Here is a 57,671-nt window from a genome sequence, read left to right as displayed (position 1 = left end):
TATCGTGGGCGGTGGGTCTTCTTCGGGTCAGGGTGGCGATAAGACGCAGGGTAGCCAAGGGGGATCGGATTATTGGCTGCTCAAACTCGCTGCCAATGGCACTAAAATCTGGGATCAGCGTTTTGGCGGGTCCGGTGAGGAGGCGTTAGCTAGCGTACAGCAGACGCCGGATGGCGGCTATGTGCTAGGGGGCGGGTCGTCGTCGGGTTTGAGTGGCGACAAGTCGCAGGCCAGCCAGGGCAACTTGGACTACTGGCTGCTGAAAGTGGATGCCAGTGGCACCAAGCAATGGGACCGGACGTATGGCGGTACCGAGGATGATATGCTGGTGTGCCAGCAGCCAACCGCGGACGGCGGCTATGTGCTGGGCGGGTATTCGTTTTCGGGCCGTAGCGGCGACAAAACGCAAGCCAGTCGGGGCTTAGTGGATTACTGGGTGCTGCAAGTGGATGCCAGCGGAACGCTTGTCTGGGACCGCACGGTGGGCGGCGCGGGAGATGATCTGCTGATGGGATTGCAGCAACCCGCGGACGGGGGCTACGTGCTGGGAGGCTATTCCACCTCGGGTCTGAGTGGCGACAAGTCGCAGGCCAACCACGGCGGCTACGATTATTGGGTGCTCAAGCTCGGCTCGACGCCGCTGGCCACGACGAGCTCTTCGCCATCGCTCCGGGCTTTTACTGTTTCCCCTACTCCCGCTCATTCTCAGTTGACGCTGCATTTGGCCCCGCAGACTCTCCGCACGCGCTTGCAGGTTTCGCTACTGAACGCTACCGGCCAGACGGTGTATACCCAGCCGGTGTTGGCAACCGAGGAGCACATACCCGTTCACGTCGGGCAGCATCCACCGGGTTTGTACCTGCTGCGGGTGCAGGGCCCCGCAGGCTATGTAGCCACGCAGCGTCTGCTGCTGGAGTAAGCAGATTTGACGCTCCCTCCGGTTACGATCTTTGCTACGGCCGCAGCGCTACCCTACTTACGTTGCTCTACTTGGTCGACGTGTAGAGCTCTTCTCTCACTTACTAGCGCCAACGCCAAGCTCAGAATATCATCACTTCCTGGCCTACCCTACTTCCCCACTGTTTTCACAACAAAGCGTCTAGAAACTGGGGCCAAGAAGTAGGACCAGATAGAAGACGGCGATCCTTTTTTTGGTCCTAGCTTTCTAGACTATCATTAACCGCTTCATTCTTAGCAAAGCAACGCAGTACTTAGTCCCCGTAAAAGCACACGTACATATGCACATCCTCTTTGCTCCTTCTTACCAAGGCGATGAGTTCATCACCTAAAGGGTTAGGTTCCGTCAACAGCAACAGGGCTAGATCGTTAAGTAAATCATTTACTTGAAGGCAGTTGAACGTCGTATTGCCGTAGGGATCCAGGTAGCACAGCAAGCGAAACGCCTCTTGGTCTAGATTTACTTCTGTCCTAAACTCGGCGCTAAGGGTAGCAATCCGGTTTCGATCTTCTCCTTCTAATACAACAGTCCAGCTCATGCCGCCCAAGTTACCCTCCTTTACTTGTACAATTCAAACAGGGGCAGTGGGGAGGTGAAAGCGCCGCTGATTGGGGTGTAAACGGTTCAGTAAACCTGTTCAGCGAGCAAAGTTCAGCAAAAGTGGCTTTGCTGATAAGAAAGCTGAACTTAGCCGCATAAAAATCGGCTACGCTCGCGTATCGACCCGCGACAAACTTAAAAATGGATCAACTACAGCTATCTAAAACTGATGGAAAGCACTGATAAAGCCCGTAGGAAAAGGCGGGTAGTCCAACATATTATGGAGGACAGCTCGTACGAAATTATCAAGAAGCACTTGCCCAAGGAATGGGTAATCCGCCACTTCAATCAGCCGGACTACGGCATAGACTTAGTTATCGAGCTATTTGACAAGATAGACGAGCGGGTGTCGGAAACGCTGGGAGAGTTTATCTACGTCCAAGTTAAATCGGTAACTGAACTAGAGGAGAAGAGAGAACGAATCTATCCTGTCAGCAACGTCGCCAAAGGCTTCTGGCAGGAGGATAAAACGGAGTACGCCGAAGTCCCGATAGTAAAGTATCCCTTTGATACGGACTCCATCTACACTATTCAGACCTGGGGGGCAAGTGTTGCTGTCTTATTGATTGTGGTCAACGTCAGAACAGAGGATGCCTACTTTATCTGCCTGAACGACTACATCGACAAGGTAATTTTGCCGAAGCTGCCTACTTATGAGGAACAGGGCTCGGTGACCATTAGCATACCTGCCTACAATAATTTGAAGGACAGCGAAGTTACAGGAGCAGCTTTCGGGCTGTATGGCAAGCGGGCGAAGCTGTTGGCGGCCTTTTCCAAGTTTTTCTACCAGAAAAATGAAATCGGTTACATGTTCCAGTTCAAGACATGGCCTATCATTACCTACAGAGAGAAACTGGACATGGAGAATGCGGACGAAGATGGTGCAACAATAGACAGCAAGGCTATAAATGACACCTTGCTGTTATTCATAGAACAGATAGAGCACCTAGACATCTGGGATTATGGGGGATGGTTGCCTCTGGCTGCCAGCAAGGCAGAGCTACTCTCTCTGAAACATCACCTGTTGCACCCGGAACCTGACGAAGCACCAGAATTTATACTCCACAAAATTCTGCTTACCTGGCATCAACTAACCAATCTGGCGACTATGTATGAGGAAATATGCCGCGAATGGTTCTTGCCCAAAATGCTGGCGCTATATTCATACCCAAAGCCGGTTGAGATAGTTAAAGCATCCTGATTGTTATCCATACCTCCTTACCCTATCAGCCCGGCGATTAGGTTCGCTTGAAGTCTGCCACCGGCGGGCGGCTACTTTTGGTAGAGAGCATCGTAGGCGGCGACATCCATGTGCTCAGCCGCCCGACCTACGCGAATAGATCTAACTACTCTGCAAGTGTTGACTCGTCTGCTCAGTAATTAATATTGCAAGTTAGCCAGTACAGCGTGGGCCCACACAAAGTACTTAGGCGTATCCGCTAGCAAGAAGCAGTTGCGCGCTGCGTGACTGCGTGTATTTCCTGGCCGATTTCCTCGCCAAACGCTTGCAGGTGAAGGTAGCGGTATGATTGCGGTGGATTAAACAGAATTTGCTCGCTTCGCAGGTCAGCTAGGCTTATCGGCTCTAACAACCGGGCAGCCTGTTCGAGGTGAATGGCAAAGGCCTGGTCAGTGCCTTGGTAATACTCGTCAAAATCTTGCTTTGATATCTGGGCCTTGCCCGCGTACTGTGCCCACGCCTCCGATGGACTCAACTTGGTTATCTCGCTGATGAACGCGTAACCGGTGATGGCTTTTACCGGGGCGCTTTCGTAAATCAGGATAACCACAGACTTGTCCAGGTTAGGAGCCACGCGGCGTAGTTCAACTGTCTTATTACCCCGGATGATTTGCTCGGCGTACTTGGGCTTGATAGACATCAGGATGACTTGCATACTAACAAAGTTAGCCGGTTTGGGCGTAGAGTTTCAGGTACAGCTCGTGGCTTATTTCGATAGGACCCACTAACTGATTGGGTTTGCGGCCGGCAGCTACTAAATTTTTTTGCAGGTCGCCGAAACTCATTGGCGTGGGTAGCAGCTCCGTATCGGCGAACTCGAAGCACAAAATAGGGGAGTGTACGTTGCCTTTGGCTAACGCAATGATGTCGTTCCACTTGTATACGCCCAAGCCTTCGTACTTGCGAAACAGACTTTTGGCGCTAGCAATGGTCACTGTCTCCACGTAGGAGGCAGCGCGTAGCTCGCCGTACTGCTGGCCGCCCTTGCTCTTGGAAACGTACCACAGAATCCGGCCGGCCTGGGGCAGGCGCGGGGTGGCCCCGCGGTAGTACACGTTGCGTCGGCTGAATAGCAGCGTGGCGTCGAAGCCAAAGATGTCGGCCTCGCTCATGCGCTCGTCGAAGAGGTTGCGGGCCCATCGATGCTGAATCGGCACGATGTAGCAGGGAACTTTGGCGCCGGCCAACTTGACCGGCCACAGACACTTCTCGGCGTGGAAGAGGCTCTGGGTATCGGTCTCGCCCGCTATGAATACTTGGCGTAAGGGTTCCGGCAAGCCGCCCGCCTGCTGCAGCTGGTCGCCGAAGTGCGCGGTCAGGTAGTCCAAGCTTCTGATGCCGGAGGCCAGGAAGCGGTACCAGCAGTCATCGCTGATATCACGGAAGAAGCTGTATTCGGCCAGCGCTTTTCGGACCGTGTCCGAGATGTACGGGTCGGACACCTTTACGTAGGTCAGGCCCCGGCCGGCAGCGTTCAGGATGAGTTCTTTGAGTTTTCGCTCCACCAGTCGGCTGTGATTGGGCTTGCACCGCAGCAGCGCCACGTCCAGCCCCCCGCGGTCGACACTCCACACGGTCATGGCGTGCTGGACCATCTCGCTTTTGTTGGCCTTCCAGACTTCGGCCTGGTACCGCTCCGGGCTCGCAACGAAGGTGCGCAGCTTAGTGCGTAGCTCGTTGAGCTTCTCGCGTCCCTCGTGGTAGATAAAGTTTTGGGTAAGGGCCGTAATATCACGCGATTTAATGGGCGCAAAGGATGTCTTATGCTCGACGAAGCGGGATTCAACGTATTTGTTGTTGTTTTTTAGTTCGTCGATATCCACCACCAAATCCACGGGCCGCCTGACCAGCAGACCATATCTGTCGAACAGTGCCTCGCCCTCTTCGATAACAGCCACGTCCTGCGTAATGAAATAGCGCGCCTTCGCGGCAATGGCATTGGCCAAGTGAGTCAAATCTGATTTGTTACGCTCCGAGTCGGAGCGCTGGATGATAGTTTTTATATCAGCCAGAATGCCATCTCGGCTCGTCTTGTCGTAGCGCAGTTCCTCGAATTTGCGAACCTCTTTTCGGTTAGCCTCCCGCACCGCCCGGTTCTGGTTTCGGTTAATCTCGTGGTAGATTTCGTCCGTGACGCAGAGCGAGATGTCATCCAGCAGCCAGTCTGCCAGCAACGAGTAAGCCTCCTTCGGCTCGGTGGCGCCCTGCGCGCCGCACAGGTCGTAGAAGACATTGGCGTCCATCACGACGCGGAGCCTCTCGTCCTCCTCCCGGGCCTTGAATAGCTCTAGCTGTGTGTTGAACAAGTAGTACCAGCGGGTGAGCGGCTTGCCGTCCAGGCTTCGCCCAGTGACTTCGTCGCGCGGAGCGAAGCCGAGTCGATGCCAGAGCTTATTGGCGGACGTATAGTCGCGCCGGCACTTCAACGTAATGGCGGAAACGCCCTTGACTAGCTCTCGCAAGAAGTCGAACAGCTGCTGGGGTACTTGCTGCCCTCTGGCGGCCCCTCGCACGCACAGGTGCGTGATGGCCGCGCTGTATTTGGTCTTTACCCGGCGAAACAGTAGGTAGCCCAGCAGCTTATCCCCCTGCAGGGCCACGATAATGTTGCCGCTTCGGGCAAACGGGCCAAACGCCTGCGCGGGCATAAAGCCCAAAGAGCCTCGGTTCTCATCGGCCAATTCAATAACTTGGTCTAGCAGAGTGGTGTCACTAGCGTGAAGTAAGCGTACTTCTGTTTGCATATATTATAGATAATTGATATCGCGGAACTTGCCAATGACTGCCTCAATAGGTAACGCTACGCAACGGTGGTGACCGGTGAGGTCAGCTAGGGAATAGCTTGCCGGTGTGAAACTAACTTCTGGTTCTCCACTCCATCGAACTTACACATTCTGTTTGGTCGAGGTATATAGAACGGAAGATCAATCCCAGCAAGGTGTTAGGGTAGTAGATACTTGGAATATTCACTACGATACCACTACCTGCCTACCGCCACCCATGAACATAATGTACTCTAGCGCGCGCAACGGTGTCATCGTGAACGTTTGATAGCTTGGCACGGCCGCGAATTGCTCCAGCAGCAGCTGATAGGTGGGCTGAAAATCGGTGGTGGCCACGACGTCACGGCACGTATGGGCATAGGTCTCGTACAGGGCAGACTTGTTCACCTGATAATGGTGCACCTGCGGAAAGGGATCCGCTTCCGTCCGTTTCAGAAAGGCGTACACCCGGCTATCCCAGATGGGATATAACACGGGGTTGGTAAAATGTAGCAGCTTGGAAGCCCCAATGACTGAATTGTTAACGGTACGGGCCAGTTGAGCCAACTGCGAAGCACTCAACACAACCCCGCGTCGGGCAGCATCCATCAGCGGTAGTACATCGGGCAGCTCCGCAAAATTCACCTCCAGAATAGTCGGCATCCAGCCATAGACCAGATGCGCGGCAACAACAAACTGGTTGGCTGTGAAGTCTTCAATTGCCTGAAAGTATTCTAGGATCGCGGGATACGACGCCAGATACGAGGAAGCAATAGGAAGGCCGTTGTCTCGGTGGGCAGTATACACTTTGTGTAGCATTTCCTGCGCTGTGAACTTCATAATTATGAAAAGCAAAAAGGGATAAAAAGGAGAGGTTGTCCTCACCTGCAACTGCTCTACCTAGCAGCAAGCAGTGATTGACAATATGCAGTATTTCCGGTCGAAAATAGAACTACACTAGTTAGCTAATCTATCGTGTTAAATCGGTTAATCTACTTCATCTTTGGCTTAACACTAGTCTTCTAAATAAGATCAGAGTGGCATATACAATGCACTGATACTATGAACCAAGAAGTAGCCTCCTTTCAACAACTATTTACCCTCTTTCAAGCGCTACATATCAAAGAGCGAACAGGCGCCACCTTCCTCGAAATCGCCCGCTTTCCCCACCGTGAAACGGTTTGGAGCAATATTCTCGCTTTCTATCTGGATCCCAACCGCGAGCATGGCCTGCATGACTTGCTATTGCGCTCAGTCCTGGAGGTAATCGGTCGGGAAAACACCGGCGTTTTATCCAGCTTACATACCGTTCAGGTACATACCGAAATCCAGACGGCCAAAGGGAATCGGCTGGATCTGATGGTCATCAGTGATCAGTTTATCCTAGGCATTGAGAACAAGGTCCTAGCCAGCTTGTACAATGACTTGGCTGATTACGGTGCTACGTTGGACCAACAAGCCGGAGGACACGCCACCGTATATAAGGTGGTACTGTCCCGCTACCCAGTGATCCCAAGCCATCACTTTGTGAATGTGACCTATGCCCACCTAGTACAGGTGATACGGAAGAATCTGGGCCAGTATACCGACTACGCCGATGCCAAGTACTTGCTCTTCCTGCTCGACTTTCTAAAAACGATTGAGAAACACCACAATCTTCCCCTTATCATGGAAAACCCGGATATCTTGCGGCTGCTGCAGCAGAACGCGGCCGTCGTAGAAGAACTGGTTAAGCACCACACGGCCTACCAGGCAGAGTTGGTCCGCAAGATGGATCGGGTAGACAGTGTGCTAGTCCGCCGCCTCTATACCTCTGGTGGCTTGGCAGCTCAGTTGAAGAATGCTAGGGGCGTTTTGCGAGGCGAAGGCGCGCGCAATGAATCCAGCCGGTTTAGCTGGCAAGGCAATCCTTTGATGAAGTTCACGCTGGCAGTGGGCGATGTGGCAGTCTGGTATCAAGTGGGGATAATGAAAGGTTATCGGCTGCGGGCGCACTATTGGGTAAAAGGCCCACAACCTGTGGAGCATCAGTTGGCAAGCGCCGGCGTGCAGGAGCAATACTTCTCTCTGGCCGAGTCGGATGAGCACATGGCAGAAGTCGTGGAGAGGCAATTACAGATCATAATCGACAGCCTTACGCAGGCTTATGTCGTAGCTGCCACCCTACCCACGAACTCAGAGCTACAAAATGATAGTCAAGTAAGTAGTGCTCTACCGGACACACACACTTTAAATCCAATGCTGGAATAAAGCGTACGCTAAGCATCTGGTCGTGTCAGCAAGATTAGCCGTTTTCTGGCATAGGCAGCAAGCGCTTGACGCCCATGGGATGAAACGCTTTTCCTCTCCGGGTCCGGTACCCCGACTCATTGAGCCGCGCGGCAATTTCGCGCAAGCTCACCCCTGTCGCGCGTAGCAGGATGGCCAGCTGCTTGGCTTGCCGGTTGTGGAGATTGGTTTGCGCATTGTGCCGTAGCGACACCCACGACTTCTCCCGCGCTTCGGCCGTCAGATTAGCGGGTGTGCCGAGTTGAAACCCCCTCACCTTCTTGGCCGCTAAGGCATCCTTGGTACGCGTAGAAATGGCCGTGGCTTCCTTTTGGGCCACGGCTGCTAAGATGTGCAGCGTAAACTCATCTGCCGCGGGTAAGTCCACAGCTTTGAAGCGTACATGGCTTTCCATGAGCGTAGCTAGGAAGGCTACGTTGCGCGCGAGCCGATCCAACTTAGCCACGAGCAGCACGGCCTGCTCCTGCTTGGCGCGGGTGATGGCGGCCTGCAGTTGGGGCCGGGTGTTCTTACGCCCACTCTCTACTTCGGTAAACTCGGCCACGATGCTCGCCTCGGTTCCCACGAAATTTCGCACTGCGGCTTGCTGGGCTTCGAGTCCCAGGCCGGACTGGCCTTGGCGAGCCGTACTCACCCGGAAGTAGGCAACATAGTTGATCATGTACCCTTGGTAGAAGAAGAAAGTGACGCAATATACTGATGTGTCACATTAGTTAAACGTCCGTTCAACTAATGTGACGCAGGCGTCATGGAGTCGTCGCGCACATGGGGGAGTCAGCCGTTGACTAGTTTCGTCTTCGTTCGCTAGCACTCTTAGTCCAAGGTCGTATCTTAGACTACGCTGGACTAAGCATACCCGGTGGGGTACCGGATGCCGTGGCGTTAACTACCTCACTTGCGCTGATGGACTCCACCCTGGCCCCCGTCTTCCACTACGTGCTGCCCAGTCCGGCCCTGCGCGCCTACGTGCGGCAATTTCGCATCGTGGGCTGCCAGTTCCCGACCGAGGTGCCACTACCCGTCAAACTCTACTGGCCCCGCCCCGAAAACTGCCTGAGCTTTTGCCCCCGCGACCCCGAACGTCTGGCCGACGGCTTGGACGGTGTGCCGCAGGCGAGCCCGGCTTCCCAACTCTACGGGCAGTACGTCATGCCTACCACGCGCTATGTAGGGCGCGACTTTCTGGTCTTTCAGGTGGTGTTCCAGCCGGGCGTGCTGCCCCGGCTCCTGGGCCTACCCGCTACCCTGCTAGTCAATCAGATGGTAGACTCGGAAGCCGTCCTGGGGGCCGATATCCGGCGGGTTAATGAGCAACTGGCCAACACGGCCACGGCCCGGGACATGGTGGCCGTCGTGGAAGCCTACCTTACGCGACTCGTCGGCCGGGCCCCGGCGGCGGGCCCGTTCGAGCGCATCGGGCACCTGCTGCTGCAACGGCCAGCGCAGGTGTCGGTCGACTGACTGGCCGGGCAGGCCTGCCTGAGTCCGCGGCAGTTTCAGCGCCAGTTTGTGGCCCAGCACAGCATCGGCCCCAAGCTCTTTGCCCGCGTGGCCCGCTTCGACCAGGCCATGCGCCTGCGCAATGCCTGTCCCCAGCACGACTGGCTGACCGTGGCCCTGCACGCCGGCTACCACGACTACCAACACCTGGTGCGGGATGTGCGCCAGTTCACCACCCTCACCCCCACCGGGTTCTGGCAGCAGGAGCACCAGGCGCCGGAGCGGACCTTCGGCGAAGCAGAAGTGTAAGTTGCCCAGGGCAAGAGTTGTCCGATTTTTACCACCACCGGCAGGGCTAGTACGGCCACCTTTAGGGCACCACCAACCCACTGGACCATGCAACGCCGCACTTTCCTGAGTTTGGCTCTGCCCACTCTAAGCCTATGGCCCCTGTTGGGGAACGGCGGGTCCGCTGCCCGGTGGCCCCCCTTTCCAGCCCGTGCGGCCAGCGAGGGATTCGTACTACGCGCCGGCCACAGCCGCTTTGGCGTATCCACACCGTTTCACACCCACAACCCGAATGACTTGAAGGTGTAGGCCCGCGATACGAGCGGGGAGTTGGCCTTATTCGACTACGAAGGCGTGGAGCCGGCGGGCCCTTCCTTACACAAGCACCTGACCCAGGACGAGACTTTTTACGTGGTGGCGGGCGAGTTTCTGTTTCAGGTGGGCGCGCAAAAACACTTGCTGCACGCCGGCGACACCATTTTTCTGCCCCGCCAGGTAGCCCATACCTGGGTGCAGCGCAGTGCGCGCGGCCGGTTGCTGTGCTGGGTACAGCCAGCTGGTAATCTAGAGGAGTTCTTCGTGTTCATGAGCCAGCAGACCACGCCGCTCTCGCCCGGGCAGGTCCAGCAGGTGCATGCCCGCTACGGCATGGAACGCCTCGGACCCGGCCTCTCGCCCACGCTCGACTACGCGCTAAGTCCGGGGTTGGACACTGGGTTTGTGACGGCGGCCGGGGCGGGGCGGCGAGACGAGCACACCCGCTTGCATGGCCGCAACGCCAACGACCTGAAAATAGCCGGTTCGGATACGGGGGGCACGTTCAGCCTGTTTGAGTACACCGGCAACGAGCAGGGCGGCCCGCCGCTGCACGTGCACCCGCACCAGGACGAGGTATTTTACGTGCTTGAGGGTCGCTATCGCTTTCGGGTGGGGACTACGGAGCACGAGTTGACGGCCGGCGATCTGATCTTCCTGCCCCGCGCGGTGCCCCACACCTTCGCGCAACTCACGGCGACGGGGCGGCTGTTGTTTTCCTTCCAGCCCACGGGCCGTATGGAGGAATTCTTCCGGGCCCTAGCAGCGCAGCCGGCGCCCCCCACGCCGGCCGTGGGCGCCCAGTTGTTCGCCGCCCACGACATGCAGGTCGTAGGACCGCCGCTGACTGTGGATCGCTAGCGCCGGCAGACAGGGCATACCCCTGCTGGCAACGATGGTAGCAAGAGGCTCTTGCTCCTAAGCGTAGGCGTTGACACCCCGGATTCTGTCCCAAAAAACGGTCGTGGCTGTTGCAGAACACTACCGACATTGTGGTGAAGACCTCTTGGAGCCTTATTGCGCCGAGAATAGGAGCGCTAAACAGGATTTTTAGCCTGCATTATTCGCCGTTGCTAGCCATTCCATCCTCTGCTAGGAGTTCTGCAACAGCCACGGTCGTTTTCGTAGACAGACGAGACAAACGTGCCACGCGGCGCCACGAGCATTATCCGGCCCTAACCGCTCCTAGCCGCTGCTGGGTTTTGGGCCGTGAGCGGGCTGTGCTTAGTCTTGTTATAAAAGGCATTGGCTATATTGAGCTGGTCAGCATCGGTTGTTGGCTATACCCCTCCCCTTGCCCAGTAAGGCGACTCCCGCTATACTCGGCTAATCCGCCTTCCCCGTGGAACCAACTGGCCCCTCGTTTCCCCTTCCGATTCCCAGCTCGTCTGCTGACTGTACCGCCCGGGTGCTGGTGGCCGGGGTGGATGTATCCCCTACGATTTCCTTTCACTCGCTTACGGTGCGGCATAAAGTGAATCGCATTCCGTCGGCCACGCTTGTCCTGGTGGCCCGTGCCGGGAGCAGTCCTCTGTTTCTGCAGGAGGAGACAACCACCTTCCTTCCCGGGAAGGCCGTAGAAATCAGACTGGGCTACGGGGCGCAGGAACTCCCCGTTTTTAAAGGCCTCATCACCAAGTGCCAGTTGAAGCTGCGCAAGAACCAGCACCGATTGCGGGTAGCCTGTCAGGATGAAGCAGTCCGAATGACGATTGGCCGCAAAAGCCAGCATTACGAGGCTCAGCGCGAAAGTGACCTGCTGGCCGCTCTCATCCGGGGCCACCACTTGGGGGCTCAGCTACCGACTACCAGCGCCTGGCTGCCCGAGGTAGTTCAGCACGAGGCCACCGACTGGGAGTTTATGCGGTATCGTGCGGCAGCCAATGGCTGGCTCGTGTTCGTGGCGGACGGCACGGTACAGCTGGCGCCCCCCGACGCGGCCCAGGAGCCCGTCGTCACGCTGGCTTACGGCACTACATTGCTCGCCTTCGACGCCGCAGTGGATGCCCGGCGGCAAAGCGGTAATTGGACGGCGCATAGTTGGAGCGCGGCCGAGCAGGCGATGGTCACCGCTGAGGCCGCTGAACCTGGGCTACCCCGCCTCGGCAACCAGCCCCAAACGGCGTTGGCGGGGGTACCGGGGGGGGCAAGGCAGGACGTGCGGCACGGCGGTCAACTGGACTCGGCAGAGCTGCAGGCCTGGGCCGATGCCCGAGCCTTGTGGGAGCGGCTGGCCAGCGTACGGGGGCGGGCACGGATGCCAGGCGTTGCCGGCGTGCGGCCGGGCCAGCTGATTGCCTTTACGGGGGTCGGTGAACAGTGGCAGGGCCAAACGCTCGTCACTGGGGTCCGCCACCACGTCGCGGGTGGCCGCTGGCAGACCAAGGTACAGTTTGGTTTACGCCCGAAGGCATCCGTGGCCCAAAGCTTCAGGCGTCCCCTACCTGCGGCGGGCCTGCTACCGGGCGTGGGCGGCCTGCACACGGGGATCGTGACGCGCCTCTCTGGGGACCCAGCCGGGGAAGACCGGATCAAAGTGCGCCTGCCACTGATCAGCGCCGACCACGAAGGGCTATGGGCGCGGCTTGCCACGTTGGACGCCGGCCACGACCGGGGTACGTATTTCCGGCCGGAAATCAACGATGAGGTGCTCGTGGGGTTTGTGCACGAGGATCCCCGTTACCCGGTGGTCCTGGGAATGTGTCACAGCAGTCAAAAGCCCGCGCCTACCCCGCCGGCCGACGAGAATCACGTCAAAGGCTACGTGTCGCGCGCCAAGCTGCAGCTGAGGTTTGACGACGAGCAGAAAATAGTGACCATCCAGACGCCGGCCGGCAATAAACTGACCCTTTCGGAAGAAGAGCAAGCGATCCGACTCGAAGACCAGCAGGGCAACCGGCTGGTGCTCGACCGCACCGGGATTCGGCTCGAGAGCAGCGGCGATATCCTGCTTCAGGCAGCCCGCGATGTGCAAATGACGGGACAGGGTCTGAGGCTCGAAGCGAAGCACGAATTTAAGGCCTTTGGTATGAGCGGGGCCGAGCTTTCGTCCGACACGACGACCAGTGTAAAAGGGAGCGCCATCACCGTGATTCGGGGTGGGGTGGTGCTCATCGACGAAACCAACCCGTAGCGGTCGGTCTGGGGGAGTCACGGGAACTCATTCCTGAGGAAGCCAAGCTCTAGCCTAGTAGTAACGGAGCGTCAGGACGCCAAACGCTTATAGCCCAACCCGGCCCAGCAACGCTTTTCTCCGGTCACGGACTACCGTAGCAGTTAGTGAGTAAAGCCGCCACAAGCCGTAAGAAAAGCGAGCAAGATGCAGGATCTGGTGCAGCGAGTCAACCTAATCAAGAAGCAACAGTAGGACGTTTCTTCTTAGCATGTAACTTTTGTTCAAAAAGCGTTTCGACATACGTTTTATTGACCTAACCTTTACGAACTACTGGCTTATAAAACAAATAAGCTTACATAGCCGGTAGTCCTTCAATTGTGGGCGTGCAGAAAAAGGCACCTTTCGAAGTCTGGCTGGTAGAAATCAGCACCGACCCCGCCACCATGGCCCAGGGGCGCAAAAAGTACAGCCGCTTACTACGCGAGTACGCTCGCCTCAACTCAATTACCCAACCCAATAGCACAGCGAATCTCTCCTTTGCCGCAGCCTGTCTATTAGAAAACGGTTCTTTGTGGCGCCTTGGGGATAACAGCCTTGCTTGGGCACCCTACCAATAGGTGCTGTTGCGCCGTTGGTATATTTTAGGCACCGACATTACACGTTCCAGCCAAGAGAAAATTTCTATTTTACTGGTCTACTTAGCCGTATTCGCCGTGCCTATTCTATATGCTGAAATTCAGGTCGCCGGGCTAAGCGCCGGTTGTGCGGTGGCCGACTTCCACTTTTACCAAATCACTGATTACGAAGGCCGACCTAATTCAACAGTTCGGGTTGGCCTGTTGCAAGTAACCCTAACCGGAGAGGAGGCAGCTTGGCCTGTGTGGGAAACCTTGATGTTCGACCCTTATCGTCGGGAAAGTGGCCACTTAGTATTCTTCCAGGGTGAAGGCCAAAAGGCCAAACAGGTCACCTTCTACAACGCTGCCTTAGTACACTACGAGTGCCGGTTTGATGCCCGCAGCACGGATGGGGCAACTTCTTTTCAAACCGAGCTGCACTTCTCTGCCGCTACGACTGAGGTGCAAGGACAACGCCTGGAAGCCCACAGCCTGATTCCCTGGGCCACCGATGAAGCTACCCGCTTCCGGGCCCTGACCAAGCCGCCCGAACTGCGGCCATCGGCGACGCTAGCCGCCATCATGCGTAGCGGGACGCTAAAAGCTGAAACGGTGGCCTCAAGCATTATAAAACGCGTAGTTACCCCTGCTGGAGAGGTAGCAACAGAAGTTCTCGGCTTGGGCGCCACGGCTATTGCCCGGGCTGCTTCCCTGACCGCTGCCTTAGTGCTTGCGCCCGCTAATGACCCCAATGCGCCCGGCTATGACGCCGACAAAAACTTCTCCGCCCAGCATCCCACCATTCCACCTGACCCCGATGCTTTCCGCTTAGCCCAGCTAGAAGCCGCGCATTTAAATAAGGCGCTGACAACGGCGGAAGAAGCCGAGTACATAACCTTGCTGGCGAAAGTAAAAGGCATACACGTGCACAGTCTAGCCGATTTGTATGCTACCGGCCCGCTGCGTGGCGAAACTGTTCACTTGCCGGAATTCTATATCATTCCTCTCTCTTATACCAAACGACCTGAAGCAGACTTGGATGCTTTGCGGCGCAAATTTAACTCGTCAGCTAGGAAGAGCTTTTTAAAACACATAGGCAGTGACCCTGCAACCGTCCAGCGCTTACGTAAAGCGGGTCTAGACGATGCCACTATCGACCGCATAGCCTCTGGTAAATGCCCCAGCGGTTATCAGGTGCACCACAAAGTACCGCTCGATGACGGGGGGGACAATCGCTTCGATAATCTGATGCTCATCAAAAATGACCCGTACCACTTGGTCGTTACTAATGTGCAGAACACGCTAACAGGCGACCTGCAAGCCGGCCAGACCCGCGTGGTTCAGTGGCCTATCTGTAACGATATTATCTACCCACCGACTCCTCAACCATGAGCGCTACTTCTCAACAGTTACTGGCCAACGTATTACAGGATAAGGCCGAAGCCAGTGAGGCCATCCAGCAGCCGCTAGCAGAAGCAGCGCAAAGCGAATTTAAACAACAGGTTCGCCGGATGCTAACGTATGAATTGCCTGCCGCATACGTAGCTATTCTGGCCCAGTCAGACGGCTTGGATTGTAATGGGGTGGTGCTTTACGCTAGCAAACCATATTATGCCGAGAAGAAATTTGTTATTCAGGGTTTTGTGGAAGCTAACGTGCTCCTGCGCGACTACCTTCCGAATCGCGACTTTGTGTACTTCGCCGAATCAGGCATGGACTTTTACCGCCATAACCTGCAAAGCCAAAAATTTGAAATTAGCGCCCGTGTCGGGGGAGTGGTAGTTAAGTCGTTTGACACACCCGAGGAATTGTTCGATCAAGTGCTAAACCATATGCTGGACAACTACGACGACGAAGACTAACGAGTACACTGTACAGTGTTAATGGTGGGTACAGCGCTTCAACTACAAAGCGCCCCCAGCTAAGTTACCGCCTGCCCAAGGTCTGTGTTGCCTTGCCAGGTCGGAACACAACTCATCCTGGCCATTTCCCCCGATGCCACGCCAGAAACTGCGGGTCGGACAGAAACCGCCGCCGGGCGAGCAGCCGCAGCACCTGCCCGTGGTACTGCCTCAGTAATACCCCCGGCCTGCGCGTCCGAACGACTTCCTGCCCGTACTGCCGGAGCTATCTCGACCACGTAGCCAGCAGGCCGGATAGTGAATAGTCCTAGCTCAAAAGCCCGATCATGCAGTGCGTTTAAAGCCACTTCATTACGTGGATTCAGTCGATTCACTTCATCTGCTGCCCACGGCTTAATATAACCCGCCACAAGTAGCGCTGGCTGACGCAAACCCGTAACGCAACAGGTGTTATCATAGGCTGCCAGTACCGTGCGCCGAAAGAATTGCTGGTTAACCCGCACCTTGACCAGTTGCTTTTTCACCCGGCCTACGGGTACCGGCGGCAGCGGCTCGTATTCGGCCGCAACTTCTTCCAGCGTCAGGTGGTGGGCTTCCGCCAGCAGACGCTCACTTCCAGTGCCCGCCCCGACCAGTCGGCGTAGAACTCTCGCCATACCTGCCGGTCCAGGTGGCTGACATTCGCCATGCCCACCCTATCGAGGTTGGGGTCGAGGCTGGCAAAGTTCACCAGCTTATAGGTCACCGAGCTAAGCGTACGGTTCAGCAGCCCCGCCAACTGGATAATAGCCGGATTGCCCTTGTGTATTTGCCCGAACGGCGTCTTGCAGGACAGATTGATGGTCAGCAGCAGTTCATCACGGGTCCAGAGACGTTGACCTGTTTTCATACCGGCAAACTAACCTTATTCCTGCCTAAATTTATATCTCTTTCCCAGCTCTACAACCGCCACAATATCACTTTTTTCCTCTCTCGTCTAACGCCTTACGGAGAAGAACACGCACATGAGTTGACAGATTAAATCCTAATTCCTTTGCCAAATCTTGTGAAGCATCCAAGAGTTCTTGGTCAAGGCGAATGTGCAGAATACCAGGCTTAGGCTTATCTGCGTCTTTGGCTTCTAGCTTCTTATTGGATGCCATGAGTAGCGAATATTTTGATACAAAAGTAGGATATCCATCAACTCAATACATTTTTTAAACCAGTCATATATTTTGTGTTGCATTTGTTAATACAATTTGTATGTTTGCATTGTATTAACAAATGCAACACAAATGAATGCATCCAACATTGCTTTTCAGCGATTGGCTCTGCCCGCAAGTCGGACAACAAGTAAAGCAGCACGTTCCTCGGCCACTTTGCGTACCCGAGTTACGGCCTTGACCTTCCCGTCTTCTTACTTGAGCGAAACGGAGCAACTGCTGTCCAACCACCGCGTCCACAAGGACGAGAACGCCCAGCAACTCGCCCGCTGGCGGACCACCACTTCGCCGGCCCTCGCCAAGCGCCAGCAGGCCAGTTTCCCACTCCCCGTCTCGCTGGCCGGCCATGTGGTATAGCAAACAGCTGCGGCAAGTCCGCCGGGCCCGCCAAGCGGCCCGCGCCCAGCAGCACCAGCTGCTCGCCCTGGAACTGGAGGGCATTGTGGCTCTGACCCTGCACTCGGCCACCCAGGCGGTGACCGTGCCTGTCGAGCGGGCCGCGGGCGCACAAGTGGTTGACACGCTCCGCGAAGCCCTGTGTGACCGGCGCCAGGCCCTAAAGACGGAAGCCCGCCAGTTGCGCCAGGACTGGCAGGAAAGCGAAACGCGACAAGTCCGCAAGGGGCAAACCCGCCCCGACCAACCGCCGGCCAGCGACGACTCCGCTGCCTAACGCCTCGCGCAGCCAGCCGCCGAACCCCGGGGGTGGCGCCCACCTGCCCTTTTCCGACGGTTACTTCCCCTCACGCTCCCCGCGTTCACGTCCTGGCTATGCCTTTTTCTCGCGCCTTTTCCGCCGCCCCCGTCTGCCTTCCCTATCAGCAAGCCACACCGGCCCAACGAGTGCAGGCTTTGGCCTTCCTCCACCAGCGCCTTCCCCATCACTTCCCCACCCTGCGACCTAGCACTTGGGCTCAGGCTTTGGCCGAGTTCCAGCCCGATCTGTGGCTCACTGGCTCCGCCCTCACGCTCGCTGAGCCGGACGTGACGCAACTCGCTCAGCACCTGGCATCTTCCCCGGAACTACCCGTCTTGGACCCACCCCTATACGGGCTACCGGCTCTGCGCCTAGCTCAACACGGCCTGCACGCCAGCGTATTGGCGGCGGGGGCTCTGCCGGAAGTGGTGGCCAGCGCGCCCTGCGGCCCCCGGCTCTACGCCCTGTTGCGCTGCCTGACCCGGCCCAATCCCCTCGCTCAGCAAGTCGTGCAGGCGTGGTGCTGGAATTTGCCTACCGCCCCGCCCCTGCCGCCGGTCCTGCCGGGGAGAGGGCCAGCGCCGGGGAGTTCCGAAGTCGAAGAGTGGCTTCACCGCCTCCGATAAGTTGGCGGCCCGGGTAGCCTCCCGCCGGTGGCGCACCCGTTACGGAAGGATGGCTTCGATTGCAGCAAGAGCCCAAGCTAATTTTTAAGGTGAGCGGCACCACCCTGCACGCCTGGCCCACTACTGGCCGCCATCCGTTCGGGCCCTACAGCCCGTCCACGTCCTTTGACGTGAATTCGCCTCAGGTGCTCGTCGTATTCCACCAGCACAAGGCAGGCCATTTCGCGGAGTTGCTGGCACAACTCCAGAGGATCGCGCAGCACGCTCACTTCGCCAACGGCATGGGGCACACGTACGGTCTGACGACCCTGGAGTACCGCCTTGCCGAAATCACGGAGTACCCCGTGCTGCAGGACCTAGTGGCCATCAATCGGCTGCTGCGGGCCCAAACGGGAACGTTTGACATTGCCCTCATCGAGACCTGCTCCGCTTGCCGGGAGTAAGCAAGCGTGTTCGGCAGCTTCGGGCGCTATTTCTTTCGGGAGCCGCCAGCAAGAGATTAGGTGGTGGCGAACTAGCGCCGGACCGGCTACTGCGTAGCGGCTATCACGTTGTTGATGGCCGTCAGGCGCGCGACCGCGCGCTCCAGCGTGGCCTTCGTACCATCTAATTCAATGGAAACGACGAGGGGATGCTTTACCGCCTCGGGTGGGGTGCTCGTGGAAGACGGGCGGCTGGGACTTGGGTAGCTCTTGCTTGGTTCTTCCACCGGCGCCGGTCCGGCTGGCCTGGTTAGGTCTACGTTGCGAAGCTCCTCGATGCTCACCGCAAACACGTGCGCTAGCTTCGTTAGGGCTTCGAGCTTGGGGGTTGATTTCCCGCTTTCGTACCGGCTAATCGTGTTATAGTCCGTGGCTATTTTGTCTCCCAGGTCCGATTGGGACCACTCGGCTTTGCGCCGCAAAAAGCGCAGGTTTTTGGCAAAATACATACAGTGCGCTGAAATCACGCAAAAGTAAGCGCCTATTAATCTGCATTTTACAGCATAAATGTAGTATAATACTTAATTTAGTGTCAAATGTGCAGCTGCTTGAGCTGTATATTGCAATAACAACGGGTTTTTTACTGCACTATCAGCTGCACACCCCCGAACCTCTGTAACCTCCGCAGCGCTCAGACAATCCCTTCCGATGCCTTCCGTACTAATTCGCTCCCACAGTGCCGGTACCCCGCTTGCCACGCCACAAATCGAGAAAAACGACCGCGCCGACTTGCTTACTTGGTATTTAGAACGGGCTTGGCCCGCTCCGCGAAACCCAAAAAACGAAGTATGCGACGGCCCCCACCGCCCCATTTTTCAGAGCTACTTCTTGGCCGCTACGCGTGCGACGCCGGCATTCCATGGTCCTTTTCGCGCCGGGTGAGCATTACGTTTCCCTGCAGTGCTAGTTACAATCGGAAGGCCGGCAGTAAGCGAAGCGGATAGCCGCTTGATTGGACGTGGCTTCAGTGAAATCTCAGCGCCGATAGGGGTTGGTGCCAGAGACGAATCAGGCAAGCCGTTGCTCCACTGCTCATCCAGCAGGGGGAGCCGGGGGTACCGGAAACTGCATCAGCTCGCTGAGCGAGATTTCCAGCCCCTGCGCCAGCGAAGCCAGCACGTCGAGCGTCACCGAGTAGCGGGCCGTCTCCAGCCGGTAGATGGTCGGCTTGGACACGTCGGCCACATCGGCCAGCGCCTGCTGGCTCCAGCCCCGTGCTTCGCGCAACCGCCGCAGGTGCTGGCCGAAGGCCTGCAAAACCACCTCGTTTTTCACCCCGGCAAGCTGGAACTAAATAGCACCTCGTTTGTAGTCACATGTGATTACAATTATCCCTTTTCTGTATCTTGCGGCTCTTTCCGAGCCCTCTTGTTCCCCTGCTATGGCCTCCTCCACTGCTCCGCTCCCCGTCCCCACCCCCTGGCGGGTGCCCTATGCCCAGGCATCGGCCCTGCAGCTATCCCGGGCCCTCGTCTCCGTGCAGGAAGAAAGGCTCATCTACTACCCCGGCCTGAGCTGGGAAAGCTGGGTCTATGCGCTGCTCACGGTGCAACCCGATTTGTGGGTTACGCAGGAAACTGCGCACCTAGACCAACAAGGCCTCCAACGGATGACGCGCTGCCTGTATTCCTACCTGCAAACGGACGTCGTCCAGCACCGCGTCCTGGGGCCGCGCAGCCCGTATTTTGCCCAGCAGCTGGTCAACCGCCAGGACGATGCCATCGATGCCCTAGCCGAAATCGAAGCGGCCCCATCCGCCTGCGGTCCCGCCGTCTACGGCTTGGTCACGGGCCTGGCCGCGGGCGACATCGCGGCCCTCCTGGTCTACCAAGCTACCGAACCGGGCCCGCATGAGCGGCCCCGCAACGCAGACCGGGCCCGGGCCCGTGCCGCCGTCCCCGGCCGGTTGCAGGCCTTGCGCGAAGCCCGCGGCGAACCAACCGGCAATTAACGACCGCGCCCCCGGTAGCCATTGGGCCAGTGCACCCCTTTTTTTCCTGCTTACCCTTTCCGAACGCATGCTGTTTCCGTCCCGCTTCCGTTTCCCGCCCGCCGTGCGCCTGCTCCTCACCAGCGGGTTGCTGCTCGCCAGCGGGTTGCTGCTCGCCAGTTGCTCGTCGCCGAGTTCGACCACCCTGCCGGCGGATTCCGCCACGGAAACTGCCCCTCCCTCGCCGCCCGCGTTCCCGTTTGGCGGGAAAGTCGATTCGCTCAACGGCCTCGCGGGCCATACCTTCGGGGAGCCCGTGAGTGCATTCCCCAAGATGCGCCCAATACCGCCCCAACCGGGTGAACTGACGCAGGCTTACGCCTACGAGGGGACCACCGGCTGGTTCGGCAAGCACCAAGCGCAGGTGCGCACCCAGCTCTATTACTTTCTCGATGGCAAATTCTGCCGCTTCCTGGCCCTTGGCGACGCCGCCGTGCTGCGGCCGCAAGTCACGTACCTTTTCGGTCGGGGCCAAGCAGAGGGCCAGTACCGGCTCTTCTGGGAAGGCAGCCGGGCTCGGGCTGCGTATACTGAAAAAGCTCAGGGGTTTGGGTTCGAAGGCCGGCTGGACGTGCTGAGCAAGCCGCTGGAAGCCGCGCTGGCGGCCCAGCAGCAAGCCCGACTCCAGGCGGAGAACGCCCAGTAGGGCGCTGGTAAACCAGCCGGGCAGAAGCTTCCAGGACGCGGGCGACGTCCGCCCGCCCAACACCCCTACCCCGGCCGGCCAGGGTCTTCTCTCCATTGCTCATTTCTGATCCGATACGTCCTTATGCCATCCGCCCCTCTTGAATCCGGAACCCTCGACGGTCACTGCATCCCCTACCGCTTTACCACCCGCGGCCAACGGGCGGAGGCCGTGCTCTGGGTGGCGCAGCAACTCCACGACCACTTTCCCACCCTGTCCGTAGCCGCGTGGTCGCAGGCCTTCCACCAGTTTCGGCCCGACCTATGGGAAGACCGCGACGGCATCCGCCTCGACTACGAAGACCTGTACCAGTTCACCCAGTACGTGGCCAGCTCGTCGCTGGTGCCCTTCCTCGACCCGCCCATCCACGACCCGGATGGCTGCTACCTGGCCCAAATAGTGGTCTACTATTTCCAGCGAGCCACCGCGGCGGCAGCCGAACTGGAAGCCCTCCCCGAAGTCCGTCTCCCCCGGACGCGAAGTCTTGTCGACACGCTGGCGGGTGGCAACAGCATCGCCGAACGGGTGCTGCGGGTGACCCGCGAACGGCGGCGGCGGACCACGGGCCGGCTTGGCGCAGCGAACGCCCAGCCGGACCTGGTTGAATAAGCCGAGTGCAGCAAACCGGTGAGTCCGGGTGCTGGCCGTTGGGTGAGAGCAGGAAGCCCGGCACACGCAGCCTTGTCCTTACCCAAATCTTTTTCCGCCTTCGCCAAGGTAACGCCAAGGCCTTTTTTGCTGGCTGCCCGCGCTTGAAAAGCAGTAAAGTGGGTAGACGATTGCTCGAAAAAGCCCTTCCGGCCATGTGGCCGGAAGGGCTTTTGAGTTTTGGGTAAGGACAAGCACACGCAGCTCGGCCTTCTGCTAGCAACGGGGACAACCTCCCGCTAGACTTTACCAGCGCATCGGTCTACTTGTAGTGGACCAACCCAGCCCCGCATCGGGCCGATTTTGGTCGCTAGCTCCCCTACTACCCGAGTCGCCCAACGCCCCCGCCGCACAGCGCCTCCTCCCCGTACCTCATGCCGGCTTCATGCCGTCTTTAGGCCACCCGCTACTGCTGACCGTGGGGGCCTTGACGGTCACTACATCCCCTACCGCTATATCACCCGCGGCCAACGAGCGGAGGCCGTGCTCTGGCTGACGCAGCAACTCCATGACCACTTTCCCACCCTGTCCGTGATCGGGTGGTCGCCGGCCTTCCACGAATTCCCGCCCGCGCGGTAAGAACACCGCGATGGCAGCCGCCTCGCCTACGGGAACTTGGCCCGGTTTGCCCAGCGCCTCGTCGACTCGTCGCGGGTGCCCGACCTTGACCCGCCCCCATCTGCGGCGCCGAGGCGCGCTACCTGGCCGAGGTCTATGAGTACCGGCACCAAGTGGCTACTGGTCGGCGCCCCGAACTGGCAGCCGGGCCCAGGCCCGTAACCGGGAGGCAAGGGCGTTAATTGAGCGGCTGGCTATTGTCCACTGCGTCGCCGAGCGTGGGCGGCGGATAACCCAGTAAGCGGCGGCGACTGGCCCGCGGAAAGCCCCGGAGGTGAAGAAGCCGGGCAACATCTCTGCTACGCTTTACGGACGGGTCCGGCGAACGGCCTGCTCTAAAGGCCTTAGTCCTGGCACAGGCAAACCACCTCGCTTGTCGGGCGGCCCGACACGATTGTAGACCTTGGTCGGGACGGCCTGCCCCGCACTGCCATACGCTCAACTGGCCGACGCTCCCTTTCTAGGTACGGGGGGCGGCTCCATTCTTTTCTCCCGGAGACAGTACGCCGACTCGCGTTTTCGGCGTACTGCCGTTCGCCCGCCCGTAGGCTTTACACGCCGGTTGAGCTGGTGCCAGGGGCAGCGGCCAGGGGCGCGCCGGGTGCGTCGGCCCCCGGGCTGTACCCCGGTCGGGCGCGATTTTCCCAGGCCGGCAGCTCGTCCCGTGTCAAGCGATCAGGCGTGCCCACGAACGAGCCCTTGGTTAAAGGGGGACGGCCCGGCACGTTACCGTTCCCACTCCTGCTCCTGCTCTTTTTCCGCGTCGCTGCGCACGTCCTGCGTCCGGCTTTTTGGTGCCATTGCTGTTCCCAACTTTTTAGCCGAACGTTCCAGCGCCTGCATCCCGGCGGCCAGCGTTGGCTCCTCCCGGCGCTTAGGCAAGGGTGTTGAAAATTCCCGGTTGGGGTCGATGGCCCGGCCGGTGTATAGCTTGGGTTCCTGGGCTACCCGGCCTGTCGCCAGATAGTGGTATGGCTGGGGTGTGTACTTTCCCTTCTCGGCGTTGCGCTCGATCTGGCTCAGGGTGGCGTAGAACACGTTGTCATACTTGCGCTCCTTGGCAATGTCTTTCACTCGGCTGGGGTCGAGCTGCAAGGAGGGATCGAGCTTGGAATTTAGGCGGGCAACCTGTACGTCGAGCCGGGCATCCTTGGCGGCTAACTGCTCCGGGGTCAACGGCTTTTTCTCTTTCCGGTTGGCCGCCGCCTTACTCGTTATTTCCTCCACTTTCTGCTCCACCCGCTGCCGGCGGGTCGGCTCTTTTGCTGCCAGGTCGCGGGGCACCGTGCGCCCGAACTGCACTTCCATCTGGGTGACGGCCTCCGCCTGGAACTGCACCCGATTGAACCGGTCGGCCTTGCCCAACGGGTTGAGTGTAATCTTCTGGTCGGCATCGCGGGCCGATACCATCACGTGGATATGGGTTTGCAGGCCCTCCTTTTTCTCGCCCTGCATCCCCTCATCGGTGCCCCGGTTCTTACGTTCCTGGTGAATGGTGGCCGCCCACACCAGGTCGGCTTCTCCCAACTCCTTCCCGTTTTTCAACTTGAAGTTTTTGGCGTAGAGGTCCATCACGTTCTGGGTGTATTCCTCCAGCGCCTTGGGGTTGTTGCCAATGAGCAGTAGCTCGTCGGCGCTCGGACTCAGCACGAGCGAATGAAATTTGGGGTCGTCTTTTCCCAGACCTTTCACATTGCCGTCGAGCATCTTTACCACTTCGTCGGCTGTCTTGGGTTCGGTGCCGGGGGCTCCAAAGAAGGTCGCTTCGCCGCCGGCCTCCTTGGCTTCCTTCACCAAATAGTTGGCACACCGCTGGGAACTACCATTGTTGTTATAGACTACTTTGCCGTTGGTCTTGGGGTTGATTACTTTGGCATACATCGCAGAGTTGAGTTCAGCAGTGAGAATAAAAAGGCCCGGTACAACCCGGGTTACAACTCCGGTTGCACGGCCAAAAAAGTGCCCTTACATTCCGGCGGCACTCCCGGTTGTAAGGGCAAAACCGGCTGGAACGCCCGGCCGGTTGCAAGCGCATTTTGCTGCCAACTGGTAGAAGTCCCGGTGCAACCGCCCTTGCTATTTTGGGGTTGCCCCCGCAGCCGAGGTTGCATTGCCCGGCGTACTCGGCGCACTCGGCAGTTTGGCCGGGGTGGCTGGAACCTGGGGCTTGGGGCTGAGCGTGGGTGTGGGTACGTTGTTGGTTTTAATGAACTCGCGCACCGCCGTAGCCAGTTGCTGGTCGCGCCCATTCGTAACCAATTGCATCTGCGTGTCGGCACTACTGGCCGGCATATTCTGTGCCTTCGCAAATAGCTGCACGGCAAAGTCTCGAATGACAAACGCTTCCAGATTGACCTTGAATAGCTGCTCCACCATCGGGGCCAGGTAGCTGGTTTCGACCGCGACTTGGTGGGCGAGCAAGTTGCTTTCAATCTGCTGCAAGTAGTTCACGGTGCCGGCCTGCTGCTGCTGTAAAAAGCCGTAAAGCGTTTTCTCCCACCCGCGCAAAATCGAAATCAGCCGGTTGCCAATGTCTGCATTTTGCTGCCGAACCGCCAGTGTCTCGTGGCTCACTTTGGCCGACACGTTGGCCAATCCGTGCGGCCGCTCCTTGGTGGGGTCGAGCCCGGTTTCGGCAAAATAAGCAATGGCGGCGTTGGCATATTTGCGTTTGCTCATCTTGAGTTTTTTCGCGTGGGTCGTCAGAACGCGGTCTGTCTCCTGCGTGATCTTGAGGTCGGCTAACTCAGGGTTGTTCTTTTTTTCACTTGGTGGCCGTCCGGCTTTTCGTTTGCTTGGCTCCATGAGGCTGTTTGTATTAATTGATTTAAAAAAGATTGTTTTTGTGTTGATTATTAGTTAGTTATAATAAAAAAGGGTCGATTATGCGTAACTTGCGTTTATTCTTGGGCTGAAATAAGGGCGTAAATAATTATAAAACTCTTCTTTTGCTACTGATAATCAATGCGGTAGCATTTATAAACCCCCGACAAACTCTGTTTGTCACTGATAATCAGGGCGGTAGCCCTGATGGAAGGCCCTCCTCTCGCTAACTATGGCTAGTACCGCGTGAATTGGAACCCTGCGTTGATTACAAGCTACAGCTAATCTAGTCTACTGCCTGCTACCTACACTGCCGCTATTACATCACCACAGCCTCACCACGCCACTCTGATTTCCTGCTGCACCATCGACTAGCCCGAACCGCTGCCCTTCTCTCAGGCCTCGTTTTCCGCAGCTCCCTTTCTTCGGCTACCTCCCCCCCATCGAGCACTATGCCTGCGAACTAGCCTTACCGCTTTTTCAATTAGCTCCGGAATCTACTACCTGGCCTATTCGCTGAACCTGCCTTCACCCGCTACTGACTATCACCGACAACCAACGCCACTACTAGACCTTACTCCAATTTTCCCACCAACTACCTGAGCAACCTTCGCCGCTGATTCACTTTTGTTACATACCACCCAGCTGCTGATTTTCGATTTCCTGCTGCTGGCCCTTCCACCAATTTTTACCCGTCACTGCTCTTTTCCTTTCGAGTGGTTTCGGGTCTTTTTTTCACTGGCCCTTCTACTCGCATCTGCTCTCCTAGCCACTAGTCTACTTCTCCGCTCTATCACTACTCACCCGCTTTTACCTCAACTTCACTTAATTCCTACTACCACATTTCACCCCGACCCCACCACGCTCCCCATTGCCCTACTCGCTCCTTTTATGCCGTCCCCTATTTTTCTGCTCTCCTGAAAATCCGACGCTGGCCCCTTTCCCTGCTTCCTACATTTTCAGCCAGCTCCTTCAAACTCCCCCGCCCTACTTTTCCTTACCGCCAGCCTAACGACCACGCTGCAAATCCGAGCTACCAACAAATTTCAACCGGCCTCACCCATCACCTAGCCGCCACCAGTTCGCCCGCTCCATTTCATTGCGATTGCTGTACCACCCCCGGCCAGACACACTCCCACCACGCCCTTGCCTCGGCCCTACCACCTCCAGCCCTACCACCTTTTACCAAGGCCTTTCCTTTTTCAACTACCGTCCAAAATCACCCCTTCTAAAAATTTGCGCTCCCCTGATTTTAACGCTCCCTCTTCATTCTCTACCTGGCCCAAAAGCAGCTCCACCCCTGCCGACCTTTTTCTGATTACTCCGGCTCTCTACACTTCCTCGTCTTTTCCCCCGTCGTTCTTTTTGCCCTCGACCACCTTTTCCAGCGCTACTCTTTTTTCCGGCGCACCTCCATTTTCGTCATGCTCTACTTTTCCAGTCCACCCGTTTTCCGCTCGCTCCTAAAATTTCCAGGGCCACTTTTTACGACTCCCCTGACTTAACCTTCACCTCTGCCCTGACGACTTTTTTGCCGCCTCCAATTTTTCAGCTACCTCCGCTTTTCTGCCGGCCTACCTTTTTTGACTCCCCGAATTTTCCGCGCGACCTGCTTCACCTCACCTCGTCCCCTCAACCACCTTCCACCAACTTCCCATTGCAACACGGCTCCCGATTTTTCCCACCGACTACGTGAGCCCCTTCCCCCTACCGTGTTGCTCTTATTCATTTCTAGCTTGCCTCTAACTTTTGCTTTTCTGACGCTGGCCTTTCTACCACCTACCCTCACGAATGCCTCACCTGCTTCTCAACCCTGCTGCCATTTTTCTCCCTGAACTAGCGCCACCCCACTCGCCCACTTTTCCACCCGCCCTACTTTTTGTGCTGACCTGAAATTCTGACGTTGGCCCTCTCCGCTACTTCCTCGATTTTACCGGCACTACAATTTCTTGTCACCCGCTCTAGCTGCTACCCCACGCCCTCTGTCCAAATCTGAGCTACCCCGAAATATCACCCGACCACTCAACACCCCCTGACTCCTGCCAGCTTCTCTCCGTTCGATTCGCTCAACCTCACCGACGCCACCCATACCAGTTGCCAACTTATCTCTCTTCTCATTGAGACTACCAAAACAGCCTATGCCCTCTTATACCTGCTTCAATTTTTTCACCTGACTCCCCAGAATCACCTGTCCTGAAATTTGCGCAACCCCGACTCCAACCTTATCAATACGCTCGCCCGCTCTCTCACAACTTGCCCTCTGTATTCACCAGCACCCACTGACGACTACCCCTACCATTACCCTCCCGCCCGACTATTACCTGTCCCTGCATTTCCAGCAGCCTCCCACTTACCAGCCACCCCTGTTTTCAAGCAGCTCTTGAAATTTCCCTTGCTTCTGTTTCCGACTGGGCCGCCAATTTCTCCCCGCTACATTTTCCTTCAGCCGTCACTTTTTGCCCCTCCCGATTTATCAGTTCCCTCTGCTTTTATGCCGGCCTCTGTTTTCTGACTGCTCGTTTTTTCGGCGCGCACTCCTTCAACCCTCCTCACCCCACCTGCTACCCCGCGCTAAATGTACCGGCCTTCTCTCGCCTCTCTACTCACTGCTAACTCCCACTCAGCCCAGCCACCCTGCCCCGACAAACCACCCATTTTCTACGGGCCCTCTGTTTTCTCCCAGCACCCGACCGTCAAATAACTAGGCAGTGGAGAAAAGAAGATCGTTCCCCTTTTGGCATCCTTCCCTACCCGCCGATTGCTGATTATGGGTTTGACAGTGCTTCTTACCTGGCCCCCTGAGTCGTGCTCCCTCCGCCCGCCACACTTTTCCGCCTGGCTCGTTTGGTTGCTGTTCTGCTTTTTCGCCGCTCCCTTTCCTATCGGCTCAGTTTTCCGCTCCGCTCTCTTTTCAGCGCTGTTCCTTTGTTGCTGCCGCTCCGCTGCTGACCTGCTTCCTGCTCCTCCCGCTCGACTGACTTCCCAGCTTCTCCCAAATAGCCGGCCTCCGAATCGGGCTACGTCCCCGCCGGACTCCCGACCTCTTCCAGCCCCCTTTTCTTTTTCCCCGCGGGCCACTTCTGTCAACATCCCAGTTGTTGCTTCGGCTCCTACTGGACGCGTTCCGTTTGAGGCAACCCCGGTTCTCTACTGGGGCGATTGCCCGCCGGAACGCGTTGCTCTTTCTCTGGTATGGTTGGTCCTTCCGCTACCACGTACTGGCCTCGCTCGCTCAGGCATCCTCTCCGCAAGGGCCTGTCGGTAGCCTCGTGGCCCCGACCAGCCGAGTATCCTTTTACCGGGCGATGGTCCGGTGTTTTTTCGGCTATATCGGCCGGGCGGTGCGGTGTTGCCAGGGTGCTGTCCGCCAGCCCCGGTTCTCGGAGCAGAACGATTGGTAAGGGACCGATGCGGAGTAGCCCCGTTGCTTGGTTACTTTTGCTTCGTACCCGTTTAGGCCCTGCTTCTTTCCTTATGCGTGCTTCTCCCGCTGGGGCTTCCCCGACAACGCAGGCGAAACAACAAGCCCTGCAAGACCATATCCTGGCGCTCGTCCAAAGACGCCGCCTAGCCGGGGTGGCGGTGACTATGGGGGTCGGCAAGACCCTCCTCGGCCTGCGTGATAGGGCGCGGGTACTAGCGGAAAGCCAACCGCTAGAGGCCACCGTCACGCCCTTTCTGGTGGCGGCCCCCACGACAGCCATCCTGGACTCCTGGCCGCAGGAAGTCCGCAAGTTTGGCCTCAGATTAAAAGTTTAGTACAGAAGTTAAGTGAGTGTCTTCCAACTGCGGTAGTTATAAGCTGAAATCCTGCATTCAACCGTTTTCAGGGATGTTTATTCGGTAAAACGCCTGTATTTCTGTACAGACAGCTTCAACATACAATACCGAGCACATAAGCCGATTTGATTCAGAATACTTGCGTAGCAATCAAAGTACAGTCAACTCTAATAGGGTGATAAGAAAACTGTACTTCAACTCTTTTAAATGGTCGACTAAACGCGCTACATGCAAGTTTTCTGTCTTGAAAACGCACTAGCAGTTCCTATTCTCGGGTAGAAAGTGGCAGCTGACAAGCTCACCAATTAACCTTTAGGCTAAACTTTTAACCAAGGCCAACCTATTTCAGGGCAAGACAGTAGCGCGAAACAGAATTCCGCAGTATAGCCCGGGCAATTTTTACCAGATATCCGTTATCAGTAGGAACACAAAAGATTTGAAGAGTACGCGCAGGTGGCGCAGGGCAGCCGTGAGTTGGTTTTCGACCGAACGGCGGGAAATGTGCAGTTGCTGGGAAATTTCGTCGTTGGAAAACTGCTGCACCCGGCTGAGTAGAAAAATCTGCTGGCAGCGCCGGGGCAACTGGCCCAGCGCGGCGGCTAGGCGCTTTTCTAGGTCGAGGTCGAGCAGGCGGGTTTCTCCCAGGTTGTAGTCGGCGCGGGAGCTGAGCGTTTCAGGCGAGTCGGCATAGCGCAGGGGGCGGGCCCGGGCAGCGCGCTGGTACCGGCCCACGTGGTAGCGCGTGGCGGCCGCTAGGTAGGCTGGAAAGTACTCAATCTGCAGGCGGTGGCGCTCGGTCCAGAGCCGCAGGAAAATGTCGTGCACGATTTCCTCGCACGCCTCGCGCGATGACAGCTGGACGTAGGCTACCGCAAACATCCGCTGCCAGTAACGCTGGTACAGCACCTCAAAGGCGCCGACATCGTCGCGCTGAATTGCTTCCCACAAACCAGTATCCGTAGCAGGCATCGCCCCCGCATTTATACAACTGACCCAAGACTGGTAAACCCTACTAATGCCAAGCAGGGGCGGGCCGTAGTCGGCTGCCCAAGCTGCCGCCTCCCGACTACTCCTCGGTAGCATCAGCAGTAAACTCAGGTAAGTATAGGAAAATAAGTACAGGTAAATGGAAATTATATTGACTGATTAGTAGCGGATTGCTAATTATTTTCTGGGCGGAATGTGTGTACGGGCCGGCTTAGGGCTCTTAGCTGGCAGAAGCCCATACCATGAGAGAAGAGGAATTTCAGACCCTGTATGAACGCTACTATGCGGGCACCTGCTCGGCCGAAGAGCGGGCCCGGTTTGAGGCGTACCTAGCCGCCGCCGAGTTAGCTGAGCGGTCCTGGCCGGCGGAGTCGCTGGGCACCCCTGACCCGGTGCGGGCTGCTATCTGGACGCGTCTAGGCCGGAGCATGCAACGCGCCGGGCCGGGCCGGCGGCGACGTGCCCTGGCTACGGCTAGTCTGGGGCTGGCGCTGCTCGGGGTGCTGGCCTGGTGGCTGCCCGAGCACGGCCAGCCCCGGCCGGCCCGACGCGTTGCGGCGCGGGCTGCTGCCCCCGCGCCTACGCCGCTAGAACCGGGCCGCAACCAGGCCCTGCTGACGCTGGCCGATGGCCGGACTGTGCGCCTAGCCGATGCCAGCCCCGGCCTGCTGGCCCGCCAAGGCAGCCGGCAGGTGCGCCAGACGGTCCCCGGCGCGCTGAACTACCAAGTTGGGGGCGCAACCCTGGCCGCCGACACCCTGCTGCGCAACACCGTGCGCACGCCCCGCGGCGGCCAGTACCAACTGCAGCTGCCCGACGGCAGCCGGGTGTGGCTGAATGCCGATTCCCGCCTGACATTTCCGGTGGCATTTGGGCACCGTAAACGTGTGGTGCAGCTTACAGGGGAGGCGTATTTCGAAGTAGCCAAAGAAACAGGCCGGCCCTTCCAAGTGGAGGCTGGTGCTGCCCACATAATGGTACTCGGCACCCACTTCAACGTGCAGGCCTACACCGACGAGCCCGCGCCCGTGACCACACTGCTGGAAGGGGTCGTACGCCTGCGCCACGGTGCATCCGAGGCGGTGCTGCATCCCGGTCAGCAGGGTTGGCCCCGGCCTAATGGCACCATTGCCGTGCGGGCCGTGGATGCCCGTAGCGCCGTGGCCTGGAAGGAGGGACGCTTCGTGTTCGATGACGAGCCCTTGGAAGGCATTATGCGGCAGGTGGCCCGCTGGTACGACGTGCCGGTGCGCTACGAAGGCCAGTTCGGCAACAAAAACTTTCACGGCTCCATCTCCCGCTACCACGACGCGGCCGACGTGCTGCACATGCTGGAGCTGACCGGCGCCGTGCACTTCACCACCGAGGGCCGGCGCATTACGGTGCGGCCCTAATCCACAGCTTGCGGGCCCGCGGGAACCTCTCTTTTCTGCTACCTGATTCTTTCTCCGTAACTCCTTAACCACACTCACCCTTATGAAGCAACACGTTACTTCCTTACTGACTGCCGTTGGCCAGCCGGGCCGCGCCCGGGCTACGGGCCTACTGGTACTGCTCAGCAGCTGGCAGGCGCAGGCCGACTCGTTTGCCCAGACCATTACGCTGGCCGAGCGCAACAAGCCCCTGACCGAAGTGCTGCGCAAGATTGAGCAGCAAAGCGGCTACGCCCTGCTCTACAACACCCAGATGATGCAGGCCGCCCGTCCGGTTACGCTGTCGGTACGCGGGGCCTCCCTAACCGAGGCCCTCGACCAGTGCTTTGCCAACCAGCCGCTCACCTACACGCTCGAGCAGGACGCTATTGTGGTTAAGCCGCGGCCTGCGGCCGTTACCGCCCCGCGGGCCGCGGTGGTGGCTACGCCGGTTGTGGGGCGCGTAACCGATGCGCAGGGCCAGGCCCTGCCGGGCGTGACGGTGCGGGTGCTGGGTACCACGGTGGGCACCACCACCGGCCCCGATGGCAGCTTCCAACTGGAGGTACCCGATGGAGCTACCGCGCTGGGCTTCTCGTTCGTGGGATATACCACCCAGGAAGTGGCGCTGGGTTCGCGCACCGACTTCACTGTGCGGCTGGCCGAAGCCTCGGCGCTGCTAGATGCCGTGACCGTGACGGGCTACACCAGCTACTCGCGCGACAATTCGGCCAGCGCGGCCACCACCGTCACGGCCGCTAAGATCGAGCAGGTGCCGCTGCCGGGCATCGACCAGATTCTGCAGGGGCGGGTGCCGGGCCTGAACGTGCTGTCGAACTCGGGCCAGCCGGGCAGCGCCACCACCAGCGTCACCATCCGGGGGCTGGGTACGCTCAACGGCAACACGTCCCCGCTCTACGTAATGGACGGTATCCCTATCGAAGCCAACTACTTCCAGACCTTGAACGCCAACGACATTGCCTCCGTGACGGTGCTCAAGGATGCCTCCGCCAAGGCGCTTTATGGCTCGCGGGGCTCCAACGGCGTCATCGTCATCACGACCAAGAAGGGCAAGTCTGGCCGGCTGGCGGTGGACTACACGGTACAGACAGGCTTTTCCACGCTCACTTCGCCCCGGTTCGTGATGATGGACACGCCGCAGCGGCTGCAGTTCGAGCAGGAAGTGGGCCAGGAAACCGGCCGCACCATCGGGCCCGGCTGGACATATTCTCCCCTGAACCCAACCTATGCCACCAAAACGCCCGCCCAGCGGCAGCGGGCTGACTTCGTGCTCGACAGTCTGGGTGGCATCAACACCGACTGGCGGGACCAGTTCTTCCAGCGGGCCAAGTTCACGGAGCACCAGGTGAGCTTGAGCGGCGGCACCGAGAACGTGCGCTTCTACAACTCGTTCAACTACTTCTCGCAGGATGGTATTGCCCGCCGCACGGGCATGGACCGCTACACAGTGCGCAGCAACGTCGATTTCAAGGGCACTAAGCTCAGCGGCAGCGTGAACCTGCTGCTCGGCCTGTCCAACTCCAGCTTCACGGAAGGGGAGGGCGGCACGGGCGTGGGCAGCAGCATGGCCTCGGTGTACTACGCCCTGCCCTACGAGTATCCCTACGCCGCCGACGGCACCTTGGTACTACCCAACACCGCGGGCTACTCCTACCTCGACCAGCGCGAGGGCACCATCGGCCTAGACCGGCTCCAGAACTCGTCCAACAAAACCCAGCAAGTCAAAACCACGCTGGGCGGCACGCTCAGCTACACCATTGCGCCAGGCCTGGAGGCCACCACCCGCGCCGGCCTCGACTTCCGCAACTCCCTCGACCAGATATGGATTAACCCCGACTCGTACTACGGCTCGCGCAGCAACTCCACCACGCTGGGCGGGCGCGGGCGCTTCGAGGAGGCCCTGCGCCAGAACTACAGCATCGTTTCTACCACGGGCCTGCGCTTCAACCGGGTGCTGAAGGAGCAGCACGACGTGGAGGTGGGCGCGTATTTCGAGTCGTTGCTGGATAGCTACCGGGGCTTCGGCTACGCGGGCTTCGGGCTGGATGGCCGCCTGCCCGAAACGCCGGCTGCCATCACCACCAGCGCCACCTACCTGCCCCAGCTGAGCGGCTCGCGCACTCAGAGCGCGCTGCACTCGTTTATCGGCACGGGCCGCTACACCTACAACGGCCGCTACACGCTTACCGCCAGTTACCGCATTGATGGCTCGTCGAAGGTACCGAGCAAAAACCGCTGGCACAGCTTCTACTCGGTGGGGGCCAACTGGAACCTCAAAGAGGAAGCCTTCCTGCGCGATGCCAGCCTGTTCTCCACCCTGCGCCTGCGGGCCAGCTACGGCCTCACGGCCAGCCCCTTCAGCGGCAACTTCCTCTACCGGGCTACCTACGATGTGGGCAGCAGCTATGGCGGGGCCACGGCCCTGCGGCCCACCAACCCCGGCAACCCCAACTTCGACTGGGAATACGTGGCTGAAACCAACGTGGGCCTCGACGTGGGCCTGCTGACGGATAGCCGCGTGCGGCTGGTGGTGGAAGGGTACAATCGGATAACGCGCAACATGTTCGTTGATCAGCCGCTGTCGGCTACGGCAGGCTTTGCGTCGTACTCGCTCAGCACCGGCCGGTTGCGCAACCGCGGCATCGAGGCGGACCTGCAACTTGACGTGCTCCAGAAGGGGGCCGTGCGCTGGACCGTAGGCTCGAATGTGGCCTACAACAAGAACGAGATTCTGGCGCTGGGCAACGGCCTCAACAACCTGCCCGACGGCGACACCCGCCTGCTAACCATTGGTCAGCCCATCGGATCGTACTACGCCCCGCGTTGGGCCGGCGTCGATTCGGAAAACGGCAACGCCCTCTACTACAACGCCGATGGCAGCACCACGAGCGTGTACAACGCCAACGCCCAGAGCACGACTGGGGTGGGCGTGCGCTTCCCCACTATCACTGGCGGCGTCTCGACCGATATAAGCTGGAAGGGCTTGTCGCTGAGCGCCCTGTTTGTCTACGTGTCCGATGTGAAGCGCTGGAACAACGAGGATTTCTACAACGAGAACCAGCGCTACATGACCAGTAACCAGAGCGTACGCATGCTCAATGACCGGTGGAAGCAGCCCGGCGACCAGGCCACCCTGCAGCGCATTGATGTGCCGCGCAACTTCACTTCCAAGGATATTCAGGATGCCTCGTTCGGGCGCCTGCGCAATGTGCAGCTGGCTTACGCGCTGCCGGCTCCGCTCGTGCAGCGCCTGGGCATAGTGCGCGGCGTGCGGCTGCAGCTGCAGGCCCAGAACCTGTTCACCTTCACTAGCTGGCGTGGGCTTGACCCCGAAAACAACAGCCAATACGGACGCTTCCAGTACCCCTCGGCCCGCACCTACACCGCCGGCCTGACGCTGAACCTGTAGTCTGATTAGACTATCTGATTCAGTTCTCCCATCTTCTAGCCTTCAACTCATGAAACTTTTCTCCTCTTCCCGCTTGCTGCACGGGGCCTTGGTGCTGGCGCTGCTGAGTGCGGCCCCGGCCTGCCGCAAGCTTGACCTCGAACCCTCCGATACCATCGACCCCGATAAGGCCTTCCGCAACGTGGCCGACCTGAACCTGGGCCTGCTGGGTGCCTACGCCGTGCTCGACAACTCGCTATTGGTCAGCGCCGTGACGGTGGCTGACGAGGTGACGCTGCCCACCGAAAATACGGTTTCCAACAACGACGCTTTCCGCTGGCAGTACAACGCCACCAGCTCGTCCGTTACCGGGGCCTGGAGCAGCCTCTACCAGGCCATCGACCGGGCCAACCGCGTGCTGGCCGCCCTCGAGGACATCAGCGCCCCCAACCAGAGCCTGAAAAACCAGTACCAGGGCGAACTGCTGGCGTTGCGTGCCTACGCTCACTTCGAGCTGCTGCGCGGCTACGCCGCCGACTACGAGCCCGCGGCGCTGGGTGTGCCCTACATGAAGGCGTCCGCCATCGGAAGCCCGGCCCGCGCCACCTTCGAGCAGAACATCCGCGATATCAAGGCCGACTTAGTCCAGGCCAAAAGCTTAATTCCAGCCTCCTTTGCTGATAACACCCGCATTCGGGCAGTGGCCGTGGCAGCTATGCAGGCGCGGGTGGCGCTCTACGAGAAAAACTGGGCCGAGGCCGTTACCTACTCCTCGGAGGTGATTACGGCCCTGCCGCTGGCCACCCGGACCCAGTTTCCAGGCATCTGGACCGACGCTAATGCCACCGAAGTGGCTTGGAAGCTGAAACGAGTGGTGGGTGATTCGCGGCTGGGTGACTCCTTTTTCCGGCAGTCGGGCGGCATCGTGCTCTACGCTCCCTCGCTCAAGCTGCTCAACGCCTTCGACAAGACCAACGACGTACGCTACACCTCCTACATCAAGTTCGACCCCACGCGCACCGGCACCAAGTCGCAATACTTGGTTAATAAGTACATCGGGGGCACCGCCTCGGCGCCGGGCTTGGTGGACGTAAAGCTGTTTCGCACCGGCGAGATGTACCTCATTCGGGCCGAGGCGCAGGCAGAAGGCAGCAACCTGACGGCCGCCGCCGCCGACCTCAATACCCTGCGCGCCGCCCGGATTGCCGGCTACACCGCCCAGACGTTTGTGGGCAAGGACGCGCTGATTGAGGCCATCTACGGCGAGCGGTTCAAGGAGCTGGCCTTCGAGGGACAGCGCTTCTTTGATCTGAAGCGCCGCAACCTGCCCGTGGAGCGCCTAGCCGCCGATGCCGCCAATGCCTCCGGGGCCGTGCTGCTGCCGCCCACGCAGGCCCAATATCACTTCCCGATTCCGTTCGTGGAGCTGCAGGTAAACCCCAACATGGTGCAGAACCCCGGGTATTAAGCTGTTTTTTTGATATGAGGGAGCAGGGTGTGGGGCAACCTCGCATCCTGCAACCTTCAACACCTTCTGTGCAGGCAGGGGCAATTTTTACAGGATGAGATTCAACCGACTATTTGCGGCTATGCTGCTGCCGGCGCTGCTGGCTGGCGGCTGCCGCAGCTCTATTCCGGTCCCGGTTTCGCCACCAGCCAAGCCGGCGGCCGGCCTTACAGAGCGGCCCGCCTCGCTGGGCCTAGTCGGCGACACGGCCGACGTGCGCCCGGCAGTGAGCGGCGGGGTGGTGCTGATGGGCGGCGGTACCGACGTGGACGCAGCGTTTCGCTGGATGATAGCGCGCAGCGGCGGCGGCGACGTGGTGGTGCTGCGGGCTTCGGGCACGGCCGCCTACAACCCCTATATTGGTGGTTTGGGCACGGTTAACTCGGTGGAAACGCTGCTTGTCAACTCCCGTGAACTGGCCAACAGCCCAGCTGTGGCCCGCACCATCCGCAATGCCGAAATGGTGTTCATTGCCGGCGGTGACCAGTCGAACTACATGAACTACTGGCGCGGTACGCTGGTGCAGGACGCTCTCAACTACCTGGCCCAAACCAAGCAGGCCCCGCTGGGCGGCACCAGTGCCGGCTGCGCCATTCTGGGCAGCGCCTATTTCAGCGGCGAAAACGGCAGCCCCACCGCCACCGAAGCTCTGACCAACCCCTACGCCCCGACGGTGACGCTCTACCACGACGATTTTCTGCGGGTGCCGGTGCTGCGGGGCGTGCTCACCGACCAGCACTACCTTACCCGTGACCGGCCCGGCCGGCACGTAGCCTTTCTGGCCCGCGCCTGGCAGGACTGGGGCCTGCTGGCCCAGGGCATTGCCGTGGACGAGAGAACAGCCGTCTGCGTGGCGCCCGATGGCACGGCTCAGGTGTTTGGCCGCAGCAAAGCCTACTTCCTGCGGCCGGCCGCTGCCCGGCCGCCCGAGCGGGTGGCGACCGGCCAGCCGCTGCAGTGGCTTCAGCAGCAACAAGCCCTAGCCGTGTATGAGGTAGCCGGCTCGGAAACGGGACAGGGCCGCGTATCGGTTACCGACCTAGGCTCCGCTCCCCAAGGGGGCACTTGGCAGTGGTGGTGGGTAGACAACGGTCAGCTTTATCAGGCCCGGCAGTAGCGGCGGCGGGCTAGTTCTTATCTCTCAATTTGACTTTTACTTCTCTTACTTTGCCCATGCGCTTTTCCTTTTTTCCAGCCGTCCTCGGCCTGAGCCTGCTGGCGGCCGGCTGCAATTCGCCTTCCAGCTCACCTGTTGCCGCTACCGAAACGCCCGCCACTCCGCCCGCCGACCAAACGAAGTACGTACTGGTAGTGCACGGCGGGGCCGGCACCATTCTCAAGTCGAAGATGACGCCCGAGAAGGAGGCCGCCTACCGCGCCGCCCTCACGAAGGCCCTGCAAACCGGCTACGACCAGCTACAGGCCGGCAAAACCAGCCTCGACGCCGTGGAGGCCGCCATTCATATTCTGGAAGATTCGCCCCTCTTCAACGCGGGCAAAGGCGCCGTATTCACCCACGCCGGCCGCAATGAGATGGACGCGGCCATTATGGATGGCAAAACCCTGCAGGCCGGGGCAGTGGCTGGCGTCACCGTCATCCGCAACCCCATCAGCGCGGCGCGCGCCGTGATGGACAAGTCGGAGCACGTAATGATGGTGGGGCCGGGAGCCGAGCAGTTCGCCCGCCAGGTAGGCCTGACGCTCGTTGATCCCAGCTACTTCTACACCGAAGAGCGGTGGAAAGGCTTGCAGGACGCCATCCGCGAGGATTCAACCAAGGCGCGGCTCGACCACGACGACCGGAAAGCGGCCCGGCTCGGCGGGGGGCAGCACGATTACAAGTTCGGCACCGTGGGCTGCGTGGCCCTCGACAAGGCCGGCAACCTGGCCGCCGGTACCAGCACTGGCGGCATGACCAACAAGAAATTCGGCCGCGTGGGCGACGCGCCGCTGATTGGGGCCGGCACCTACGCCAACAACGCCACGGCCGGCATTTCCTGCACCGGCTGGGGCGAGTTCTTTATTCGTAGCGTGGTGGCCCATGACATTTCGGCCCTTATGGAATATAAGGACCTGAGCGTGGACGAAGCCACCCGCACGGTGCTAGAAAAAGTTGCCAAGCTCGGCGGCGACGGCGGCCTCATTGCCCTCGACCGTCAGGGGCACGCCTCTCTGCCGTTCAACACGGCGGGCATGTACCGGGGCACCATCACCGGGGATGGTAAAATTGAGGTGAAGATTTATAAGGAGTAGCTAAGCGGGTTCTTCTGTCAGCTGATTTTTCACGCAGTGTCACGCGGTGGGTGGCGTAGCGTGTGGGGGTAGTCATTCGCTGCGAAACACTGCACTACCCACCGTGTGACACTGCGTGAAATAAACCCATTTCCTTTATGAAAAACCTGCGTTTTCTGCTGCTGTTGCTGCTACCGGCCCTCCCTCTACGGGCCCAGCAGGGCAAACTGTTTATCATTGGCGGCGGCACCCGTTCCCCCGCGCTAATTCAGGATATGGTGGCTACCGCCGCCCTCGGCCCGCGCGATTACGTGGTGGTGCTGCCCATGGCCAGCGCCGAGCCCGAGGCCTCCTTTGCCAGCATTGCCGGGCAGTTGCGCGCCGCCACGCCGCGACCAGTCTTCAATTTCAACCTGGCCCGGCCGGCCGCCACCCCGCGTCGCCAACGGCAGCAGCTGGACTCCCTGCGCCTTGCCCGTCTTATCTTCATCACTGGCGGCGACCAGGACCGGTTTATGCACGTGGTGGCCGGCACGCCTATCGAAGCAGCCATCCGGGCGGCCTACGCCGGCGGGGCCACGGTGGCTGGCACCAGCGCCGGGGCGGCCGTGATGAGCCGCCACATGATAACCGGCCGCGAGCTGCTGCCAGACACTGCCTACCACGAAACCTTCCGCAAGCTGGAGCCCGGCAATATCGAATTCAAGCCCGGCCTGGGCCTCATTGATTCGGTTATCGTCGATCAGCACTTCATCCGCCGTAGCCGTTACAACCGGCTTATTTCAGCCCTGGCCGCCTACCCCGGCTTCACCTGCGTGGGCATCGACGAGGGCACGGCTCTAGTGGTGGAGGGCCGTCGCGCCCGCATATCGGGCGTAAGCCAGGTGGTGCGGCTGGCTCGCCCGGTACAGTTGCGTACCACTGGCGGCTTGCTCCGCCTAAAGGATGCCGAGCTAAGTATATATGCCGCCGGCGACACATTTGAGTGGTAAGAATCAACCTAGCCTGCTGAGCCTTGAAAAGCTGCGGATCTGCTCATGGATGCGCGGCTTTTTTGCATGATGACAGGTTTCTAAGTGAGCAAACGTCTGGGCACCTGCTATACAATCTGTTAAGCGTCGAGTTGACTGTGGCCGGCAATCTTGCCAAAGGAGGGCGTTGTTAAACAAACAGGGGAAAACTTCCGACTCGCTCGCGTGCCTGCATGATCAACCCAAGTTGCGAACTATAAGCCGGCTTGATCGAGATAATGGACGAGAGGAAAAGGACGAGTTTGAGTACGAAGCTTGGGGCCGTATGTCTCGTCTGGTTACAGTTATACATCAGCCACTTGATATATAATTATAGCCGAGCAAGCTCTGCGCAGGAGCAAAAATGACCATGATGCCATTTCTGTTCGTCAAAAGGCTGTCCGTCTGGTCGAATCAGGTTTGCCTCAACAGGCTGTCCGCCAGCAATTCGGTGTGGACCATATGACGCTGCTGGCGTGGCTAAAGTGCTATGGATCCGCCGTTTATCCAATATTCATTGCATTTTATTGCTATTCACATGATTACCTTGCCAGTAACAGGTTGAATGTGGGGGCTTTTGAGCAGTAAGCTTCTTTCTGCTGTAAAAGCAGCAGTAGTAGATCACTTGGAAGAGAATGGAAACATTCGAGTTGCGTCAAGCAGATGCACACTTTCTAGTCGTGTCGGCTAAGCTATCTACTTATACCTGCGCCCGTTTGAGCAACCGCTGGATCGACATTTTCCAGAAGGTCTGGCCACGGCGGGTGCGGAAGCCAACCTCGTTGAGTTCGGTGGCAATCTGCTGCAAGGAGAGCCCCTGCTTGTGTAGGGAAATAGCTAACCGGCTGGCCTGTCGATTCTGGGGATGGATAGCCGCGTTGTGCTTGCGTACCTGTAGGCTCTTTGCAATAATTACTGGGGTCAGCTTGGCGTGGGTGCCCATTACCTCTCCCCTTGCCTTCTTGGCCGCTAAGGCGTCCTTGGTGCGCTTACTAATTGTCTCCCGTTCGTGCTGGGCGATGAGGGCGAAGATCCCCACGGTAAGGGTGTTCGCGTCGGGCATGTCGCAACACACGAAGTCCACCCCACTATCGCGCAGTGCTAAAATGAAGCCGGCATTGCGACTAAGCCGGTCGAGTTTGGCAATCAGGAGCGTGGCGTGGTGCTGGCGCGCAACCGCGATGGCGGCCAGCAACTGCGGGCGTTGGTTCTTCTTGCCGCTCTCCACTTCCACGAACTCCGCCAGCAACTGCCCCGGCTGGGGCGCGAAGGCGTGCACCGCTGCCCGCTGCGCCTCTAGGCCTAGACCGGACTGGCCTTGTCGTACGGTGGAGACGCGGTAGTAGGGAACATAGCGAACAGGGGACATGCAGCCAAGCGGGAATGGAAGCTGCAAGATACGAGCCGTAACGTTTAAGGAACGTACGCTGCTAATACGTAACAGGCTCTAATAAGCAAGCTTACGATCAATTCTTGCTTACTCTTGTGCTTGTGGTATAATAGTCTACCCTCTTGAACCGAGATATATCGAGCAGCGCTTACAACTTTGCTATCTGTTAGGCCCTTTGCTTAAGATTTTTACACCTGTTTTTGGGTGAATAAACAGGTTATATATTACACCTTAAATATCACTCATATTGAAAGCAATTATTGCCTCAATTATGTTTTATTTGCACCTTAAATAGCACCTCTTAATAAACCTAATACTTAACCTAAAACAACACCTTTAATATATTACTCAATATTAAAGTAGTGTACTAAATTTAGCACCTAATTCAACTTGCAAAACCAGGTTAGTATCAAGGTTAATTTTCACACCTTTGTTTACACCTTAATTGGATAGTTAGCTCAACCTACTTCAACACCTTTTTTTACACCTAAAGTAAACGTACAACATCATGACAATCACCGTAGGAGGCATTAAAGGTGGTACTGGTAAGTCTACTATCTCCACTAATCTGGCCGTTTGGCTTTCCCGCCAGGGGCATGATGTGCTGTTAGTAGATGCCGATGAACAGGAGAGTTCTTCCGACTTCACAGCGTGGCGGGGTGAAACGCGCAGCGGGGAGTTGGGCTACACGTTAGTACAGCTGACCGGAGCGCTCGTGCGCCGCCAAGTGGAACTTCTCAAACCTAAATACACGCACATTATTATTGATACCGGGGGCCGGGATACTTCCAGCCAACGAGCAGCCCTGTTTGTTTCTGATCGGTATTTGCTGCCGTTTGCGCCTCGCTCGTATGAAATCTGGACTCTCTCCAAAGTGTTGGCTTTGCTCTCCGAAGTGCAGGACGTGCGAGCCACTCCCTTGCAGACCTTTTCTTTCCTGAACAAAGCGGACACCCGGGGTGTGGACAATGCTGAAGCTATGGAGGTGCTCCGGGAAAACGAAGAACTGAATTTTGTGGATTTTCCTATCGTTAACCGCAAGGCCTTTGCTACTGCCGCAAGCAAAGGCTTATCGGTATTTGAGTATTCGCCTGTGGACGAGAAAGCGGTTGCGGAACTGGATGTTTTATTTCGCCACGTCACCAATTAATATGGCTATTTCCAAGCCCCCTGTTCGCAAGACTGCTGCCGTGCTGCCACCAACCCCAGCACCAGACGAAAAAAAGATCGAGGCCGTAATTAATCGGGGCAGTTCTTCGATTTCCACTGAGGCCCCGGAAATTAAACTCAAGAATTTCAACATCAAGCTACCGTCTACAACGTTGACTGCAATAGATGAGCTACGGGCGAAACGGCCCCGCAAACCAACTAGTCCCAAACTAGGTATCTCTACTCAGGATTGGTTATTGGAAGCCATCCAGGAGAAGATTGAGAGGGAACAAAAAAAATATCAAAGAGGCAACTAAAAGCACCGATAAACACGTGTCATTTTACACCTAAATTTAGGTGTAAAATGACACGTGTTTATCGGTGCTTTTAGTCGCTATTCAGTACGGATAATAAAGCTACCTGTATTTGCACCTATTTACGAGTGTGAATACAGGTGCGTTTATTGTTCTTATATCATTGCTTACCAGCTTCTTTGTAGCAAGTAGAAATTGCTATGTTACATGCGTTAAATCAACTCAATGCCTTATATATTTTACAGACAACTATACCGGTAGGGTAGGGCAGCCCCTTAGGATTTCACCAGCCACTGGATACCCTGCGAGTCGGTTTCCTGCTGGAAACCCGCCGAGAGCCACACCCGAGCCAAATTCTCTTCAAACGTTGCGTCCGCAATTAGGTGGCGTTGCCGCATGGTTTCGTACATAGCGTGGACGTCGTCGAGGGTGTGCCGCTCCTGCAGCGAGAGTACCGGGATGGTAGGGGTAGGACGCCGCTTGGGCTCTTCTTCTTTGCGTACCTGCCGGCGGTAGTCTTCCAACAGGTAGCCTTCCACTAAAGCCTTATAGATAGCGCCGCCGACCTTTTTCACTTTGCCGGCGGCTGCTTGTCGGCGCACGTATGCCACGACAAAGTACACGTATCCTTCGTCGTAGTACCCGCTTTCTAGTTGGGTTTTAATGCCGGCAATGCTTTTGGCGGCAATGCCTGCTTCCAGTAGGGTGGCTTCCCAACCAGTTTCCAGAACCGGTGGGGCTGGCTGCGCGCTGCCGGTCGGTTTGAAGAGAAAACAGATATGAGTGATTGTGCGCCCCTGCTTTTCCAACTCGTAAGTGAATGCCATATCAGTCTGAGCTAACTCGGCCTTGGCTCGGTCAAGGATGCGGGCTTTGAAATTGGTAAACCGGTCATACTCTTCCTCCACGCCCAGAATACCCTTCAAGTCGGCTACCGCCATTACCCGCTTGCCAAAGGCAGCGTACTCTCGCAATAGCAGGTAGATACGATAGGCATTGCTGCTCTTGAGCTTTAGTAGCTCGGTCAGTTGCGCCTTGGTGAAATTCTCCCGCAATTGCAGCAGGTAAGGCATTAGCAAATCGTTGAAGCGGGCCTCCACCACGCCTTCACGGTGTTTGTACTCGGCAAAGGCCAGTAGGGGGAGAATGGAAAAGTCGGGTTTGCTGTTGCGGCGTGCAGAAGTATCAATCTTCTCAATTAATAATGTGCGAGAAGCAAAATGTTTAAGAGTCTTACGCACCAGATCGTAAGTGGAATTACTTGAACTATGGCCCATTAATTCCCGAACAGGTATCTGGCACACCTGAAACTGTGTATCATCCCGTCCAATGCGACTAAGTAGCGCCAGAAACAGGCGTGACTCTGTGGTGTTAAGTTCGAAGCGGGCATTGATCAGAGCATTGTGCTGTACGATCAGAGCGTGGACCGTGCTATCTCCCTTTGCCAGAGTGTCTTGTTTCATATAGCCAAGATAAGAAAGCTACTTATATTATGCTACATAATTTAAAACATGTAGTTATATCACCCCTTTTTTGTAGTTATATCTCGTTACAATCGCCCCTTTTTTGTAGTTATATCACCCCTTTTTTGTAGCAGTTAACCCCTTTTTTGTAGTTATATCACCCCTTTTTTGTAGTTATATGTCCTTGTATAAATCAGTATATCAGGTAGTTACAACCTCCGTAAACTAAGTAAACTTTATAAAGAAAGAAAACAACTAGTTTCTTGAGCAGCCTTTTAAGGTTGAATAAGGAAAGCGGAGTTTGGTAAATCTGATTTCTTAACCAGTAAGTGATAAATCAACACTAGGCGCGACCCCTTTTTTGTAGTCATATGATTGGTGAAGTTGTCTTAATAGCTATTGAAGCGCAGTTTAGTGAGCAATGCGGTAGTGTTTAAATCAATAGCTGACCCCTTTTTTGTAGTCATATGCATTCGGACTTCTTAACCGGGTACTAGTCTAGCTCGAGGGAAGTTGAATAGTTATTTTCTGGCAAAGTCATATGACTACAAAAAAGGGGTTTCTATTGATGTTTCTAATCTAAAAGCTCCAGAAGTGAGGGAAATGATATGACTACAAAAAAGGGGTGGAGTCAGCAACACAGGGTAACCATAAGTAAATTATAGTGCTTCATTTGGGTATAAGATTTTTTAACGTAAGCTCCCGACTTTCTTAGCCTACGCTTTAAAACAAGAAGTACATTTTAGTACAAAGAGTTAAGAAGAATTGTGCTAAAACATGCTTTAAAAGCGCAACCTGATACTGTTTGTACTACTGATAAAGTATGGAAGGGCTTATTTGGCATTTTACAAACGCCCGTTTGTAAAATGCCAAATCGGACGTAGCTTGCTGGCGTGAAGACATATGTATCCTATTACAGGGTGAGCACCACTAAACAGGGTATGTCCGGTCTGGGCCTGGAAGCCCAGCAGTATGCTGTTGCCCAGTACGTGCGTCCACCAGCGCAGGTGCTGGCTCATTACACTGAAGTGGAAAGCGGTAAAAAAAACTTACGGCCCCAATTGCTGGCGGCTATCACTCACGCTCGACAGGCAGGGGCCACGCTACTTATTGCTAAGCTGGATCGTCTCTCCCGAAACGCAGGCTTCATCTTCGCCTTGCGCGACTCAGGTGTGGACTTTGTGTGCTGTGACATGCCCGACGCCAACACGCTCACCGTCGGTATTTTTGCTGTGCTGGCCCAGCACGAACGGGAACTCATCAGTAAGCGTACCCGCGAAGCGCTGGCAGCCTTGAAAGCGCGGGGTGTGCGCCTGGGCGTACCAGCCAATTTGACAAAGGATGCTATTCGCCATGGCCAGGCCATACGCCAACAAAACGCGCGCGATAACAAGGAGAACCGACAAGCAATGCGACTGGCTGTGCTGCTACGGCAGCAAGGCTTAACGTTGCAACAGATTGCTGAAGAGCTGCACAAAGGGGAGTACCTTACTCGCCGGGGCAAGCACTTCGATGCCAGTGCAGTCCGTCGCTTGCTGCTGCGGCAGCAGATGCAGAACGAGGAGTAGTGGACAAGGCTTTACATATATTATTCTGTTTATCAAATAGTTGTGAGTACAGTTTGCACTTGATAAATAGGATACTCTATTTTGATTAGTAAGGTGCTTTGTTATGCCTGCTTAATCCGGACAATAAGTGTTTAACACTGCCTCGTCACTGACCTTTGGTCTTACTTAACAAATAAGGCTGCCTTATATTGCTTGCATCAATAAAGGAGCTGTTAGGCACTCGCTGCTGGGGGTAGGCTGGCAAGGAGTGGAGCTACTCTGTAGTCATTTTAGCGGCTACCCGACGCCGCAAGTAGCGCAGGTGGTGGCGCTGCCAGAGGCGTACGAGCAGTAATAGGCTCAGCAACCCAGGGATACATAGTAACAGCACCCACGTATTGGCTTCCGGGTAACTCGTGCCGGTGAGGTCAGCCAGGTTTACCATGAAATCCACGCAGTACCAGTACGCCAGTTGGCCCAGGCGGTAGAGCAGGGAGAGAAACAAGTCAGGCATGGGGTAGGGTATCTTGCAGGCGGCGAATGGTGCGCGCATCGCGCAAAACGGCGTAAGTCAGGCGCAGTAGCAGCAGCGGGATGGCCACGAGAAACACCAGCAGATTAGCTAGTACATAGGTTGTTCCACCACCACCAGCTGCCAGCGCCCGGACTGTATATCCATAGAGCGGACGCAGCTGAAAGTAGGCCGGGCTGTTGGCCGGCGTGGCATGGGAACAGGCGTGGTCGTGGCAATAGCGAGTGCAGTGCGCGGGGGCACGGGCCGCAGTAGGTGGGTGTGGGGCTGCAGTATTAACGGCGAGGCCAAAGAGCAACGGCAGCAGGGCCAGCAAACCAGTAAGAAGTAGGGGGCGTATTACAGGCAACATCAAAACAAACAAGCAAATTAAAGGCGGTAGAACAAGCTATTGCCAGCGGCTGGTACGGTTCCCCATCTAGCAGCCTTCTCCAGTCGTTACCACAAGGTGCTTAGAAAGGGTTATACAGAAATGCGGTAGTTGCCATCTGGCTGGTTGTTCAGGTACGAGTGAAAGCCCCATCAATGGCCGGCAGACTCGCTCCCCGATTGCAATTATTTTCTGCCCTTGCCGTTTCAGGTCTCTGTATACTCCCCGCTGGTTTATTGTGCTATTTCTTTCATGCTGCACCTGAGTAATTTTCGCAAAACCTATCAGCAGCAAGTGGTGCTGCAAGTGGAAGCCCTCACTATTCCCGCCGGGGTTTATTGGCTGCGCGGCCGTAACGGGGCCGGCAAGAGCACCTTGCTTAAAGCGCTGGCAGGCATGATTTCCTTCGAGGGCAATATTACGCTCCAGCCCAACGTGAACCTCAAGCAGCACCCTGTTGTCTACCGGCGGCTAGTCAACTTCGCCGAAGCTGAACCTGTATTTCCTGCCTTTCTAACCGGCACCGAACTCATCAACCTATTCAAGGTGGCCAAGGGCGCGTCCCGGCAGCAGGAAGCTTTGTATGTGGAGAGTATGCAGATGGGCTCGTACGTGCATGAGCCTGTGCGGTCTTATTCCAGTGGCATGCTCAAAAAGCTCTCCCTGGTGTTAGCCTTTTTGGGTCAACCCACCTGCATTCTGCTGGATGAACCTTTAACGACCCTCGATACTGAATCCTTGCCGGTTCTCTATTCCTGGATTAGCCACCACTTTCAGCAGCACGGTACGCTATTTTTACTTTCTTCCCATCAGGTCTTTACAGGCGGCTTCTTACCGCCCGTTCAGCAGCTGTGCGTAGCGCAGCAGACCGTTCAACATTGCGCGTGAAACGCCCACTTACCCGCGCCCTCGTCAAGATCATTGCCACCGGTTTTTACCGGCAGCACTTGGGCTTCTTGTTGGCTCTGTTTGTAGTGCTTTTCCTTAACGTCCTGTACACGCCGGTGCTCAACCAAACACATCTGACGCCGGAGCAGATCCTGGTAACGGCCCTGAAGCTGGTGGTCTCGTCGGTAAGTGAGCCGCTGGGCGTGGGCCTCTTAGGCGGTCTGTTTTTGCTCTACAGCTGGAAGAGTTGGCAGTACGTGGCCCGCCACTTGCAGGGCGCAGATGTGCAGTTTCTCTACTACAGCAGCAACGCCTTGCCTTGGTCACGGCAGGTGCAGTCCTGGACCCTAGTGCAGCTTGTGGTCTGCCTGCCCCTGGTCATGATCAGCTTGTACGCTATGTTCGTTGGAGTAGCGTTTGGCTATTGGCTGATTCCCTTTCTGCTTCCAGTGTACATGCTTGCCTTACTAATTGGCAGTGGGGTGTACTACACGCGGCTGCTTAATAACACCACAGCAGCCGAGCCATTCCAAGCAGATCGGCTGGCGTGGCTACGCCGGTGGCCCAAACCATTGTTCAGCTTGTTTCTTTATGAACTGCTCGACAAGAAACGCCTACCGTACACCGTGACTAAAGCCCTGTCATTGAGCAGTATCGCGCTGCTGTGGAGCGTATTTCCTGCTTCTCGGCTGGACCCACGGCTGTTTGAGTTCTTGGGCTTGTGCAGTGCGCTGACGCATGCGGTTTTGCTCTTTCAGGCCCGCGAGTTCGAAAAGTTCTATCTGCAGTTCACGCGTAACTTTCCACACTCCTGTTGGCAGATAGCTGGCCAGCAGGTGGCACTGTACAGTATGCTGTTACTGCCCGAACTACTTGGGCTGTTGATGATAGGCCCCTTTCAGCACGGCCTGCTGGGTGCCGCGCTGTTACTTAGCGTCACACTCTTTTTTCGAGCTCTACTCGCTAGGCCAGGCCTGCGGCTGCCCACTTATCTGCGGGTCGTCTTTGGCTGCTTTTTGGTTTTTCTCTTTGTGTTGCTCTTTGGTTTTACCCAGTGGCTGATCATCGTTAATCTAGTTGCGGCTGGGGGGCTGTTTTACCACTATAAGTACACCAACTAGAACGCTTTTCTGCCCGGAAAAGGAATGTGCCGCATACTAAGAAGGAACCTTGTAAAGCAGTGGCATTAAGCATATCTACTCTACCAGCAAACGCAGAGTGTGAGTGCTAGTCGCAACCGTCGCCCGGAGTAAATACAGCCCAGGGGCCAAATCCCTCAAGCCTACGTGAGCAGAAATGGCCGTACGTAACACGCGGTCTTTTGTATCGAATACGTGCACCGGTATGTGTTCCCCTGTAAGGTCAATAATTGCTCCTGATCGTGTTAATTAAGTGCCCCAGTCGTTAAACACTTGCTAAGAAATGTGACGAATAGGTATCAGGCCACGCCTTACCGCACTTATCGGAGCGCCTCATAAGGTTGAGCCAATCGAATCGTATATTATTACCTTCTCCCAGTAAGCCGCACAAGTGGTGCGAAAGGCATCGTGAATTGGATGCCGTTGATAGCTTTCCTCGTCCGCGGCGCTGGCAAAGAAACACAACCACGAATAGGTATACTGGTGGTCAATCACATCACGGGTGGTACCGGCTGGCGTGCCGATATGCGCCAGCTTGATGGAGGGAATGGCTCGCATGCTCATTAGCCCCGCTAATAGTGCGGCTTTGTCGGCGTCGCTGGCGGTGGCAGGGGTGTAAAACAAGACGTGGTGAACGAATAAGTCAGGGGAGGAGGCGTTCATAAGGTCTGGTAACGTAATGGCAGTAAATAAGCAGGCAGTAGGAGACTAGAGGAATTTATCGGCATTGGAGCACGCTACCAGTTCTAAGAGCTTGGTGGTCGGACGCGAATAACGGCAAAAGAATGTCAAAAAAGATCCACGCCAGAGGTTGCGAAAAACTGTGCTTTTCGCAACCTCTGGCGTGGGCAACGGAAGTGTCTGAAAACGGTTTGGCAGCTAATTGTGCTTCTCTTCAAAAACTGCCAGTCAAACCAGAGCTAAGCGTCTAGTAGTTATTCTATTTACGTGTGCTCATCACACCTATCTAGCACGCTCAAAAACGCATTTTTCGAGCACGTTTTTCTTATCCTTTTTTGGAAGGTTGAACGCGTTCAGCTACTACCCCTTATTAAGTGGATGGCTCGCTTCAACTGAACAAGGCGCACCACATCGAGCAAGCCCGGCTAGTTGCACGCCTGCATTACGCGGTGACATAGAGCTGGTCGCCGGGTGAAGAGCACATACTGGCCGATTCGCCAGCCCTGGCCTGTCGACTAACTCGTTGGTCCCTGTAGCTTTGTAGAGCCGCTTCCAGGTGAAGGCGGCGTGCTGTTTATTCCCTTCCCGTATGGTTCGTTTTTACGCTTGGCTGGTTCACTTTTTTCTGTTACTGCTCGTCCTACCCGGTATGGTCCAAGCCCACGCCTGGACGGGCGTCACGCCCGGCAGCCTTCTTAGTTAACATCAAAGTTTGCGTCTCAGACGCATCTGGGAATAACAACGGTCCGCAATTATACCGAGTTTACAGGGTATTAAATGGCAATCGGCAAAGTGAAATATGAAGAAAAGCTGATCGTCGCAGGCAGTTATCTACCTTAATCTTGAAAGAGATTATGCGGACGGCTAAATGTGCATGACCCTTCGACTTTTGTCCATTCTCTGCCCCTTCTCAGGCGGCCAATTTTGCATTCAGGTTAGCGCAGGAATTTCCCAGGTGCTATCCCTCATCTAAACCAATGCAAAATGAGAACACAACAGAACCGCACCTTAGGGGCATTCGAAAAAGCGTTTTGGCTGCTGGATCAAATTGATTCCAAGGATTTTTGTCTGGCCGCGCACATCTCGGGAACCCAGCCCGTTGAAAAATGGCGGAAGGCCATCGACCTGGTTCAACAACGCCATCCGAATCTCTCGGTCAAGGTTGTGCTCGATGCACTAGGTCGGCCTACTTTACAGCACGTGGAGGACCTGCCCATTCCGCTCCGCGTGGTGCACGTGGCGCAAGATTACCGTTGGGAACAGGAAGTGGAGAAAGAGCTTTCCGTCCGGTTTAACACGGCCGAAGGCCCGCTTTTACGGGTTGTGTTGCTGCAAAAACCAGAGAGCACCGTCCTGATCCTGGCCGCTAACCACACGGTGGCTGATGGGACGTCCTTGAGCTATGTAACTCGGGACCTGCTGCTCGTCGTTACCGGCCAAGAGCTTGCCTTACTGGAACCGCAAGCGTCTAACGACCATACCCTTGGTCTGCCAGAAGATCAGCCGGCTCAGACGGTCGAGCAAGTGCTTGAATTGAACATGAAAACGGAGGTAGTCAACCCCTTGGTTTCCTCGCACCGCTTTTCTGCCAACACCACCCGTACCCTGCTCGAACGCGCCCGACAAGAAAATACCAGCGTCCACGGCGCTATTTGCGCGGCCGTATTACTGGCTGCGCGGAAAATGCGGCCGGAATGGGACCAGACCCGGATGGAGTTGGTTTCGCCGATTTGCACCAGAGGCCCCCTCAGCCTCGATGATAACGTTGGCTTGAATATCACCACCCAATCCGTGTTTTTTGATAATCAGCCGTATATGTCTTTCTGGGATTTGGCCAGACTTGCGAAGGCTGGACTGGGGGGAACCAGTTCCGTTGACTATACAAAAGGCTATCTGTCGTTCTTTCGAAACCTAGTCTTCGGCCACAATGATATAGCGCACATGCTGGACGCCCTCAAGCAGGCCTTCAACCATCATATCATGGTGACCAACCTAGTCAGGGTAAAGTATAAAACTGATTTCGGGCCCTTAAAACTCGAAGCGTTGTACGGCCCGATGGTTCGCTCGGGGAAAGGCCTGGAGCAGACGATTGGAGCTCTGACAACCAACGGTTCGCTTTGCCTGACCAACACGAGCGATACGCCTATCCCGGGCTTGCTGTTGGAAATCAAGCAGATCCTGGACCAAGCGTGTCAGGATACGGTAGTGGCGAAGATGGAATGTTCTGTTCGATAAGCGTCCGTAAACGCTGCTCATGCTGGTCGCCCCACTGCCCGATAGCCCCGATAATGGGAACAAGTGATTTTCCAAAATCGGTGAGATAATATTCCACTTTGGGCGGGACAACGGGGTAAATCACTTTTCCCACCAACTCGTGCTTTTCGAGCTCTTTTAACTGCACATTCAACACCCGGCGGGATGCACCCGGAATTTTTCGTTGCAACTCGCTGGGGCGTTGAAACCCTTCGTTGATAAACCACAAAAGCCGCATCTTCCATTTGCCGTACAGCACCTCGCCGATCAGATCGAGCCCGCAATTCAGGTCAGGCATTGTCTTTCTTTCGTACATAAGTGTAAATATAAACTGCTGCTTTTGGCGGTTCAATAGGGATAAATTTATCCCTATTTGAATCGTAAGTCCCTACTTGTCAGTAGGCAGCATAGTGCTGAAATTCGTCCTAACCAAATCAGCACGGCAATGGACTTTACCTTTGAAAACGAACTGGACAATAAAATAGCCTTGGTAACCGGAGGCAGCAAAGGGGCCGGCAAGGCCATTGCGGAGCGCCTTGTACAGGCAGGCGCCACGGTGATCATCACGGCCCGAAATAAGCCGGAAGAAGAAACCAAGGGCGTTCATTTCATCGCCGCCGATTTAAGTGAACCGGAAGGAACGCAGAAAGTAGTAGCTGAAATAATTCAACAATTCGGTCGGCTGGATATCCTGATCAACAACATGGGCGGCTCCGAAACGCCGGCGGGCGGATTTGCGGTGCTCTCCGACAAAGAGTGGGAATCCTCTTTTCAAACCAATTTGCTGGCCCCCGTACGGCTAGACCGCGGGTTTTTACCGGGGATGATCGAACGCCACGAAGGCGTGATTATCCACGTTGCCTCCATTCAGGCGAAGTTGCCCCTGTATGACTCTACCTTGCCTTATGCTGCTGCAAAAGCGGCGTTGGTGAATTACAGCAAGAGCCTCTCAAATGAAGTGGCACCGAAAGGCGTGCGCGTGCTCACCGTATCACCGGGCTGGATCATGACTACGGCGTCCGTCAGCATGATGGAGCGTATCGCGCAGAGTTCGAACGTTACCACTGAACAAGCTACCAAAGGCGTCATGGATGCCCTGGGCGGCATTCCGTTTGGCAGACCGGCCTGGCCAGAAGAAGTTGCAGAACTGGTTGGCTTCCTGGTATCACCCAGGGCAGCCTACCTCACCGGCACGAACTATGTGATTGATGGAGGGACGATTCCGGCCGTGTAATCAGCTGTTTGTCAAGGTTTATCCCACACGAATATTTTAATCAATCTACCCATTCAACCTCATGAAACTTCCGGAGAATATAGCGGGCCTTATCAAAGCCCAAAACGAGTCAGACAGCACCGCCTTTGCTACCTATTTTACAGAACACGCAACTGTTTCTGATGAAGGTTCATCGTATGCTGGTAGAGCCGAAATCAAGGGCTGGATACAGGAAGCGACTGAAAAGTATGCCATGCAGTTGACACCCCTTGATTTCAGCCAAGACAACTCAAAAGCAATCCTTACGGTGGAAATAAGCGGCACATTTCCCGGCAGTCCAGCCGTGATGAAGTATCACCTCGAATTGGACGGCACCACCATCAGTCGGCTATTGATTACTGATTGATAAGTACTGGGTTAGTAGTACACTTCGCCGGAATGCTGTGAATAGTATGTTCATATAGCCTTCCGGCGAAGCCTTTTATAACTCAAATGGAAATGTTTATGATCAGAAGCTGGTGGTTTAAATTGGTGATGTTGGCGGTAGCAATGCTGGGTTTTTCATCTTCTATAGTGGCGCAAAAGCTGAATCCCTCCCTGCAAAACAATCCTTCACGGCGGATACAGATTGCACCAGAAAGTGTACTCCAGAACTTCCGCGAGGCGGGCATGAAACCGGTTAATCATACATTGACACCCGCCGAAAAAGAAAAGGTAACCAAGGCCTTTTCCTATTTGACGCCGTTGCATCGGCGCATTCTGCAACAGCATTTGCACAGCATCAGCTTCTTGGATGACATGCCGAACACGGCCTTAACTTCTCCAATAGATGCGGGCGGCGCAACGAAACTGTTCAACATTACTTTTCGCGCCAGCTTACTGAACGAAAACATTTCTCAGTGGGCGACCGGGAAGGAAAATACTTGCTTCAGGCAGGAAGCTGATTCCAGATACCGCGTGCACGTGGAAGGAGGCGATATGGATGCTATTATCTATGTGCTGTTGCATGAGGCGACTCATATCGTGGATGTGGTGCGGAACCTTACCCCGCATCCTACCCAGGCAAGTGCCGTGGCGCAGCCGACACCGTTTACTCAAGATGTCTGGCGCACAATGAATAAGCCGGCCGAACTCTACCTTGATTCTTTACTGGAACAAACCCGTTTTCGGAGTGGAAAGCCGCTGCCAATTGGGCGAGCACCGGAAGTTTATGCACGGTTGGCGAAGACCCCGTTTCCTTCTTTGTATGCTATGGCGGCTTGGTCAGAAGATATTGCCGAGCTCGTGACCATTTATCACCTCACCTTGAAAATGAAGCAGCCCTTCACTATCGTCGTGACCAAGAATACGGTGGAGTTGGCCCGCTTTGAACCGATGAAGCATGCGCTGGTAAAGCAGCGCCTACCCCAGTTGACGACTTTTTACGAGCCGTAATTTCACCTTGCGGGAAAAATGTACATGGTACATAGCCTTTTATCCATTCTTCTGGGGAGTTGAACCTGCCACCTTTGTAATGTCGAAACGCAACGACAATTTGCTAACGATTAGCAGGTTAACACAAACAAACCAACGTTACTACCCAGATGAAAACAATTGCCTTGTCCATCGCCTTCCTGTTCACTTTTATCAACAGTCAATTCCTTTTTGCCCAGACTCGCAAGCCAGCATCCTTAGGCAGAGAAGAATACATTGAGGTGGAAAAAAACGTAAAACTCCACGTCATCGACTTGGGCGAAGGTGAGCCTATTGTACTTATTCACGGCTGGCCGCTCAACAACGAGATGTACGAATATCAATACCAGTATCTGGTGGAAAAAGGCTTCCGAGTCATCGGCATCTCCCTGCGCGGTTTTGGCAAATCAGACCGGCCCTACGGAAAATACGATTTCGATACGTTCTCCGACGACATCAAGGTAGTACTGGAAAAGCTTAAGATTGAGCAGGCCACGCTGGGTGGATTTTCTATGGGTAGCGCGGTAACGCTCCACTTCGTGACCAAATATAAAGGGGCGCATATCAAGAAATTAGCTCTATTCGGCGCAACCGGTCCTTCCTGGAAACAGCGCGAAGGCTACCCGTACGGCATTACCGACCAAGGCGCCGCTGATCTGATCAAGCAGACGAAAACCAACCGGGAGCAGCTGGTGGCCGGTTTTGGAAAGGCCTTTGAAGGCCAAGAAGGCGGCCTTTCACTGGAATCTATCAAATGGCTGGAAAGCATCAACCTGAATGCTTCCCCTTACGCTACTACTCAGGCTATTACGGCCCTACGTGACCTGGACTTGCGGCCTGAATTGTCGAAAATTAAAATGCCTGTTGCCATATTTCACGGCGTAAACGACAAATTATGCGACTTCGCCCAGGCCCAACAACTCAACAAAGCCATCAAAGGGTCTTACATCATTAAATTTGAAAAAGGCGGGCACGGATTCTTCCTGGAAGAGATGGATAAGTTCAACGCAGAGCTTGAAAAATTCGCCAGAAACTAATTAAACGATTACCCCGGTGAATTGAATCAGCGCTTCACCAGGGGTAATCGTTTTGAAACATAAAATCCCTGCTATTCGCAAGCGTATAGAGCTATGAGCACAACTGTTTTCAACAATAATTTAAAAACGTTGGGATTGCTGCAGGTTAGTGAAGAGCAAACGCACATTATCAACGGCCCAGACTACAAGGAGTACATTAAGATCCTGTATTTGCCGGCTGGCTACAGGCTTAAAGTAGATTTTACCTGTTACGATACGCAGCAACCAACTTTATTTTTTATCAGCCCGAATCAATATCTGGAGCTGGAAGCAGCCGGCCAGGAACTCGGATACTTTATTTTCTATAATCGTGATTTTTACTGCATTCAGATCCATGACCTAGAAGTTGCTTGTGATGGGTTACTGTTCAACAACATCCGCAATATGCCTAAAGTGGAGCTCTCAGATGTTGAAAACGCATTTCTGAGCGGGGTATTACAGGAAATGCTCCAGGAATTCAACCTGAATGACAGCTCCTTGGAAGAGATGGTCCGCACCTATCTCAAACAATTGCTCATCCGTGCGACGCGCTCATGGAAAAGACAGCATTTGACCACTGAACTAGCAGATCAACAAAGCGACCTGGAGTTTTTTCGCAAGTTCACCCGGCTCGTCGAAGAGCATTATAAGTCCAAACATACCGTTGCTGATTACGCCGATTTATTGTGCATGGCCCCGAAAACCATCACGCATAAATTCAACCTCCTTCGGTTGCCGCAGCCTAATGAGGTGATTAAGAACCGGATCCTATTAGAGGCGAAGCGACTATTGGCTCATACTTCCCTAACTGCAAAGGAAATTGCCTACACGCTTGGGTACGACGACCCGGCCTATTTTAGCCGACTATTTATGACCAAAACTGGCGAATCGCCGTCTAGTTTCAGGGCAAATTTTTTAGGAACACAGTCCCTTTGAAACGAAGCACCAAAATCGATGTGGTGCCCCTAGTGGTTAGCAAATCTGCTTCTTGTTCCAAAAAAAGCTAGCGTTTCACTTTTGGCAATGAGACGCCAGAGCTTCTCCTAGGTTTAGGGTTCTTCCGATTAATAGTTGATTTCAGGCAACTCCGCTGACCTTTTATGCATCTGCTACCTGCACGCCCCTGCTGACGCCCGCATGCACTTCGTGCTATTGCTACTCCTTAATAAGGCTCCAGATGAGACTATTGATTTTACCGCTATTACTGATTGCAGGTAGCTTGTTTGCCCAAACCAGCAAGCCAGACGCTCAACCATCCAAACAGGTGGTACAGTACCTGGATAGATTTCAGCAGATCATCAAGAAAAATGCGCTGTATGCTGATTCGCTGGAGTGGGAGCAGTTGAGCAAGGAAGTCAAGGAAAAGTCGCAGGGCCTAGCAACAATTGAGGACTGTCGGCCAGTCATTGATCATATCCTAAATACGCTCCGCAACGCAGGTGACAAGCATTCGGCTTTCATGCCAAAGGGCAAAGCCGCCAGCTGGACTTCTTCAACTTATGCAGGCAAACAGGCCGAAAGCCGATACTTGGAAAAGGGTATCGGGTACATTAAGATTCCGGCGTTCAGCTCAATGGATTCCTCGGTTGGGCGGACCTTTTCCCAAGGCATCCGCAGCCAAATGCAGGCGCTGGCAACTCAACACAACCTAAGAGGCTGGGTGGTTGACCTGCGGCATAATACGGGCGGCAATATGCACCCTATGATTGATGGCCTCCAACCGCTCCTCAAAGAAGAGACGTACGGTTACTTTATTTTCCCCCGACGTAAAAAGGAAATACAGCTACGCATTCGTAGCGGCAAAGGAACGAAGCAAGGAGTGGGGGTAGCAGCTATCACGCAACCAAACGTAGCGGTTCTGATTGACTCCTTAACCGGCAGCAGCGGTGAGATGGTCGCTATTGCCTTTAAGGGAAGGGATAATACGAGGTTTTTTGGGCAGCCTTCGGCGGGGTATACCACTACCAACGGAACATACAAGCTGTCAGATGGAGCATACTTATTTTTGGCAACGGGCTATATGGCAGATAAGAACCGCCACACGTATTTGCCTACTATAGTCCCTGATGTAGTAGTCGAGTACGCGCCGCAGGGGGCTCAGGATATGACGATTGAAGCAGCTAGCAAATGGCTGGTTGAGGCTAAGTAATATCACCTTTCATAGAAGCTATTTCTCAATTTTGAGGAGGCACAACTCAGCAAGGATAGATTGCAGTGCAAACAGAAAACATCTCACCCGTGGGAATAAAAAGTGTACCATCTTCCTTACAGTCGAAAAAAAAGAAAGAGCTGCCCTATCGTAGGACAGCTCTTTCTATAGCTGTACCTGACAAATGCTGATTATTTGAGCAGTTCAGCGCTTTGGCGGCACACGTCGCGGGCAATCGCCAGGTTGGTGTTGCGCGAGTTCACTGCCAGGTAGATGAACTTCTTGCCGTCGTCGGTCAGGTTGATGAGGTGAATCTGGTTGGTGAGGGTGATGAGGATATCATCAATCTTTTCGCCTTGCAGCTTCAGGGCCGACATGGCCTTTTGCTTCTGCTTGACCACTTCCGTGTTGTAGGCAGCCGCCGTTTCGGGGTTGAGGCCGGGGGTAGTGCTGTGCGAGGCCAGGGCCATGCCCGATTGGAT

General features: G+C 56.2%; 54 protein-coding genes (1 of these 54 running past the window's edge). 34 read left to right on the top strand and 20 right to left on the bottom strand.

The window, feature by feature from the left end; translation table 11 throughout:
• Positions 1-919, top strand: partial view of a T9SS type A sorting domain-containing protein gene (locus G536_RS0124365; RefSeq protein ID WP_022826226.1) — the 3' portion only. Its footprint begins 713 nt before the window's first position; the window shows 919 of its 1,632 coding nt (coding positions 714-1,632); its start codon lies beyond the left edge, outside the window; its stop codon occupies positions 917-919.
• A gap of 808 nt (positions 920-1,727) precedes the next feature.
• Positions 1,728-2,759, top strand: coding sequence for a DUF4365 domain-containing protein (locus tag G536_RS0124355; RefSeq protein WP_022826224.1), 1,032 nt, complete (start codon positions 1,728-1,730; stop codon positions 2,757-2,759).
• A 238-nt stretch (positions 2,760-2,997) separates the two neighbouring features.
• Here the strand turns inward: G536_RS0124355 and G536_RS29715 are convergent, their stop codons facing one another.
• From G536_RS29715 to G536_RS31195, 3 genes are all read right to left on the bottom strand, one after another.
• Complete coding sequence (locus tag G536_RS29715; RefSeq protein ID WP_022826223.1) at positions 2,998-3,453, bottom strand: ASCH domain-containing protein; 456 nt, start codon at positions 3,451-3,453, stop codon at positions 2,998-3,000.
• Positions 3,454-3,463: 10 nt separating this feature from the next.
• A complete protein-coding gene (locus tag G536_RS0124345) occupies positions 3,464-5,542 on the bottom strand; it encodes a GNAT family N-acetyltransferase (RefSeq protein ID WP_022826222.1) in 2,079 nt (692 codons plus the stop codon).
• A gap of 225 nt (positions 5,543-5,767) precedes the next feature.
• Positions 5,768-6,400 (bottom strand): hypothetical protein, encoded by a 633-nt coding sequence (locus tag G536_RS31195; protein WP_022826221.1) that lies wholly within the window; start codon positions 6,398-6,400, stop codon positions 5,768-5,770.
• Between the two features lie 222 nt (positions 6,401-6,622).
• On the opposite strand from G536_RS31195, the gene G536_RS31190 reads away from it, so the two are divergent.
• Positions 6,623-7,810 carry a PD-(D/E)XK nuclease family protein gene (locus G536_RS31190; protein WP_022826220.1) on the top strand — a complete coding sequence of 396 codons (1,188 nt, stop codon included), beginning with the start codon at positions 6,623-6,625 and terminating at the stop codon, positions 7,808-7,810.
• A 34-nt stretch (positions 7,811-7,844) separates the two neighbouring features.
• Here the strand turns inward: G536_RS31190 and G536_RS0124330 are convergent, their stop codons facing one another.
• Positions 7,845-8,510 carry a recombinase family protein gene (locus tag G536_RS0124330; RefSeq protein WP_022826219.1) on the bottom strand — a complete coding sequence of 222 codons (666 nt, stop codon included), beginning with the start codon at positions 8,508-8,510 and terminating at the stop codon, positions 7,845-7,847.
• A gap of 242 nt (positions 8,511-8,752) precedes the next feature.
• Here G536_RS0124330 and G536_RS30045 point away from each other — a divergent pair, with 242 nt between their 5' ends.
• From G536_RS30045 to G536_RS0124300, 6 genes are all read left to right on the top strand, one after another.
• The gene (locus G536_RS30045) at positions 8,753-9,310 is read left to right on the top strand and encodes a DUF6597 domain-containing transcriptional factor (protein WP_245575887.1); all 558 of its coding nucleotides are present in this window, start codon (positions 8,753-8,755) and stop codon (positions 9,308-9,310) included.
• Positions 9,311-9,598 carry a helix-turn-helix domain-containing protein gene (locus tag G536_RS32830; protein ID WP_281170631.1) on the top strand — a complete coding sequence of 96 codons (288 nt, stop codon included), beginning with the start codon at positions 9,311-9,313 and terminating at the stop codon, positions 9,596-9,598.
• Between the two features lie 309 nt (positions 9,599-9,907).
• A complete protein-coding gene (locus G536_RS31890; protein ID WP_022826218.1) occupies positions 9,908-10,753 on the top strand; it encodes a cupin domain-containing protein in 846 nt (281 codons plus the stop codon).
• A 481-nt stretch (positions 10,754-11,234) separates the two neighbouring features.
• Positions 11,235-13,025 carry a type VI secretion system tip protein VgrG gene (gene vgrG, locus G536_RS0124315; protein WP_051167092.1) on the top strand — a complete coding sequence of 597 codons (1,791 nt, stop codon included), beginning with the start codon at positions 11,235-11,237 and terminating at the stop codon, positions 13,023-13,025.
• A 695-nt stretch (positions 13,026-13,720) separates the two neighbouring features.
• Positions 13,721-15,016: a type VI secretion system tube protein TssD gene (tssD, locus tag G536_RS31180; protein ID WP_157530922.1), complete on the top strand. Its 1,296-nt coding sequence runs from the start codon at positions 13,721-13,723 to the stop codon at positions 15,014-15,016.
• Positions 15,013-15,486: a YrhA family protein gene (locus G536_RS0124300; protein WP_022826214.1), complete on the top strand. Its 474-nt coding sequence runs from the start codon at positions 15,013-15,015 to the stop codon at positions 15,484-15,486. Before tssD ends, G536_RS0124300 begins: the two co-directional genes overlap by 4 nt.
• Before the next feature lie 59 nt (positions 15,487-15,545).
• On the opposite strand, the gene G536_RS32380 is transcribed toward G536_RS0124300, so the two are convergent.
• Positions 15,546-16,142: an HNH endonuclease gene (locus G536_RS32380; RefSeq protein ID WP_157530921.1), complete on the bottom strand. Its 597-nt coding sequence runs from the start codon at positions 16,140-16,142 to the stop codon at positions 15,546-15,548.
• The gene (locus tag G536_RS31175; RefSeq protein WP_026880549.1) at positions 16,067-16,375 is read right to left on the bottom strand and encodes a hypothetical protein; all 309 of its coding nucleotides are present in this window, start codon (positions 16,373-16,375) and stop codon (positions 16,067-16,069) included. The genes G536_RS32380 and G536_RS31175 overlap by 76 nt, the downstream gene beginning before the upstream one ends.
• Positions 16,376-16,844: 469 nt before the next feature.
• On the opposite strand from G536_RS31175, the gene G536_RS32375 reads away from it, so the two are divergent.
• The 3 genes from G536_RS32375 (at position 16,845) to G536_RS32370 (ending at position 18,011) form a co-directional block, all read left to right on the top strand.
• Complete coding sequence (locus tag G536_RS32375; protein ID WP_157530920.1) at positions 16,845-17,045, top strand: hypothetical protein; 201 nt, start codon at positions 16,845-16,847, stop codon at positions 17,043-17,045.
• Positions 17,035-17,361, top strand: coding sequence for a hypothetical protein (locus tag G536_RS0124275; RefSeq protein ID WP_022826211.1), 327 nt, complete (start codon positions 17,035-17,037; stop codon positions 17,359-17,361). Before G536_RS32375 ends, G536_RS0124275 begins: the two co-directional genes overlap by 11 nt.
• 98 nt (positions 17,362-17,459) lie before the next feature.
• Complete coding sequence (locus G536_RS32370; RefSeq protein ID WP_157530919.1) at positions 17,460-18,011, top strand: hypothetical protein; 552 nt, start codon at positions 17,460-17,462, stop codon at positions 18,009-18,011.
• Positions 18,012-18,088: 77 nt separating this feature from the next.
• On the opposite strand, the gene G536_RS32365 is transcribed toward G536_RS32370, so the two are convergent.
• Positions 18,089-18,301, bottom strand: coding sequence for a hypothetical protein (locus G536_RS32365; RefSeq protein WP_157530918.1), 213 nt, complete (start codon positions 18,299-18,301; stop codon positions 18,089-18,091).
• Here G536_RS32365 and G536_RS32360 point away from each other — a divergent pair.
• Positions 18,293-18,454, top strand: a complete 162-nt coding sequence (locus tag G536_RS32360) for a hypothetical protein (RefSeq protein WP_157530916.1) — start codon at positions 18,293-18,295, stop codon at positions 18,452-18,454. The two genes, G536_RS32365 and G536_RS32360, sit on opposite strands and share 9 nt — an antisense overlap.
• A gap of 86 nt (positions 18,455-18,540) precedes the next feature.
• On the opposite strand, the gene G536_RS31170 is transcribed toward G536_RS32360, so the two are convergent.
• Together G536_RS31170 and G536_RS0124245 are read right to left on the bottom strand one after the other, a co-directional pair.
• Complete coding sequence (locus G536_RS31170; protein ID WP_022826207.1) at positions 18,541-18,942, bottom strand: helix-turn-helix domain-containing protein; 402 nt, start codon at positions 18,940-18,942, stop codon at positions 18,541-18,543.
• Positions 18,943-19,525: 583 nt separating this feature from the next.
• Entirely contained in the window at positions 19,526-19,768 is a 243-nt protein-coding gene (locus tag G536_RS0124245; RefSeq protein ID WP_022826205.1) for a helix-turn-helix domain-containing protein, read from the bottom strand.
• 202 nt (positions 19,769-19,970) lie between these two features.
• Between G536_RS0124245 and G536_RS0124240 the strand changes: the two genes are divergently transcribed.
• The 3 genes from G536_RS0124240 (at position 19,971) to G536_RS0124230 (ending at position 21,777) form a co-directional block, all read left to right on the top strand.
• Positions 19,971-20,444, top strand: coding sequence for a hypothetical protein (locus G536_RS0124240; protein WP_157530915.1), 474 nt, complete (start codon positions 19,971-19,973; stop codon positions 20,442-20,444).
• Positions 20,445-20,511: 67 nt separating this feature from the next.
• Complete coding sequence (locus tag G536_RS0124235) at positions 20,512-21,129, top strand: hypothetical protein (RefSeq protein ID WP_022826203.1); 618 nt, start codon at positions 20,512-20,514, stop codon at positions 21,127-21,129.
• Between the two features lie 123 nt (positions 21,130-21,252).
• Positions 21,253-21,777: a hypothetical protein gene (locus G536_RS0124230; RefSeq protein ID WP_022826202.1), complete on the top strand. Its 525-nt coding sequence runs from the start codon at positions 21,253-21,255 to the stop codon at positions 21,775-21,777.
• A 774-nt stretch (positions 21,778-22,551) separates the two neighbouring features.
• Here the strand turns inward: G536_RS0124230 and G536_RS32355 are convergent.
• From G536_RS32355 to G536_RS0124200, 4 genes are all read right to left on the bottom strand, one after another.
• On the bottom strand, positions 22,552-22,728 hold the full coding sequence (locus G536_RS32355; protein WP_157530914.1) for a hypothetical protein: 177 nt from the start codon (positions 22,726-22,728) through the stop codon (positions 22,552-22,554).
• A gap of 432 nt (positions 22,729-23,160) precedes the next feature.
• A complete protein-coding gene (locus G536_RS32825) occupies positions 23,161-24,315 on the bottom strand; it encodes a DUF5712 family protein (RefSeq protein WP_022826200.1) in 1,155 nt (384 codons plus the stop codon).
• Between the two features lie 195 nt (positions 24,316-24,510).
• A complete protein-coding gene (locus tag G536_RS0124215; protein ID WP_157530913.1) occupies positions 24,511-25,113 on the bottom strand; it encodes a hypothetical protein in 603 nt (200 codons plus the stop codon).
• 4,323 nt (positions 25,114-29,436) lie between these two features.
• Positions 29,437-30,006, bottom strand: coding sequence for an RNA polymerase sigma factor (locus tag G536_RS0124200; RefSeq protein WP_022826196.1), 570 nt, complete (start codon positions 30,004-30,006; stop codon positions 29,437-29,439).
• 260 nt (positions 30,007-30,266) lie between these two features.
• Here G536_RS0124200 and G536_RS0124195 point away from each other — a divergent pair, with 260 nt between their 5' ends.
• From G536_RS0124195 to G536_RS0124170, 6 genes are all read left to right on the top strand, one after another.
• Positions 30,267-31,418 (top strand): FecR family protein, encoded by a 1,152-nt coding sequence (locus tag G536_RS0124195; protein ID WP_022826195.1) that lies wholly within the window; start codon positions 30,267-30,269, stop codon positions 31,416-31,418.
• An 82-nt stretch (positions 31,419-31,500) separates the two neighbouring features.
• A complete protein-coding gene (locus G536_RS0124190; protein WP_022826194.1) occupies positions 31,501-34,866 on the top strand; it encodes a SusC/RagA family TonB-linked outer membrane protein in 3,366 nt (1,121 codons plus the stop codon).
• A 49-nt stretch (positions 34,867-34,915) separates the two neighbouring features.
• On the top strand, positions 34,916-36,313 hold the full coding sequence (locus tag G536_RS0124185; protein ID WP_022826193.1) for a RagB/SusD family nutrient uptake outer membrane protein: 1,398 nt from the start codon (positions 34,916-34,918) through the stop codon (positions 36,311-36,313).
• Between the two features lie 94 nt (positions 36,314-36,407).
• Positions 36,408-37,469, top strand: coding sequence for a cyanophycinase (locus G536_RS29680; protein WP_084708857.1), 1,062 nt, complete (start codon positions 36,408-36,410; stop codon positions 37,467-37,469).
• A gap of 56 nt (positions 37,470-37,525) precedes the next feature.
• Positions 37,526-38,605, top strand: a complete 1,080-nt coding sequence (locus G536_RS0124175; protein ID WP_022826191.1) for an isoaspartyl peptidase/L-asparaginase family protein — start codon at positions 37,526-37,528, stop codon at positions 38,603-38,605.
• A gap of 137 nt (positions 38,606-38,742) precedes the next feature.
• Entirely contained in the window at positions 38,743-39,576 is an 834-nt protein-coding gene (locus G536_RS0124170) for a cyanophycinase (RefSeq protein WP_022826190.1), read from the top strand.
• Positions 39,577-40,294: 718 nt separating this feature from the next.
• Here G536_RS0124170 and G536_RS0124165 read toward each other — a convergent pair.
• Positions 40,295-40,963 (bottom strand): recombinase family protein, encoded by a 669-nt coding sequence (locus tag G536_RS0124165; RefSeq protein ID WP_022826189.1) that lies wholly within the window; start codon positions 40,961-40,963, stop codon positions 40,295-40,297.
• Between the two features lie 529 nt (positions 40,964-41,492).
• On the opposite strand from G536_RS0124165, the gene G536_RS0124160 reads away from it, so the two are divergent.
• A complete protein-coding gene (locus G536_RS0124160; RefSeq protein ID WP_022826188.1) occupies positions 41,493-42,134 on the top strand; it encodes a nucleotide-binding protein in 642 nt (213 codons plus the stop codon).
• Position 42,135: 1 nt separating this feature from the next.
• Positions 42,136-42,450 carry a hypothetical protein gene (locus G536_RS0124155; RefSeq protein ID WP_022826187.1) on the top strand — a complete coding sequence of 105 codons (315 nt, stop codon included), beginning with the start codon at positions 42,136-42,138 and terminating at the stop codon, positions 42,448-42,450.
• 272 nt (positions 42,451-42,722) lie between these two features.
• Here the strand turns inward: G536_RS0124155 and G536_RS0124150 are convergent, their stop codons facing one another.
• On the bottom strand, positions 42,723-43,910 hold the full coding sequence (locus tag G536_RS0124150; RefSeq protein ID WP_071837815.1) for a replication initiation protein: 1,188 nt from the start codon (positions 43,908-43,910) through the stop codon (positions 42,723-42,725).
• Positions 43,911-44,803: 893 nt separating this feature from the next.
• Between G536_RS0124150 and G536_RS0124145 the strand changes: the two genes are divergently transcribed.
• A complete protein-coding gene (locus G536_RS0124145; RefSeq protein WP_022826185.1) occupies positions 44,804-45,478 on the top strand; it encodes a recombinase family protein in 675 nt (224 codons plus the stop codon).
• 253 nt (positions 45,479-45,731) lie between these two features.
• On the opposite strand, the gene G536_RS0124140 is transcribed toward G536_RS0124145, so the two are convergent.
• Positions 45,732-45,971 carry a hypothetical protein gene (locus G536_RS0124140; protein WP_022826184.1) on the bottom strand — a complete coding sequence of 80 codons (240 nt, stop codon included), beginning with the start codon at positions 45,969-45,971 and terminating at the stop codon, positions 45,732-45,734.
• A complete protein-coding gene (locus tag G536_RS0124135; RefSeq protein WP_157530912.1) occupies positions 45,964-46,341 on the bottom strand; it encodes a hypothetical protein in 378 nt (125 codons plus the stop codon). The genes G536_RS0124140 and G536_RS0124135 overlap by 8 nt, the downstream gene beginning before the upstream one ends.
• 270 nt (positions 46,342-46,611) lie before the next feature.
• Between G536_RS0124135 and G536_RS0124130 the strand changes: the two genes are divergently transcribed.
• Together G536_RS0124130 and G536_RS0124125 are read left to right on the top strand one after the other, a co-directional pair.
• Positions 46,612-47,247 (top strand): ABC transporter ATP-binding protein, encoded by a 636-nt coding sequence (locus G536_RS0124130; RefSeq protein ID WP_022826182.1) that lies wholly within the window; start codon positions 46,612-46,614, stop codon positions 47,245-47,247.
• A complete protein-coding gene (locus tag G536_RS0124125) occupies positions 47,244-48,368 on the top strand; it encodes a hypothetical protein (RefSeq protein WP_157530911.1) in 1,125 nt (374 codons plus the stop codon). The genes G536_RS0124130 and G536_RS0124125 overlap by 4 nt, the downstream gene beginning before the upstream one ends.
• A gap of 351 nt (positions 48,369-48,719) precedes the next feature.
• On the opposite strand, the gene G536_RS29675 is transcribed toward G536_RS0124125, so the two are convergent.
• The gene (locus G536_RS29675; RefSeq protein WP_022826180.1) at positions 48,720-49,049 is read right to left on the bottom strand and encodes a Dabb family protein; all 330 of its coding nucleotides are present in this window, start codon (positions 49,047-49,049) and stop codon (positions 48,720-48,722) included.
• Positions 49,050-50,051: 1,002 nt separating this feature from the next.
• Here G536_RS29675 and G536_RS0124115 point away from each other — a divergent pair.
• The gene (locus G536_RS0124115; protein ID WP_022826179.1) at positions 50,052-51,302 is read left to right on the top strand and encodes a phthiocerol/phthiodiolone dimycocerosyl transferase family protein; all 1,251 of its coding nucleotides are present in this window, start codon (positions 50,052-50,054) and stop codon (positions 51,300-51,302) included.
• On the opposite strand, the gene G536_RS29670 is transcribed toward G536_RS0124115, so the two are convergent.
• Positions 51,235-51,636, bottom strand: coding sequence for a winged helix-turn-helix transcriptional regulator (locus tag G536_RS29670; protein ID WP_071837828.1), 402 nt, complete (start codon positions 51,634-51,636; stop codon positions 51,235-51,237). The genes G536_RS0124115 and G536_RS29670 overlap by 68 nt on opposite strands.
• Before the next feature lie 129 nt (positions 51,637-51,765).
• Here G536_RS29670 and G536_RS0124110 point away from each other — a divergent pair, with 129 nt between their 5' ends.
• The 6 genes from G536_RS0124110 (at position 51,766) to G536_RS29665 (ending at position 57,189) form a co-directional block, all read left to right on the top strand.
• Positions 51,766-52,554, top strand: a complete 789-nt coding sequence (locus G536_RS0124110) for an SDR family oxidoreductase (protein ID WP_022826178.1) — start codon at positions 51,766-51,768, stop codon at positions 52,552-52,554.
• Positions 52,555-52,615: 61 nt separating this feature from the next.
• A complete protein-coding gene (locus G536_RS0124105) occupies positions 52,616-52,939 on the top strand; it encodes a nuclear transport factor 2 family protein (protein ID WP_022826177.1) in 324 nt (107 codons plus the stop codon).
• Between the two features lie 86 nt (positions 52,940-53,025).
• Positions 53,026-53,967 carry a hypothetical protein gene (locus G536_RS0124100; protein WP_022826176.1) on the top strand — a complete coding sequence of 314 codons (942 nt, stop codon included), beginning with the start codon at positions 53,026-53,028 and terminating at the stop codon, positions 53,965-53,967.
• A gap of 149 nt (positions 53,968-54,116) precedes the next feature.
• Complete coding sequence (locus tag G536_RS0124095; RefSeq protein ID WP_022826175.1) at positions 54,117-55,022, top strand: alpha/beta fold hydrolase; 906 nt, start codon at positions 54,117-54,119, stop codon at positions 55,020-55,022.
• Positions 55,023-55,115: 93 nt separating this feature from the next.
• Positions 55,116-55,976: a helix-turn-helix domain-containing protein gene (locus tag G536_RS0124090; protein ID WP_022826174.1), complete on the top strand. Its 861-nt coding sequence runs from the start codon at positions 55,116-55,118 to the stop codon at positions 55,974-55,976.
• Positions 55,977-56,217: 241 nt separating this feature from the next.
• Complete coding sequence (locus tag G536_RS29665; RefSeq protein ID WP_022826173.1) at positions 56,218-57,189, top strand: S41 family peptidase; 972 nt, start codon at positions 56,218-56,220, stop codon at positions 57,187-57,189.
• Positions 57,190-57,380: 191 nt separating this feature from the next.
• On the opposite strand, the gene G536_RS32555 is transcribed toward G536_RS29665, so the two are convergent.
• Positions 57,381-57,671: hypothetical protein (locus tag G536_RS32555; RefSeq protein ID WP_026880543.1), on the bottom strand; the 291-nt coding region annotated here is incomplete at its 5' end.

The sequence above is a fragment of the Hymenobacter norwichensis DSM 15439 genome (genome assembly GCF_000420705.1).
Lineage (GTDB): Bacteria > Bacteroidota > Bacteroidia > Cytophagales > Hymenobacteraceae > Hymenobacter > Hymenobacter norwichensis.
The sequence above is the reverse complement of the archived record's forward strand: the minus strand, read 5'-3'. Positions and strand labels throughout refer to the sequence as shown.

Coding starts and splice junctions, on each gene's coding strand:
- G536_RS0124355 (WP_022826224.1), top strand. CDS start 1,728: ATGGAAAGCACTGATAAAGCCCGTAGGAAAAGGCGGGTAGTCCAACAT.
- G536_RS29715 (WP_022826223.1), bottom strand. CDS start 3,453: ATGCAAGTCATCCTGATGTCTATCAAGCCCAAGTACGCCGAGCAAATC.
- G536_RS0124345 (WP_022826222.1), bottom strand. CDS start 5,542: ATGCAAACAGAAGTACGCTTACTTCACGCTAGTGACACCACTCTGCTA.
- G536_RS31195 (WP_022826221.1), bottom strand. CDS start 6,400: ATGAAGTTCACAGCGCAGGAAATGCTACACAAAGTGTATACTGCCCAC.
- G536_RS31190 (WP_022826220.1), top strand. CDS start 6,623: ATGAACCAAGAAGTAGCCTCCTTTCAACAACTATTTACCCTCTTTCAA.
- G536_RS0124330 (WP_022826219.1), bottom strand. CDS start 8,510: ATGATCAACTATGTTGCCTACTTCCGGGTGAGTACGGCTCGCCAAGGC.
- G536_RS30045 (WP_245575887.1), top strand. CDS start 8,753: ATGGACTCCACCCTGGCCCCCGTCTTCCACTACGTGCTGCCCAGTCCG.
- G536_RS0124300 (WP_022826214.1), top strand. CDS start 15,013: ATGAGCGCTACTTCTCAACAGTTACTGGCCAACGTATTACAGGATAAG.
- G536_RS32380 (WP_157530921.1), bottom strand. CDS start 16,142: ATGGCGAGAGTTCTACGCCGACTGGTCGGGGCGGGCACTGGAAGTGAG.
- G536_RS31175 (WP_026880549.1), bottom strand. CDS start 16,375: ATGAAAACAGGTCAACGTCTCTGGACCCGTGATGAACTGCTGCTGACC.
- G536_RS0124275 (WP_022826211.1), top strand. CDS start 17,035: ATGTGGTATAGCAAACAGCTGCGGCAAGTCCGCCGGGCCCGCCAAGCG.
- G536_RS32370 (WP_157530919.1), top strand. CDS start 17,460: ATGCCTTTTTCTCGCGCCTTTTCCGCCGCCCCCGTCTGCCTTCCCTAT.
- G536_RS32360 (WP_157530916.1), top strand. CDS start 18,293: ATGGGGCACACGTACGGTCTGACGACCCTGGAGTACCGCCTTGCCGAA.
- G536_RS31170 (WP_022826207.1), bottom strand. CDS start 18,942: ATGTATTTTGCCAAAAACCTGCGCTTTTTGCGGCGCAAAGCCGAGTGG.
- G536_RS0124235 (WP_022826203.1), top strand. CDS start 20,512: ATGCTGTTTCCGTCCCGCTTCCGTTTCCCGCCCGCCGTGCGCCTGCTC.
- G536_RS0124230 (WP_022826202.1), top strand. CDS start 21,253: ATGCCATCCGCCCCTCTTGAATCCGGAACCCTCGACGGTCACTGCATC.
- G536_RS32355 (WP_157530914.1), bottom strand. CDS start 22,728: ATGTTGCCCGGCTTCTTCACCTCCGGGGCTTTCCGCGGGCCAGTCGCC.
- G536_RS32825 (WP_022826200.1), bottom strand. CDS start 24,315: ATGTATGCCAAAGTAATCAACCCCAAGACCAACGGCAAAGTAGTCTAT.
- G536_RS0124215 (WP_157530913.1), bottom strand. CDS start 25,113: ATGAGCAAACGCAAATATGCCAACGCCGCCATTGCTTATTTTGCCGAA.
- G536_RS0124200 (WP_022826196.1), bottom strand. CDS start 30,006: ATGCCTGCTACGGATACTGGTTTGTGGGAAGCAATTCAGCGCGACGAT.
- G536_RS0124195 (WP_022826195.1), top strand. CDS start 30,267: ATGAGAGAAGAGGAATTTCAGACCCTGTATGAACGCTACTATGCGGGC.
- G536_RS0124190 (WP_022826194.1), top strand. CDS start 31,501: ATGAAGCAACACGTTACTTCCTTACTGACTGCCGTTGGCCAGCCGGGC.
- G536_RS0124185 (WP_022826193.1), top strand. CDS start 34,916: ATGAAACTTTTCTCCTCTTCCCGCTTGCTGCACGGGGCCTTGGTGCTG.
- G536_RS29680 (WP_084708857.1), top strand. CDS start 36,408: ATGAGATTCAACCGACTATTTGCGGCTATGCTGCTGCCGGCGCTGCTG.
- G536_RS0124175 (WP_022826191.1), top strand. CDS start 37,526: ATGCGCTTTTCCTTTTTTCCAGCCGTCCTCGGCCTGAGCCTGCTGGCG.
- G536_RS0124170 (WP_022826190.1), top strand. CDS start 38,743: ATGAAAAACCTGCGTTTTCTGCTGCTGTTGCTGCTACCGGCCCTCCCT.
- G536_RS0124165 (WP_022826189.1), bottom strand. CDS start 40,963: ATGTCCCCTGTTCGCTATGTTCCCTACTACCGCGTCTCCACCGTACGA.
- G536_RS0124160 (WP_022826188.1), top strand. CDS start 41,493: ATGACAATCACCGTAGGAGGCATTAAAGGTGGTACTGGTAAGTCTACT.
- G536_RS0124155 (WP_022826187.1), top strand. CDS start 42,136: ATGGCTATTTCCAAGCCCCCTGTTCGCAAGACTGCTGCCGTGCTGCCA.
- G536_RS0124150 (WP_071837815.1), bottom strand. CDS start 43,910: ATGAAACAAGACACTCTGGCAAAGGGAGATAGCACGGTCCACGCTCTG.
- G536_RS0124140 (WP_022826184.1), bottom strand. CDS start 45,971: ATGCCTGACTTGTTTCTCTCCCTGCTCTACCGCCTGGGCCAACTGGCG.
- G536_RS0124135 (WP_157530912.1), bottom strand. CDS start 46,341: ATGTTGCCTGTAATACGCCCCCTACTTCTTACTGGTTTGCTGGCCCTG.
- G536_RS0124130 (WP_022826182.1), top strand. CDS start 46,612: ATGCTGCACCTGAGTAATTTTCGCAAAACCTATCAGCAGCAAGTGGTG.
- G536_RS29675 (WP_022826180.1), bottom strand. CDS start 49,049: ATGAACGCCTCCTCCCCTGACTTATTCGTTCACCACGTCTTGTTTTAC.
- G536_RS0124115 (WP_022826179.1), top strand. CDS start 50,052: ATGAGAACACAACAGAACCGCACCTTAGGGGCATTCGAAAAAGCGTTT.
- G536_RS29670 (WP_071837828.1), bottom strand. CDS start 51,636: ATGTACGAAAGAAAGACAATGCCTGACCTGAATTGCGGGCTCGATCTG.
- G536_RS0124110 (WP_022826178.1), top strand. CDS start 51,766: ATGGACTTTACCTTTGAAAACGAACTGGACAATAAAATAGCCTTGGTA.
- G536_RS0124105 (WP_022826177.1), top strand. CDS start 52,616: ATGAAACTTCCGGAGAATATAGCGGGCCTTATCAAAGCCCAAAACGAG.
- G536_RS0124100 (WP_022826176.1), top strand. CDS start 53,026: ATGGAAATGTTTATGATCAGAAGCTGGTGGTTTAAATTGGTGATGTTG.
- G536_RS0124095 (WP_022826175.1), top strand. CDS start 54,117: ATGAAAACAATTGCCTTGTCCATCGCCTTCCTGTTCACTTTTATCAAC.
- G536_RS0124090 (WP_022826174.1), top strand. CDS start 55,116: ATGAGCACAACTGTTTTCAACAATAATTTAAAAACGTTGGGATTGCTG.
- G536_RS29665 (WP_022826173.1), top strand. CDS start 56,218: ATGAGACTATTGATTTTACCGCTATTACTGATTGCAGGTAGCTTGTTT.